Origin of the sequence: Saccharopolyspora hirsuta, from assembly GCF_008630535.1 — a bacterium.
GTDB classification, from domain to species: Bacteria; Actinomycetota; Actinomycetes; order Mycobacteriales; family Pseudonocardiaceae; genus Saccharopolyspora; species Saccharopolyspora hirsuta.
Map to the genome: position 1 here is coordinate 634,388 of NZ_VWPH01000001.1, position 53,870 is coordinate 688,257.

Here is a 53,870-nt window from a genome sequence, read left to right on the forward strand (position 1 = left end):
TCCGCGTCCTGGACGTGCCCGGCATGCAGTACCTGATGGTCGACGGCCACGGCGACCCGAACACCTCGCCCGTCTTCGCCGAGGCGCTCGAAGCGCTGTACCCGGTCGCCTACAAGCTGAAGTTCGCCAGCAAGCAGGACCTCGGCCGCGACTACGTGGTCCCGCCCCTGGAAGGCCTGTGGTGGGCCGAGGACATGAACGCTTTCACGGCTGCCCGGGACAAGTCGCGCTGGGACTGGACGATGATGCTCATGGTCCCCGAGTGGATCGACCGAACCATGTTCGCCACCGCCGTCGAGCGCGCCGGGGCGAAGAACCCGCCGACGCGCCTGGCAGATGTCCGCCTGGAACCGCTGTCCGAAGGACGGTGCGTCCAGACGCTGCACATCGGCTCCTTCGACGACGAAGCGGACCTGCTCGCCCAGCTGCACGACGAGTTCATCCCCGCCAACGGGTTCCGCATGGTCGGCAAGCACCACGAGATCTACCTGAGCGACTTCCGCAAAGTCGCCCCGGAGAAGCAACGCACCATCCTCAGGCAACCGGTCGCGAGCTGACCTCCTCGAGGTCAAGGGCCACGACGTGCCAAAACATCAAGCCTTGAGGAAGGCCAAGAAAGAACCCCAAGCGCCGCTCTCGAAGCTCAGCACGCCGTCGTCAGGTGCCTTGGAGTCCCGGACCCGGACGGAGTTGTCGAGTAATCGGACCTCGACGCAGTTGTCGCTGGCGGCGGCGCTCTTGGAACTCTTGAACCAGCCGGTGTCGGTTGAATCTCGCTGCATGCTCGACCACCTCTTCCGATGGGGAGTTCGTTGGCGGGCAGCTGCGGCGTTCATCCCTTCAAAGAGCTGAGGAAGGAGCTCCACGCGCCGGACTCGAAGCTCAGTACGCCGTCGTCAGGTGCCTTGGAGTCCCGGACCCAGACGGAGCTGTCGAGTAATCGGACCTCGACGCAGTTGTCACTGCCGCCGGTGCTTCGCGAACTCTTGAACCAGCCGGTGTCGGATCGACGTCGCGCCATGATCAACCACCCTTCGAGATCTTGTCGATCAATCCTCGCGACGCGTCACGATCGAGTGCAAGGCTCTGAATCTCACGGAATCCGCGGAGCATGGTGGCTGTATCGGTTTCGTCGCTGTGGTAGGTGGATGGCCCGAAAACCGCCGTGAAGAAGCCGACAGGCGATCCCTTGCCACCGAAGTCGAACACCGTGAAACCTCCACCGCGCCCGGGGTTGCGCTTCGCGTCGTCGGCGAGGATCTGGACGGCGATGTCGTCACGGGAGTCGATCAAGTTCGCCAAGTGGTCGATCTGGTCCTGCCACGTCTCCTGGCTGCCGACAACGGCCCGTAGCGAGTCTTCGGTGAACACGAAACGGAAGGATCGGGGTTCGGACGAACTCAGCACGCGTGCCTGGCGGTCCAGGCGGAACGCGATGCGCTGCTCCAGCTCTGCGTCGGTGGTGGCGTCCCACCAGACGCCGTCGCACTCTTCGATGACTGCGCGCACGTACGCGGGCGACTGCAACAAGCCCGGGATCACGCCGGACTCGTAGCTGCTGATCTCCGTGGCGCTGGCTTCGAGGTCGGCGAAGCGCTGGAAGGCTCCGGGGAGGAGGTCCGTGTAGGTGCGGCCTCGTTGGCGCTTCCGGGCTTGGGCGCCCAATGCGAGTGCGGTTTCGCGCTCGTCGCCGGAGACGTCGTAGAAGTCCAGGAGCTTGCTCAGGTCTTCCTGGTTGAGCGTGCCCTTGCCGTCCTCCAGCTCGACGATGCGGGAGCGGACCCGGCCGATCGCTTCCGCCGCGGCTTGCTGGGACTTGCCCGATTCTTCGCGGATTCGGCGCAGCGTCAGGCCGAGCTGGCGGCGCTCCAGGGTTTGGCGGGCTCGCGCCATCGACGACCTCCAGGATCTCGAAACACCCGATCAGGGACGTGACCTTAGCGCGACGGTCGCCCTAATCTTAAACGCGACGGTCGCGCTTAGCGATCGCCTGGTTCCAGCGAGTCACCATAGTCGTCCACTGAGGAAGGTCGGGAGCATGGGCGTGTGCCAGCAGTCCGGGATATTCGTCGACTCGTTCGTCGCGATGGAGCGGGAGGTGCCGATGCGCTACGAGCTCGATCGGCACAACGACGTCGTGGTCCTCTACTGCGGACCGAACAGCGAGTACGTCCTCACCATCGGCCGCGAGAACCTCGCCAACCTCATCTCGCTCGGCACCGAAGCGATCCGCGAGCTCTCCGCCACCTAGGCCGCGAGACGAGTGAGGGGCACCCGCGACCAGGTCACGGGTGCCCCTCGGCTCGGCCGGATCAGTCGCGGGCGGTGTCCGGGGCGGGCTTGGCCAGGCGGGCGTTGCGGTAGCCGTAGGCGAAGTAGATCAGCAGGCCGAGGGCCAGCCAGGCCGCGAAGCGCAGCCAGGTGATGATGTCCAGGTTCGTCATCAGGTACAGGCAGGCCAGGGCGCTGACGATCGGCAGCCACGGGGACAGCGGGACCCGGAACGGGCGGGGGAGGTCCGGCTTGGTGCGGCGCAGGACCGGGACCGCCAGCGAGACGATCACGAAGCCGGACAGGGCGCCGATGCTCACCATGTCCGCCAGCTCGGAGATCGGGATGAACCCGGCCATCAGCATGATCACCACCGCGCCGCCGATGGTCATCCGGTGCGGCGTGCCCCACTTCGGGTGCACCTGGGAGAGCTTGGGCGGCAGCAGGCCGTCGCGGCTCATCGCGAAGCCGATCCGGCCGATGGTGACCAGCTCCACCATCATCACCGAGGTCAGGCCGGTCACCGCGCCCAGCGCGATCAGGGCCGCGACCCACGGCTGGCCGACCGACTGGAACGCCGCCGCCAGCGGGGCGCCCTCGTCGATCTGCCGGTAGTCGACCATCGCGCTGAGCACGATCGCGACCAGCACGTACAGCAGGGTGCACACGATCAGGCTGCCGAGCAGGCCGACCGGCAGGTCGCGCTTGGGGCGCCGGGTCTCCTCGCCGAGGTTGGCCAGCGCCTCGAATCCGGTGTAGGCGAAGAACACGATCGCCGCCGCGGTGAACACGCCGCCGATGCCGTACATCGACTGCTCCATGCCGAGCACCACCTGCACCAGCGGCTGCTCCAGCGGGTTCGCGGTCTCGGCGGCGGGCTGCGCGGGCGGGATGAACGGGTCGAGGTTGGCCCCGTTGAAGAAGAACAGCCCCGCGACGATCACCAGCACGCACACCGCGACCTTGACGATCACCAGCCCGTTGGTCACCCACGAGGACTCGCGGATGCCGATCACCGCGACCGCGGTCAGCACCGCGATGATCAGGATCGCGCCGACGTTGACCGTGGCGTCCTCGCCGAACCACTCCGGTGGCAGGCCGAGCAGGTTCGACACGTAGCCCGACCAGCTTCGGGAGACCACCGCGGCGCCGAGGGCGAACTCCAGCAGCAGGTCCCAGCCGATGATCCACGCGAACAGTTCGCCCAACGTGGCGTAGCCGTAGGTGTAGGCGCTGCCCGCGGTCGGCACCGCCGAGGACAGCTCGGCGTAGCACAGCGCGGCCAGCGCGGCGACGACGCCGCCGATGACGAAGGACAGCACGACACCGGGACCGGCGTGGTCCTTGGCCTCGATCCCGGCCAGGGTGAACACACCGGTGCCGATGATGATCCCGATGCCGAAGCCGATCAGGTCCTTGCCGGTGAGCCGGCGGATCAGTCCGCTGCGCTCACCGCGGGTCAGGATGTCCTCGACGGGCATCGTTCGGAAGACGCTCACGGGCAAGCACCGTAAGCGAGGCGTGCCGACCCGGCGCGACCGGCGTCGCGTTGCGTGATGCTATCGGTACGAAACGCGACGCTCGGTGCTCGATGTGTGTCCCCGTGTGATCCGGATCAAAGGGGCGGACGGGACTGTTCGCCCCGTTGATCAGGACCAACAGCCCGTTCGCCGCATTTCGCCCGTGGCTCAGGCGGGCACGGTCGAGGTGTCGCGCTCCCACACCCGGTGCTTGGCGAGCGCGGTGGCGAACTCCTCGATGAACCCCGCTGGCAGCGAGCCGCCGGTGTGCCCGGCGAGCACCACGCCGAGGTCGGCGACCACGCCGTCGGTCTCGGCGGTCTTGCGCGCTTCGGCGACCCCGGCGCGCTGCAGGAGCTCCATCCCCTCGTCGCTGGCCGCGACCGGCTTGTGGTGCTTGTAGGCCTCGGCGACGAAGTGCACGACGTGCCCGTCCTCGGACAGGGCGCGCACGCTCTCCGCACCGCCCGGCACGATCACGCCGTCGTAGAGCACCGACATCATGGTGTGCACCGCCCGGTCCGCGGTCACCTCGTCGCCGTCGGTGCTGCGGACCTTGCCGTCGCGCAGGCCCAGCACCTCCGCCAGCGCCCCGCGCTCGGCCAGACCGCGCTGCACCTCCGCGACCTCCGCAGCGTCCACGCCGTCGGCGACCAGCACCGCCACCTTGCGGCTGGTGATGGTGTCGGTACGCGAGTTGGCCAGGCTCAGCGCGGGGGAGCTGCGTCCGTGGTTCGGCCTGCCGCCGCTGGGCGGTGCGACGCCGACGCCCTCGGCCACCGCCGCGGCCAGCTCGTGGTCGATGTTCTCCAGGTGGTCCACCACGTTGGCGCGCACGTGCTGGTGGTCGACCTTGCCGAGCTCGAAGCGGAACGCCTCGACGATGTGCTGCTTCTCCCAGGGCGCCATGCTGTTCCAGAACAGCGTGGCCTGGCTGTAGTGGTCCTTGAAGCTCTCGCTGCGCTTGCGGATGGTGTAGCCGTCCACCTTCTGCTGGTAGTGCCGGAACACGTCCTCGTCGGCCAGCGCCGGGCAGCCGCCGGCGAGGCTGTTCTCCGAGTAGCTGGTCCGGCCCCGGTGGATCTTCTGCTGGCCGTAGCCGTCGCGCTGGTTGTTGGCCACCTCGGCGGTCGGCCGGTTGATCGGGATCTGCGCGAAGTTCGGGCCGCCGAGCCGGATCAGCTGGGTGTCCAGGTAGGAGAAGTTGCGCGCCTGCAGCAGCGGGTCGTTGGTGAAGTCGATGCCCGGCACCACGTTGGCGGTGTGGAAGGCGACCTGCTCGGTCTCGGCGAAGAAGTTGTCCGGGTTGCGGTCCAGCACCATCCTGCCCACCGGCCGCACCGGCACCTCCTCCTCCGGGATGATCTTGGTGGCGTCCAGCAGGTCGAAGTCGAAGTCGAACTCCCGCTCCTCGGCGACCAGCTGCACGCCCAGCTCCCACTCCGGGTACTGGCCCGCCTCGATGGACTCCCACAGGTCGCGCCGGTTGAAGTCGGCGTCGGCCCCGGCGATCTTCTGGCACTCGTCCCACACCAGCGAGTGGCTGCCCAGCAGCGGCTTCCAGTGGAACTTCACGAAGATCCCCTCGCCGCTGGCGTTGACCAGCCGGAAGGTGTGCACGCCGAAGCCCTGCATCATCCGGTAGCTGCGCGGAATCGCCCGGTCCGACATCAGCCACATGATCATGTGCAGCGTCTCCGGCTGCAGCGCCACGAAGTCCCACAGCGTGTCGTGCGCCGAGGCGGCCTGCGGCATCTCGTGGTGCGGCTCGGGCTTCACCGCGTGCACGAAGTCGGGGAACTTGATGCCGTCCTGGATGAAGAACACCGGCATGTTGTTGCCGACCAGGTCGTAGTTGCCCTGCTCGGTGTAGAACTTGGTCGCGAACCCGCGCACGTCGCGCACCGTGTCGGCGGAGCCGCGGGAGCCCGCGACGGTGGAGAACCGCACGAACACCGGGGTGCGCTGGTTCGGGTCGGTCAGGAAGCGGGCGACGGTGTGCTCGGCCAGCCAGCCGTCGTAGGGCTGGAAGTACCCGTACGCCCCGGCACCGCGGGCGTGCACCACGCGCTCCGGGATGCGCTCGTGGTCGAAGTGCGTGATCTTCTCGCGGGCGTGGAAGTCCTCCAGCAGGGTGGGGCCGCGCTCACCGGCGCTCAGCGCGTCGTCGGTGTGGTCGATGCGCACGCCCTGCTGGGTGGTCAGCTTCGTGTCGGTGAGGTCCTGGCGGACCCCGTCGAGCTGTCGTTGTTTGGCGTCGTGTCCGTCGGTGCCCATCGCGCCTGGCTCCCCTCGGTGTCGGCTGAAACCGCCCACCAGGTTTCCCACCGGCGACCGGGGGTATGCCCGCTCAGGACCCCAGTGCGGACGGGAGCCAGTGCAGCAGTTCCGGGGCGCCCGCCACGATCAGGAAGTGCGCGCCGCGGCCGATCAGGCTCGCCGCCAGGAAGCCGAGCAGCGGCAGCCCGGCCGCGCCGGAGAGCAGGCACATCAGGCTGTAGGGCGGGATGCCGGGGACCGCGGTCAGGCACAGCACGCCCAGGCCCCACCAGGGCCGCTCCACGGTGCGCTGGTGGAACTTGTCGAACCAGGCCGACCAGCGACCGTTGCGCTTGGCCTCGACGCGCTTGAGCAGCCGCTCGCCGAGCGCGAACCCGCCCTTGCCCGCGAAGTAGAACAGGGTCTTGCCCGCGACCTGGCCGACCGCGGCGGCGAGCCCGAACGCCCACCAGCTCACGTCGTCCACGGTGGACACCACGCCGAGCAGGTACAGCTCGATGTTGACCAGCGGGAAGAAGCTGCCCAGCGCGGCGGTGCCCGCGGTGGCCGCCAGCCACCCGATCATCGGACCACCCGCCCGCGCGCCGGAGCCGGGCGGTCTGCCACGTCACGCACTCCACAACGACCAGAACAGGACGACCCAGCCTAACGACCGGCCCGGTCGATCACCCGCCCGGGCACGCCTTCGTGCAGGGGGAGATGCCCGGAGCTTCGGCGCGGCCTGGCTCACTCGGCCGGGGGAGCGGGGTCGGCGTCGGGGTCCCAGGACAGGAGGCGGACGCGGCTGACCGTGCGCAGGTGGCGGCGCATCGCGGTCACCGCGGCGCGGGCGTCGCCCGCCCGGATGGCCTCGGCGATGCGCTCGTGCTGGGCCAGCGACTTGGTCGGGCGGTCCGGTTGGCGCAGCGACTCCTGGCGGCTTTCGGCGATCTCGGTTGCGATGGTGCGCATGAAGTCGGCGAGCAGGGAGCTGTGGGCGGCCGCGGTGATCGCGGCGTGGAACCGGCGGTCGCCCTCGCTGCCGAGCTCGCCCTCGGCGATCTCGCGGCGCATGTCCGCCAGCGCCGCGTCGATCTCGGCCAGGTCGTCCTCGGTGCGGCGCTGCGCGGCCAGCTCCGCGAGCTTGGTCTCCAGCGCCTCGCGCGCGTCGAGCACGTCGGGCAGGCGGCGCTTGCGCGCCACCAGCTCGTCGACCGGCTCCACGTCCAGCGACTCCCGGCGCAGGTAGGTGCCGCCGCCGTGCCGGACCTCGACCAGCCCCTGCACCTCGAGCACCACGATGGCCTGCTTGACCGAGGCGCGGCTGACGCCGAGCTGCTCGGCGAGCTTGCGCTCCGGGGGCAGCCGGTCGCCCGCGCGCAGCCCGGACGCGGCGACGTGCTCGCGCAGCCGCTGCACGACCTGCTCGTACAGGCGCGGGCGGGTGAGCGGGCGCAGGGCGTCGGACACCGGGTTCCTCCAGGCCGGGAGCGGGGTGCTGATCAGGCTAGCACCGGGTGTGCGGCCGAGTGGCTGAGCCAATTTTCCCACAGTTGCTTGACGGGGCATCGGCGGCGGCGCAAAAGTGGTCTAGCCAGTGGACCAATGCTCGGACGATCGTGGAGGTGGCCGGTGCTGTTCCCGAAGTTGCGGCAGCCGGACGGCAAGGAGGCGCTGCGCTTCGGCGCGCGGGCGCTGAACTACCAGGAGCTGGCCGGGGTGGCCGCGGCGATCGCCGACCGCGTCGCGGGCCGCGAGCGGATCGCGGTGTGGGCGACCAACGAGCTGGAGACCTGCGCGGCCGTCATCGGCGGGCTCAGCGCGGGCGTCGCGGTGGTGCCGATCAACCCGAAGGTGGGGGAGCGCGAGCTCGCGCACATCCTCGGCGACAGCCAGCCGGAACTCCTGCTCGCCGCGCCCGGGTTCCAGGCCCCGGACGGTCTCGGCGAAATCCCGGTGCACGAGGTCGACCTGACCGCCCGAGGCGGTGAGCTGCCGCCCGAGGCCGACGAGGACGCCCCGGCACTGATCGTCTACACCTCGGGCACCACCGGCCCGCCCAAGGGCGTCGTGCTGCCGCGCCGCGCGATCCGCGCCAACCTCGATGCGCTGGCCGAGGCCTGGGAGTGGACCGAGCGCGACGTGCTGGCCCACGCGCTGCCGCTGTTCCACGTGCACGGGCTGATCCTCGGCACGCTCGGCCCGGTGCGGCTGGGCGGCACGGTGCACCACCTGGGCAAGTTCTCCTCCGCGGCCATCGCCGAGGAGCTGGCCGGTCCGGCGACCATGATGTTCGGCGTGCCGACCATGTACCACCGGCTGGCCGAGGACGCCGAGCGCGACCCGGCGATCGGGAAGGCGGTCGGCAAGGCGCGGCTGCTCGTGTCGGGTTCGGCGGCGCTGCCCGCCGTGGAGCACGAGCGGATCGAGCGGCTGACCGGCCAGCGGGTCGTGGAGCGCTACGGCATGAGCGAGACGATCATGAACTGCGGGGTGCGCGCCGACGGCGACCGGCGGCCCGGCTACGTGGGGCGCCCGTTCGCCGGGGTCGAGCTCAAGCTGGTCGACGAGCAGGGCGCGGAGATCGAGGTCAGCGACGACGAGACGGTCGGCGAGATCCTGATCCGCGGCTCGAACCTGTTCAGCGGCTACCTCAACCGGCCCGACGCCACCGCCGAGGCGTTCACCGACGGCTGGTTCCGCACCGGCGACGTGGCCACCCGCGCCCCGGACGGCTACATCCGCATCGTCGGCCGCAAGGCCACCGACATCATCAAGAGCGGCGGCTACAAGATCGGCGCGGGCGAGATCGAGAACTGCCTGCTGGAGCACCCGGCGGTCGCCGAGGTCGCGGTCACCGGCGAGCCCGACCCGGACCTGGGCGAGCGGATCGTGGCCTGGATCGTGCGCGCGCCCGGCCAGGAGGTCGCCGAGCAGGAGCTGGTCGACCACGTGGCCCGCCTGCTGACCCCGCACAAGCGCCCGCGCGTGGTCCGCTACCTGGACGCCCTGCCGCGCAACGAGATGGGCAAGGTGCAGAAGAAGGCCCTGCAGCATGGCTGAGCACAGCGCGGCCCGCGCGCTGGTCGAGGCGATCGGCCGGGGGTTCGAGGAGTTCGAGCCCCCGGCGGTCCCGGCCGCGGTCGACGGCCCGCTGGGCTGGCCGGGCTACGACGACCAGCGCGCCCGCGCGACCGACCGCAGCGGCGCCGAGGAGTCGGTGCTCTGCGGTCGTGCCCAGGTGGGGGAGCTCCCGGCGGTGCTCGTCGCGTTCGACTTCGCCCACCTCGGCGGATCGGTCGGGGAAGCGGCCGGAGCGCGGATCGTGGCGGCCTTCGAACGGGCGCGCGAGCTGCGGCTGCCGGTGATCTCGCTGGTGGCCTCCGGCGGCAGCAGGATGCAGGAGGGCATCTGCGCGCTGAGGCAGCTGCAGGAGATCGCGCGGGCCTGCCTGCTGACCAGGCGCGACGGGATCCCGCACATCACGGTGCTGCGGAACCCGACGACCGGCGGCATGTGGGCGGCGCTGTCGGCGGCGGCCGACGTGGTGCTGGCCGAGCGCGGAGCGGCGGTCGCCTTCGGCGGCAGCCGCGTGCGGAGCGCGACCGAGACCGGGGAGGCGTTCCACGCCGAGGGCAAGTTCGACGACGGCCAGGTGGACCGGATCGTGGAGCCCGCCGAGCTGCCCGGGGTGCTGGCCGAGCTGGTCCGGCTGCTGCGCCCGCAGGGGCCGGAACCGGCCCCGGTCCCGAAGTCGCTGGCCAGCGGCGAGCCGCCGACCACGGGCTGGGAGGCGGTCCAACGCGCGCGGGCGGCCGACCGGCCGCGAGCCGGGGCGTACCTGGACGCCTACTTCTCGGCCCGCTTCGAGATCAGCGGCGACCGGGCGGGTGGCCGGGACGCGGGGATGCTCTGCGGCTTCGGCGAGCACGACGGCCGCACGATCGCCTTCGCCGCGCAAACCGGCACTGCCAACACCCCGGCCGGATTCCGCACGGCGGCCCGCTTGATCAGGCTCGCCGACCAGCTGAGCATCCCGGTGCTGACCCTGGTGGACACCCCGGGCGCGGCCAACGACGCGGCGGCCGAGCACGGCGGCGTCGGCCCCGCGATCGCGGAACTCTTCACCGCTGTCGCCGACGCACGAGTGCCGATCACCACCCTGGTCATCGGCGAAGGTGGCTCGGGCGGCGCGCTGGCGCTCGCCGCACCGGGGCGGACGTGGATCACCGCGGACGCCTACTTCGCGGTGATCGCCCCGGAAGCCAGCGCCGCGATCCTCAAGCGCGACCCGGCGGAGGTGCCCGACCTCGCCGACCACCTGCGCCTGCGCCCGCAAGACCTCGTGGCCCTGGGCTTCGCCCAGGACATCGCCCGCTGACCGTTGGCTTCCCGGGCGAAAGAACCGGCCCACGTGCGGTGCCAGGGGCGCACGTGGGCCGGTTTGCTCGCGATGCCGCGTTCGGCTCAGACGAACCTGACCGACGATGCCAGGTCGTTGAACCATTCCGGGACGTTCACGCAGTCGCCGGGGTACACGATCAAGTTGCTGCCCTCGAAGTAGGCGTCCTCGAAAAGCACCACCCGCACGGGGGTGTGGTTGCACGCGGAACTCGTCGTGTCGTTGAACCCGTAATCGCCCAACCACGGAATGTCCTGATCGGTGCGGAGGATAGGTGCGTCCGCGCTGCCGTTGCCGTAGTAGTCGCGGTAGAGGCACACCGCGCCATCGGGACAAGCCTGCTCGCCGTGACCCTCGATGACGTCGACGGCGCGCGGAGTGATGTCCTGTGCCTGGGCGGGCACTCCGATCGCGCCACCGAGCAGCGCGGATCCGGCCAGCAGAGCGAGGCGCAACTTCATGGGGAGAACCTTTCGTCCGAGTTCGGGGGCGTTCTTGATGATGGCCACCGGTTCCCGACCAGGAGGGCCAGCGCGAGGTTCTCCACCCGCGAGGGTGTCCCGGTCCATTCCGAGGAGTGGCTGGTCGGCATGGGGGACCGGGAAACCTGTCGATGGGAGAAGCCTCGGACTTCCCGCCAGAGTTGCTCGCGGGGCTGCGGGATCGGGGGCGGTAAGGGGTCGACTGTGCGTGGAGGGGTGCGGCTGCGTTCGGGGTTGTTTTCGGGTTCAAAGCGGTGGGTGGTCACCTCGGGCGGGTAGCGATTTCACATGAAATTGGCAGCGTTCTCGACGGAACCTGCGGTGGGGAGGGAGCCAATTTCAAGCGAAATCGCGGACGTTCGGCACCGCTCCACCGGCGGTGATACCGGGTGGGCTTGGCCAGCAGGGGGGGCGGTTGCGCGTGTGCTTGGTGATTTCGCGCAAAATCGCCACCCCATCGTCACCGACGGGAATCCTGGGTGGGCGGTGTCCGGCTGATCTACGCTGGCCACCGTGTTCTCGCTGATCGAACCGCCGCTGTTCTCCCGCTTGCGGCGAGCTGGGCGGATTCTGGTCGCCGGGGCCGGTGGCGGCTTCGACGTGTACGCCGGACTGCCGCTGGCACTGGCCCTGCGAGGGCTGGGCAAGCAGGTCCACCTGGCCAATCTCACCTTCAGCGATCTGCGCCGGTTGGCACCGGTGAACTGGGTGGAGCCGGGTGTGGCCGCGGTGACGCCGGACTCGCAGGGGCGCGACGACTACTTCCCGGAACGCACCCTGGCCCGCTGGCTCGCCTCCCGGGAACTGCCCTCGACGGTGTACGCCTTCCCGAAGACGGGGGTGCGTCCGCTGCGGGCCGCCTACAGCGCCTTGGTCGCGCGGCTCGACTTGGACGCGATCGTGCTGGTCGACGGGGGCAACGACATCCTCCTGCGCGGTGACGAGGAGGGGCTGGGCACACCCGAGGAGGACATGACCAGCCTGGCCGCCGTGGCCGGACTCCCCGGCGACCTGGAACGCCTGGTGGTGTGCTTGGGCTTCGGCGTCGACGCCTACCACGGGGTGTGCCACGCCCACGTGCTGGAGAACCTCGCCGGGCTGGAACGCGACGGCTCCTACCTGGGCGCCCTCTCGATTCCGGCGAACTCCGCAGAGGGCGCGGCCTACCTCGACGCCGTCGCGCACGCGCAGGCCGCCACGCCTCGGCGACCGAGCATCGTCAACGGGCAGATCGCGGCAGCGATCCGCGGTGAGTTCGGAGACGTGCACATCACCGACCGCACCGGCGGCAGCGAGCTGTTCGTCAATCCGCTGATGAGCCTGTACTTCACCGTCGACCTGCCGGGGCTGGCCCGCAGCATCGGCTACCTCCCCCACCTGGAGGGCACCGACCGCGCCCACGAGGTCGTGCAGGTCATCAGAGCCCACCACAAGGCCGCGCACCCCCGACCCCGGCGGCACATCCCGCATTGAGAGCTGGCGATCTCGCGCGAAACCGGCACCTTGATCGCCACTGTCGGGAGTCTCAGATGTGTCCCGCCGCGACGCATCTTCCGGTCGTCGGGGCGGCCGTTGCTGCGTCGGGGAGACCTTCGACGAGCCGTTGCTGCGGTCGTGGCGCGAGGCCGTCACCAACCGACCACCGTCCGGCGTCTCGCGTCCGCGCGCAGGGGGCAAACTCCTCGTCCGGTGCTCCCGCGCGGGAGGGGATCGTTGCGCTCGGTGATCAATGCCACCTCGTTGGAGGGGAGATCTGGGGGCATCCGTGTTCTAAACTCAGGCTCGCCTGACAAAGGTTAGGCTTGCCTGAGTTTCAGAAGGTGCGATGTATCGGACGGGGATCGGCGGCGCGGTCGCCATCGTGACAGGCGCGGGCCAGGGCATCGGCGCCGCGGTGACCAAGGCCTTCGTCGAGCTCGGCGCCACCGTCGCCGCAGTGGACCGCAACGGCGAGCGGGTGGAAGCCGTCGCCGCGGAGCTGGGCGACCGGGTGCGGGCGTACCAGGCCGACGTGGCCGATGCGGCGGCCGTCACCGACGTGGTGGAGCGGGTCGAGGCCGAGGTCGGTCCGGTCGGCGTGCTGGCCAACGTCGCCGGGGTGCTCCAGGTGGGCACGGTGCAGGAGATCGGCGACGAGGACTGGCAGCGGACCTTCGCGGTCAATGCCACCGGGGTGTTCAACTTCTCCCGCGCGGTGTCCAAGCACATGATCGCCCGCAAGAAGGGCTCGATCGTCACGGTCAGCTCCAACGCCGCGGGCGTGCCCCGCCACGGCATGGCCGCCTACGCCGCGTCCAAGGCCGCGGCGACGATGTTCACCAAGTCGCTCGGGCTGGAGCTGGCCGAGCACGGCATCCGCTGCAACGTCGTCGCCCCCGGCTCCACCGACACCGACATGCAGCGCGGGATGTGGGCCGACGAGCACGGCGCCGAGCGGGTCATCGCCGGATCCCCCGAGGCCTTCAAGGTCGGCATCCCGCTGCGCAAGCTGGCCACCCCGGAGGACATCGCCGACGCGGTGGTGTTCCTGGCCTCCGACCGGGCCCGGCACATCACCATGCACGACCTGTACGTCGACGGCGGCGCCACGCTGCGCGCCTGACCCCGGCCGCGAACTCCGAAAGGTTGCCATGACCACGATCGACAGCGAAATCGACAGCATCGACCTAGTCGCGGACGATGCGGCGGCCCGGTTGCTGGCGGCCTACGAGGCGGGCTCGTCGTTCCTGTTCTCCACCCCGCGCGGCGTGCTGCTGGCCCGCGGGGTCGCCGCGACGGTCCCGAAGACCCAGTGCGCGCGGGAGAACCTGCCGCAGCGGGTGTCGGAGTTCTTCAACAGCGCGGCGGAGTTCGGCCACCGCAACCCGATGGTCGTCGGTGCCGTGCCGTTCGGCAACGACCTGCCCGCGCACCTGGTGCTGCCCGAGGACGTGCTCCGCGCCGAGCCGCTGAACGTCGTGGTCCCGCAGAGCCCGCGCAGCGGCGCACCGGACTGCGAGGTCCACCCGGTGCCCGCCCCGGCCGAGTACGAGCGCGGCGTGCGCCGCGTGCTGCGGCGGCTGGAGGACGGAGAGCTGAGCAAGGTGGTGCTGGCCCGGTCGCTGGAGCTGACCGCCGCCGAACCCATCGACGTGCGCACCGTGCTGAAGAACCTGGCCCTGGCCGACCCGGCCAGCTACACCTTCGCCGTCGACCTGCCCAAGCGCGGCGAGGACGGCACGCGCGACAGCTTCGGCCCGCAGCCGCTGCTGCGGCGCACCTTCCTGGGCGCGAGCCCCGAGCTGCTGGTGTCGCGGCGCGGCATGCAGGTGCGCTCCAACCCGATGGCCGGATCCCGCCCGCGCAGCGCCGACCCGGCCGAGGACCGGCGGCGGGCCGCCGAGCTGTCCACTTCGGACAAGGACCTGCGGGAGCACGCGGCCGTGGTGGAGGCGGTCGCCGAGGCGCTGCGCCCGTACTGCTGCGAGCTGCGGGTGCCCGAACCGTCGGTGATCAGCACCAACGCCATGTGGCACCTGGCCACCGAGGTCACCGGCGAGCTGCGCGACCCCGCCACCTCGTCGCTGGAGCTGGCCGACGCGCTGCACCCGACCCCGGCGGTGTGCGGCACCCCGGTGCACCGGGCGCGCGAGGTCATCGCCGAGACAGAGCCTTTCGAGCGCGGCTACTACGCGGGCATGGTCGGGTGGTGCGACGCTGCCGGGGACGGGGAGTGGGTCGTGGCCATCCGCTGCGCCGACGTCGAGGACGAATCGCTGCGGCTCTACGCCGGAGCGGGCATCGTCGCCGGCTCGGACCCGGCCGACGAGCTCGCCGAGACCTCCGCGAAGTTCCGCACCGCGTTGTCCGCGATGGGCCTGGACCAGGCCGTCTGAAGGGGCTGAGGAATGACCGCACCGCACCCGGACCACCCGATCTGGCCGCCGGAGTTCGCCGACCGCTACCGCGCGGCGGGCTACTGGCGCGGCTACACCTTCGGCCAGATGCTGCGCGAGCGCGCCGCCGAGCACCCCGATCGGATCGCCGTGGTCGACGGCGACCGCCGGGTGACCTACCGCGAGCTCGACGTGCGCGCCGACCGCCTCGCCGCCGGGCTGCGCGCGGAGGGCATCGCCCGGGGCGATCGCGTCGTCGTGCAGCTGCCCAACATCGCCGAGTTCTTCGACGTGTGCTTCGCGCTGTTCCGGCTCGGCGCGGTGCCGGTGTTCGCGCTGCCGTCGCACCGGCTGACCGAGATCTCCTACTTCTGCGAGTTCAGCGGGGCCGCCGCCTACATCACCACCGACGTCGAAGCCGGTTTCGACCACCGGAAGCTGGCCGCCGAGGTGGTGGCGAAGCTGCCGGAGCTGCGGGTGCTCATCGCCGGTGAGCCCGGCGAGTTCCGCGCCCTGTCCGATGTGGACGCCGAACCGGTGGAGCTGGCCGGGCCGGAGCCCGGCGACCTGGCGTTCCTGCAGCTCTCCGGCGGCAGCACCGGGGTGCCGAAGCTGATCCCGCGCACCCACGACGACTACATCTACTCCTTCCGCGCCAGCAACGAGATCTGCGGCGTCACGGCCGACACCGTCTACCTCGGGGCGCTGCCCATCGCGCACAACTTCCCGATGAGCTCGCCCGGCACTTTCGGAGTCCTGCACGCCGGGGGTCGCGTGGTGCTGGCCCACCGGCCCAGCCCCGACGAGGTGTTCCCGCTGATCGAGCGCGAGCGCGTCACGCTGGCCGCGGCGGTCCCGCCGCTGGCGCTGGTGTGGCTGGACGCGGCCGCCGACACCGAGCACGACCTGTCCAGCCTGGAGGTGCTGCAGGTCGGCGGGGCCAAGTGCAGCGAGGAGGTCGCTCGCCGCGTCAAGCCCGTGCTGGGCGCCACCCTGCAGCAGGTCTTCGGCATGGCCGAGGGCCTGGTGAACTACACCCGCCTCGACGACCCCGAGGAGGTCATCCTCACCACCCAGGGGCGGCCGATCTCGCCGGACGACGAGGTGCTGGTCGTCGACGACGAGGACAACCCGGTGCCGCCGGGCGAGACCGGGCACCTGCTCACCCGCGGGCCCTACACCATCCGCGGCTACTACCGGGCCCCGGAGCACAACGCGAAGGCCTTCACCCCGGACGGCTTCTACCGCACCGGCGACGTCGTCCGGCTCACCGCCGAGGGCAACATCGTCGTCGAGGGTCGCGCGAAGGACCAGATCAACCGCGGCGGCGAGAAGATCGCCGCCGAAGAGGTGGAGAACCACCTGCTGGCGCACCCGGCGGTGCACGACGCGGCCGTGGTGTCCATGCCCGACGACTACCTCGGCGAGCGCAGCTGCGCGTTCGTCGTGCCGCGCGGCACCCCGCCCAAGGCGCGCGAGCTGATCAAGTTCGTGCGCGAGCGCGGGCTGGCCGCCTACAAGGTGCCGGACCGGGTCGAGTTCGTCGACCAGTTCCCGCAGACCGGCGTCGGCAAGGTCAGCAAGCGCGACCTCCGGGAGGCCATCAGCCGGGAGCTGGTGCCGGAGCTCGAGCGCCGCTGACAGTCCCAACCCACCGACCACAGGAGGAGGTCGCCCGTGGCGCTTCCGACCATCCCGCCGTACCGCGTGCCGCAGCCGGACGAGCTGCCGGAGAACCGCGTCGCGTGGCGGCCGGACCCGGACCGCTCGGTGCTGCTGATCCACGACATGGAGCGGCACTTCGTCAACGCCTTCCCCGCGGAGGGCGAACCGCTGGACCAGGTGGTGCCCAACATCCGGCTGCTGCGCGAGCGCGCCCGCGCAGCGGGTGTTCCGGTGGTGTACTGCGCGCAGCCGGGCGGTCAGACGCCCGAGCAGCGCGGCCTGCAGCTGGAGTGGTGGGGGCCGGGGGTGGCCGACCCGGCGCAGGAGGCGATCATCGACGAGCTCGCGCCCGGTGCCGAGGACGTGCTGCTGACCAAGTGGCGCTACAGCGCGTTCCAGCGCACCGAGCTGCGCCAGCTGCTGCGGGACTGGGGGCGTGATCAGCTGCTCATCACCGGCATCTACGCCCACATCGGTTGCCTGATGACCGCCGCCGAGGCCTTCCAGCAGGAGGTCCAGGCGTTCCTGGTCGCCGACGCGGTCGCGGACTTCTCCGCGGAGGAGCACCGGATGGCGCTGGACTACGCGGCGAAGCGGTGCGCGGTGGTCGACACCGCGGAGCGGTTGGCGCAGGACCTCGCGGCGCGCGAGTCCGAAGTGGCCTGACGATTTTTCGGGGAGTGCGTGGAGATGTCGCAGAAGTTGACGCTGGAGGACGTCCGGGAGCAGGTCGCGGAGCTGCTCTACGAGGACCCGGCGGAGTTGACCGACGAGGAGAACCTGATGGACTGGGGCCTGGACTCGGTCCGCATCATGACCCTGGTGGAGAAGTGGCGCCGCCTCGGCGTCCAGATCACCTTCGCCGACCTGGCCGAACGCCCCACCCTCGCGGAGTGGTGGACGGTCTTGGAACCCAAGGTGCGGTGACGTTCCGCCGATGGTGCCGCGATTTCAATGGAAATCGGACGTCCGATTTCCATTGAAATCGCGGGAGTTCGCCACCGGTCGGACGACCTGTCCACAGCCGTCGGCGTGTCGGGTGCCCGACGCGCCGACGGGCCGCAGTTTCAATTGAAACTGCGGCCCGGGCGGAGCAACGTTCAGCGCCTTCGGTCGTTCAGCCGTTCCAGGGAATCTGGGGCGACTTGTAGTAGTTGGTGCCGGAGGCCTCCAGACGGGGGCCGTGGGTGGCCAGGCGCCGGGCGAAGGAGTCCCAGTTCTGGGCCGACTTCGGGGACCAGGCCAGCTCGGCGATCGCCGGGAGGCGGGGGAAGGCCATGAACTCGATGTGCTCGGAGTTCTCCAGGGTCTCCGACCACAGCGGTGCTTCGACGCCCAGGACCGCTTCCTCCGGCACGCCCTGCAGGTAGCTGCCCGGGTCCCAGCCGTAGGCGTCGGCGACCTCGATGAACCCGGCCCACTGCAGGCCCAGCGGGGTGTTCTCGTCGTACTTCATGTCCAGGTAGGACTTGTTCGCCGGGGACACCAGGATCTTGTTGCCGCGGGCCACCGCCTCCGGCAGCAGCGGGTCGGCGTCGGTGGTGCCCCAGTACTGCACCACCGCGTCGCCCTGCGGGGCGGCCTTGGCGTACTCGTGCCAGCCGACCGCGGTCTTGCCGTACTTCTCCACCATCGGCAGCACCCGCGAGACGAACTTCTGGTAGTCCTCCTCGCTGGTGGCGTCGGCCTCGTCGCCGCCGATGTGCAGGTACGGGCCGGGCGTGATCTCGGCCAGCTCCCGGATGACGTCCTCGACGAACTGGTAGGTGACCTCCTTGTCCACGCACAGCGAGCTGAACCCGACCTCGATGCCGGTGTAGAGCGGCGGCGCCACGCCGTCGCAGTTCAGCTCCGCGTAGGAGGCCAGCGCGGCGTTGGTGTGCCCCGGCATGTCGATCTCGGGGATCACCACGATGTGCCGGGACGCGGCGTACTCGACGATCTCGGCGTAGTCCTGCTTGGTGTAGTGCCCGCCGGGGCCGCCGCCGACCTCGGTGCTGCCGCCGTGCTCGGCCAGCTTCGGCCAGCTGTCGATCTCGATGCGCCAGCCCTGGTCGTCGGTCAGGTGCAGGTGCAGCCGGTTGATCTTGTACCGGGCGATCTGGTCGACGTAGCGCTTGACCTGGTCGACGGTGAAGAAGTGCCGCGCCACGTCGAGCATCGCGGCCCGGTGCTCGAACCGCGGCCGGTCGACGATCTCGCCGCCGGGCACCGGCCACGGACCGGGCTGCTCGGTGCGGCTCTCGATCGCGGCGGGCAGCAGCTGCCGCAGCGTCTGGACGCCGTTGAACAGCCCTTCGGCGCTCGCGGCGCGCAGGTCGACGGTCTCGCCGGTGACCTGCAGCCGGTACCCGGCCGGGCCGAGCCCGGCGTCGTCGGTCACGGCCAGCGCGATGTCGCCGGCGTCGTCGTCGACCGGCAGCGGGAACCCGGTCGACGGGCGCAGGATCCCGGCCAGGTACTCGCCGACCTCGGCGGCCTCGCCGGACGCCCGGATCGACGTCCGCTCGGACAGCTCGAAGGTGGTCGCCGGGTCCGGGCGCACGGTTTCGGGGGCGGGGATGAGGTTGTCCATCGCGGAGGTCTCCACGGCGGGCGCGGCGGTCGCCGGGACGGCGGTCCCGGCGACCAGCGCACCGGCCACAACGGCGAGCGCGGCTCTGCGCACCGCTGGTCGGGTCGGTCGTGAGGTCATGTGCGTGCGCTCCTCGTGGTCGGGGAACGGTGCACCCAAAGGTATAGACCAAAATCGACCGGCGAAGCGCCCGAACGGACGCATCGGAGGCGGCGCCCGGCGCGGCGAGGTGCCGCGGGATCCGCGGTTTCAATTGAAACTGCGGATCTCCCGCAGCCGGGATCGCAGTTTCAATTGAAACTGCAGTCGGCGCGTCGCCCCGGTCAGGCCTCGCCGCGGAGGGCCGGGCGCAGCCGGTCGAGCACCGCCGGGTCCTCGATCGTCGAGGGCACCTTGGTGTCGCCGCTGTCGGCGATCTCGCGCATCGACTTGCGCAGGATCTTGCCCGAGCGCGTCTTGGGCAGCCCGTCGACGATCGCGACCTCGCGGAACGCCGCCACCGGGCCGATCTGCTCGCGCACCGCCGCCACCAGCTCCGCGCGCAGCGTCTCCGGATCGACGTCCACGCCGGACTTGAGCACCACCAGACCGCGCGGCACCTGGCCCTTCAACGTGTCGCGAACCCCGATCACCGCGCACTCGGCGACCGCGGGGTGCGCCGCCAGCACCGCCTCCATCGAGCCGGTGGACAACCGGTGCCCCGCGACGTTGATCACGTCGTCGGTGCGGCCCATCACGAACACGTACCCGTCGGCGTCGACGTAGCCGTTGTCGCCGGTCAGGTAGTAGCCGGGGTAGCGCGACAGGTACGACTCGCGGAACCGCTCGTCGTCGCCCCACAGCGTCGGCAGCGTGCCCGGCGGCAGCGGCAGCCGGATGCAGATCGCGCCGTCGGTCCCCGGCGGCAGCGGGTTGCCCGCCTGGTCCAGCGCCACCACGTCGTAGCCGGGCACCGGCACCGTCGGCGACCCCGGCTTGACCGGCATCGGCTCCAGCCCGCGCAGGTTGGCGCAGATCGGCCAGCCCGTCTCGGTCTGCCACCAGTGGTCGATCACCGGCACGCCGAGCTTGCCCGACGCCCAGTGGTAGGTCTCCGGGTCCAGCCGCTCCCCGGCCAGGAACAGCGTCCGCAGGCTGGAGATGTCGTGGTCGGCCAGCAGCTCGGCGTCCGGGTCCGCCCGCTTGATCGCCCGGAACGCGGTGGGCGCGGTGAACAGCGCCTTGACCCGGTGCTCGGCGATGACCCGCCAGAACGCGCCCGCGTCCGGCGTGCCCACCGGCTTGCCCTCGTAGACCACCGTCGTCGCCCCGGTCAGCAGCGGCGCGTAGACGATGTAGGAGTGGCCGACCACCCAGCCGACGTCGGAGGCGGTCCAGAAGACCTCGCCCGGGCCGATGTCGTAGATGTTGGCCATCGACCAGCGCAGCGCCACCGCGTGCCCGCCGTTGTCGCGCACCACGCCCTTCGGCCGTCCCGTGGTGCCGGAGGTGTAGAGCACGTACAGCGGATCGGTCGCCTTGACCGGGACGCACTCGGCCGGTTCGGCCTGCGCCAGCGCGTCGTCCCAGTCCACGTCCCGCTCGCCGAGCTCGGCGCGGGCCTGCTCGCGCTGGAGCACGATCACCCGCTTCGGCTGGTGCTCGGTCAGCCGCAGCGCCTCGTCGACGATCGGCTTGTACTCGACGACCCGGTTCGGCTCCAGCCCGCAGGAGGCCGCCACGACCACCGCCGGCCGGGCGTCCTCGATGCGCGCGGCCAGCTCCTTCGGCGCGAAACCGCCGAAGACCACCGAGTGCACCGCGCCGATGCGCGCGCAGGCCAGCATCGCCACCACGGCCTCGGGGATCATCGGCAGGTACAGCACGACGCGGTCGCCGCGCGCCACGCCCTGCGCCCGCAGCGCCCCGGCGAACAGCGCCACCTTCTCCAGCAGCTCCCGGTAGGTCCAGCGGAGCACCTGGCCGGTCATCGCCGAGTCCCAGATCAGCGCGGTCTGCTCGCCGCGGCCGTCGCGGACGTGCCGGTCCAGCGCGTTGAAGCAGGTGTTGAGCTCCCCGTCGGGGAACCAGCGGAAGAACGGGTCGGCGGTGTCGTCCAGGGCGCGCGAGGGCTCGCGCACCCACTCGATCGCCGCCGCCGCGTCGAGCCAGAAACCCTCCGGGTCGGTCAAGCTCCGCCGGTGGGCCTCGGCATAGGCACCCATGACCAACTACCTCCTGCGTCCGCGCCAGTTGCCTGTGGTCCTACCGCACAACTACCCCCAGCGCCAGAGCCGCTACGGCTCGCGATCGGAACATGTTCCGCCGCAGCGGGAACGGGTGAGCGGTACGCCCGAATTCGCCCGGGCACAACGCGCGGCAGATCGCCGACCGCAGCTCGGCGACGGAACGTGTCCGCTGGGCGCTGCGGGACGGCTTCGGCGCGACGCAGCGTGCACGGTCGATCACAATCGACCTCGAGTCTGAGATCGGGCTAACAAACGGGCGCCCCGCGCCGACAACAGAATCAGAAAACGGAGGTGCTGCAACGATGAGCACGGAACCGGCCCGGTCCGCCGAGGCATCCACCACCCAGGTCGAATCGCGCACGACCACGTCGGCCGAACTCCCCACCGCGCCGTGCAGCGTGGTGTGGAGCGGTGGCCACTCCTACGTGCTCGAGGGCTCCGCCGGAGCCCGCTGGGCCGGCGTCGACGACCGCGGGCGCGCCCGGTTCCTCACCGACGCTGAGCTCCGCCGCCGCGGGTGGAGCCGCACCCCGGCCTAGTCCCGGTGGCCGCGGGCTCCCACCGCGCACCTCGCCCGATCGACTCGACGCGCGGGGGAGCCCGGCCGCCAGGTGTGTTGTGCGCCGAATGTGAGATCCTGACCCCGAGGGGATGCGCATCCGTGCATCTGGGGTAGCACGCACAACCGATCAGGGGAGGCTCGTGGTGCAGGACGCCGAGCGCACCACGGAGAACACCACGAGCGGAGGCGGGGGCAACCCCGGTCGCCCGTCCGAGCACCGCCCGGATCCCGGCATAGCCCGGATCCGCGAGGCCGCCGCCGGGGTGTGGGCCGATCCATGGTGGACACTGCCGAACCTGCTCAGCGTGCTCCGGCTGGCCGGGGTGCCGCTGTTCCTGTGGCTGCTGCTCGGCCCGCAGGCCGACCTGCTGGCGCTGCTGGTGCTGGTGGTCAGCGGGATCACCGACTGGCTCGACGGCAAGCTCGCCCGCTGGCTCAACCAGTACAGCCGCCTCGGCGAGCTGCTCGACCCGGCCGCCGACCGGCTCTACATCATCGCCACCCTGGTGGCCTTCGTGCTGCGCGACGTGGTGCCCTGGTGGGTCGCCGCGGCGCTGGTGCTGCGGGACGTGGTGCTGACGCTGTGCCTGCCGGTGCTGCGCTGGCACGGCTACGAGCCGCCGGAGGTGCACTACCTCGGCAAGGCCGCGACGTTCTGCCTGATGTACGCGTTCCCGCTGTTGTTGCTGGTGCAGGAGGAGTTCCCGCTGTCCGAAGTGGTGCGTCCGATCGCCTACGCGTTCACGTGCTGGGGCGGCGCGCTGTACCTGTGGGCCGGGATCCTCTACCTGGGGCAGGTGGTGGCCGCGGTGCACCAGGCCCGCTCCCGCACCAGGCCCGCCTGAGGCCTGGATCCGCGTTCTTCCGCAATCCCGCGCGGGCCGAACGGTCGACTCCGCCCGGCCCTCCGGGGGTCGCCTTGCGGCCGGTGCTGCGCGCTGCATACGCTCGCCGAGCCGATCACGCCACCAGCGCGGCCGGTGACCCGAACAGCAGCAGCGGACGAGGAAGGCGGGACCACGTGGCGGCCCCGGACGACATCAAGTACACCGAAGAGCACGAGTGGGTCCAGCGCACCGGCGAGGACACCGTGCGCATCGGGATCACCGAATACGCCCAGCAGCAGCTCGGCGACGTGGTGTTCGTGCAGCTGCCCGCGCTGGAGCAGCGGGTCACCGCGGGCGAGGCGATGGGCGAGGTGGAGTCGACCAAGAGCGTGTCGGACATCTACGCGCCCGTCACCGGCGAGGTGACCGCCCGCAACGAGGGGCTCGAGGACGAGCCCGAACTGGTCAATTCGGAGCCGCTGGGTGGCGGCTGGATGGTGGAGATCAAGCTCGCCGATCCGGACCAGCTGGCCGGTCTGCTCGACGCCGAGGGCTACCAGAAGCTGATCGACCAGGCATGATCGTCGATCTGTCGGGGTCGCCGGGGAGAATGTCGGGAGTCCCGCGTCCCAGGCCTGCCCAGGCACGGTACGTTGGTCGCATACTTGGCACGATCTATCCGCGTGGAGGAGAGCTCAGGTGAGCCAGAACAGCGGCTTCGGCGAGGTTCCGCCGGAGCAGTCACCGGAGACCACCTCGGTCTTCAGGCCCTTCCTCTCGGAGCAGGAAAGCACCGAGAGCCCGGCCCCGGAGCCCGCCACCGCTTCCGGGGTCGACGCGCTGCCCGCGGGGTCCGCCCTGCTGGTGGTCAAGCGCGGTCCCAACGCGGGTTCGCGGTTCCTGCTGGACCGGGAGACCACCAGCGCGGGGCGGCACCCGGACAGCGACATCTTCCTCGACGACGTCACGGTTTCCCGGCGGCACGCCGAGTTCCGGCGGGAGGGCAACGACTTCGTGGTCGTCGACGTCGGCAGCCTCAACGGCACCTACGTCAACCGCGAGCCGGTGGACACCTCGGTGCTGGCCAACGGTGACGAGGTGCAGATCGGCAAGTTCCGGTTGGTGTTCCTGACCGGGCCGATCGACAGCGGGCGCTGAGCCCCGGATTCGACTTCCGACCCGCCAGCGGGGCGGCGCCGAAGCGGCGTCGCCCCGCTGGCGCGTCGCGGTACTTGCGCGACCGGGGGTCGGTGGCATCCGCGGTGGGGGAATTTCTCGACGCCGCAACCGGTTTCTCCGTTGCGGCGGCTTCGTTTCCGGCGGTCCGCGAGGGCGGTCGGCGGTGTATCGTGCTGGTAATGCTCGATGACGAGCTCAGCCAGCGGTTCGGGCCCGGTGTTCGGGCAGGTGCCCCGGTGTTGAAGCTGTGGCAGCGGTGGCCTGAAGGCTGCCGAAGGGATGGGCGTAGCCGCCGTATCGCGGGTAGCGTCGGAGGCGTCGGTGCGCGATCCTCGACGGGGATGTCACGCTTCGGCGCGCTGGAGGAGGCGATGTGACGATGAGCAGCGAGATGCGCGTCGTCGGCGTGCGAGTGGAACTACCAGCCAACCAGCCGATCCTGCTGTTGCGCGAGGCGCACGGCGAGCGTTACCTGCCGATCTGGATCGGCTCTGTCGAGGCGACGGCCATCGCGCTCGAGCAGCAGGGCGTGCGGCCGCAGCGACCGCTGACCCACGACCTGCTCAAGGACGTCATCGGCGCCCTGGGGCGCGACCTGGAGCAGGTGCGGATCACCGATCTGCAGGAAGGCACCTTCTTCGCCGAGCTGGTGTTCGACGGGGATGTGCGGGTCTCGGCGCGCCCGAGCGACTCGGTGGCGCTGGCCCTGCGAATCGGGGTGCCGATCCACGCCGACGAGTCGGTGCTGGACGAGGCCGGGCTGATCATTCCCGACGAGCAGGAGGACGAGGTGGAGAAGTTCCGCGAGTTCCTCGACTCCGTCTCGCCCGAGGACTTCCGCGGCGCGGACACGTAGCGGTCCGCGCACCGGTTGGAGCAATCCCGGCCCCCGCTTGCGCCTGCAGGCGGGGGCCGGGTCGTCCGGTGCCCGCGCGTCGCGTTGACCTCCCCGCGAGGCAGGCATACCGTCGGGTTACGCGAAATTGTCCCGGTGTGATTCAGCGGGTGAACTGCCGATGCGGCGGTGCTACCGGACCGCGGTCGGCGGGGTGTTCGCGGCCCTGATCGAACCGATTCGGGCGCTGGTGATCGTCGTCGGCGACAAGCCGGACGAGGGGAGGCAGGCGTGGTCGAGGAAGCGTCCAACGGGGATGCTGCCGCGGAGCAGGGTGGGCTGTTCCCAGACGCCTCGCTGCCGGACGAACTGGTCGGCTACCGGGGACCGGCCGCCTGCCAGATCGCCGGTATCACCTACCGCCAGCTGGACTACTGGGCGCGCACCAAGCTGGTCGGCCCGTCGATCCGCGGGGCGGCCGGTTCCGGTTCGCAGCGGCTGTACTCGTTCAAGGACATCCTGGTGCTCAAGGTGGTCAAGCGGCTGCTGGACACCGGGGTGTCGCTGCACAACATCCGGGTCGCGGTGGAGCACCTGCGCAACCGCGGCGTGCAGGACCTCGCCAGGTTGACGCTGTTCAGCGACGGGACGACGGTCTACGAGTGCACCTCTGCCGAGGAGGTGGTCGACCTGCTGCAGGGCGGCCAGGGGGTGTTCGGCATCGCGGTCAGCGGTGCGATGCGCGAGATCAGCGGCACCATCCACGAGTTCCCGGCCGAGCGGGCCGACGGCGGCGAGATGGTGCAGGCCGAGGACGAGCTGTCCCGCCGCCGCCGGGACCGGCAGGCCGAGACCGGCTGACCGGTCGGTCGGTGTGCCGCAGCTCGCATCGGCGGTCCGCGCGGGCCGCCTGATCGGGTAGGCTGCGACACATCGCCGACCCCGTGCGGGAGAGTCCGGCCCGGCGTCCAGCCGCGGTCGGCGCCGAAGGAGCAACCCTCCCCGACAACCTCTCAGGCCACCTGGACCGCGCGGGCGAGATACCTCTGGAAAGAGGGGGCACCACGGGCGTGGTGCCACCCCGCCGACGGTGCAAGCCCGGTCCCCGGGTGAAGCTCTCAGGCGTTCGCTTCGCGGACAGTGACAGAGGGGGAGAGCAGCGCAGTTGCCGCTGCACTGCCGCCCCTGTTCGCCGCGATGATTGAGGTTTGGCGATGACCGACGACCGCATTCCCCTGGCAGCTCTGGAACACGGCACGCCGTTCGCCGACCGGCACGTCGGTCCGGCCCCGGCGGAACTGGCCCGCATGCTCGACGTGATCGGCGTCGGCTCGCTGGAGGAGCTGGGCCGCAGCGCGGTGCCGGACGCCATCCGCGAGGACGACCTGCAGCTGGCGCTGCCGGAACCGGCCACCGAAGCGGCGGCGCTGGCCGAGCTGCGCGAGCTCGCGCGCCGCTGCCACCCGCACACCGAGATGATCGGGCTCGGCTACTACGGCACCACGACCCCGCCGGTCATCCTGCGCAACGTGCTGGAGAACCCGGCCTGGTACACCGCCTACACGCCGTACCAGCCGGAGATCTCGCAGGGCCGCCTGGAGGCGCTGCTGAACTTCCAGACGATGGTGGCCGACCTGGCCGGGATGCAGGTGGCCAACGCGTCGATGCTGGACGAGGCGACCGCCGCGGCCGAGGGCATGACGCTGGTGCGCCGCGCCGGGAAGTCCAAGTCGCCGCGGTTCCTGGTGGACGCCGACACCTTCCCGCAGACCGTCGCGGTCATCCAGACCCGCGCCGAACCGCTGGGCATCGAGGTCGTCGTCGCGGACCTGTCGGAGGGACTGCCCGAGGGCGAGTTTTTCGGCGCGCTGCTGTCGTACCCGGGTGCCTCGGGCGCGGTGCGCGACCACGAGGCGATCATCGCCGAGGCGCACGAGCGCGGGGCGAAGGTCGTGGTGGCGGCCGACCTGCTGGCGCTGACGCTGCTGCGCGCGCCCGGTGAGATCGGCGCGGACGTGGTGGTCGGCAGCACGCAGCGCTTCGGCGTGCCGATGGGCTTCGGCGGCCCGCACGCCGGGTTCATGGCGGTGGCCAAGGGCCTGGAGCGGCAGCTGCCCGGGCGGCTGGTCGGGGTGAGCGTCGACGCCGACGGCAACAAGGCCTACCGGCTGGCGCTGCAGACCCGCGAGCAGCACATCCGCCGCGAGAAGGCCACCAGCAACATCTGCACCGCGCAGGTGCTGCTGGCGGTGGTGGCGTCGATGTACGCCGTGTACCACGGCCCGGCCGGGCTGCGGGCGATCGCGACCCGAGCGCACCGGATGGCGGCCGTGCTGGCCGAGCAGCTGCGGCGCGGCGGCGTCGAGGTGCTGCACCGGGAGTTCTTCGACACGATCGTCGCGAAGGTGCCGGGCCGGGCCGACGAGGTCGTGGCCGCCGCGCGCCGCGGCGGCATCAACCTGCGCCGGGTCGACGCCGACCACGTGGGCGTCAGCTGCGACGAGACCACCACCCGCGCCCACCTGGCCACCGTGTGGCAGGCGTTCGGCGTCGACGGCCTGGACGTCGACGAGCTGGACGCGCAGACCGCCGACGCGCTGCCCGCGGCGCTGCGGCGCACCTCCGAGTACCTGACCCACCCGGTGTTCCACACCCACCACTCGGAGACCTCGCTGCTGCGCTACCTGCGGCAGCTGTCGGACAAGGACATCGCGCTGGACCGCAGCATGATCCCGCTGGGGTCGTGCACCATGAAGCTCAACGCGACCGCCGAGATGGAGCCGATCACCTGGCCGGAGTTCGGGTCGCTGCACCCGTTCGCGCCCGCGCAGGACGCCGAGGGGCTGCTGTCGCTGGTCGCGGACCTGGAGACCTGGCTGGCCGAGGTCACCGGCTACGACGCGGTGAGCCTGCAGCCCAACGCGGGCAGCCAGGGCGAGTTCGCCGGTCTGCTGGCCATCCGCGCCTACCACCGCAGCCGCGGTGAGACCGGCCGCGACGTGTGCCTGATCCCGGCCAGCGCGCACGGCACCAATGCCGCCAGCGCGGTCATGGCCGGGATGCGCGTGATCGTGGTGCGCTGCGACGACCAGGGCAACATCGAGCTGGACCACCTGCGCGAGCTGGTCGCCGAGCACGCCGACGACCTCGCCGCGATCATGATCACCTACCCGTCCACGCACGGCGTCTACGAGGACACCGTGCGGGAGGTGTGCGGTCTCGTGCACGACGCGGGCGGGCAGGTCTACGTCGACGGCGCGAACCTCAACGCGCTGATCGGCCTGGCCCGGATGGGCAAGTTCGGCTCCGACGTCTCGCACCTGAACCTGCACAAGACCTTCTGCATCCCGCACGGCGGCGGCGGTCCGGGCGTCGGCCCGATCGGCGTTCGCGAGCACCTGGCGCCGTTCCTGCCGAACCACCCGCTGCAGCCCGCGGCCGGTCCGGCCACCGGGGTGGGCCCGATCAGCGCGGCCCCGTGGGGCAGCGCCTCGATCCTGCCGATCTCGTGGGCCTACGTGCGGATGATGGGCGCCGACGGGCTGCGGCGGGCGACGCTGACCGCGGTCGCGGCGGCCAACTACGTGGCCCGGCGGCTGAACAACTACTTCCCGGTGCTCTACACCGGCAAGGGCGGGTTCGTCGCCCACGAGTGCATCCTGGACCTGCGCCAGATCAGCAAGACCAGCGGCATCACCGTGGACGACGTGGCCAAGCGGCTGGCCGACTACGGCATCCACGCGCCGACGATGTCGTTCCCGGTGGCCGGGACGCTGATGGTGGAGCCGACCGAGAGCGAGAACCTGGCCGAGCTGGACCGCTTCTGCGAGGCCATGATCGCGATCCGCGCGGAGATCGACAAGGTCGTCGCCGGGCAGTGGCCTGCCGACGACAACCCGCTGGTCGGCGCCCCGCACACGGCCGCCTGCCTGGCCCAGGACTGGGACCACGCCTACTCCCGCGAGGAGGCGGCGTACCCGCTGGGCACCGGGGCCCCGAAGGTGTGGCCGCCGGTCCGCCGCATCGACGGCGCCCGCGGCGACCGCAACCTGGTCTGCTCCTGCCCGCCCCTGGACGCCTACCAGTCCTGAGCAGCACCCGGGTGGCGGTCGAGTCGGCCGTCACCCGGGTGAGCGGCGAGGTCGGCGTCCCCGCCGGGGCGGGCGACACGCCTGCGGGCTCCGGTTTGCGCGTTGGGCCGGACGGATGACACGGTGGCCCCTTCACCGACCGGCTCCGAGAGGGAGTTGAGCACCATGCTCACCATCAGTGAGAGCGCCGCCGAGGTCATCAAGCTCGTCCTCGTCGGTGGTGACTCTCAAGAAGGTTCCGGGCTGCGCATCGCACCTGCCGGGGACGGACTGCAGGCGTCGATCGCCGACGAGCCCCAGGAGGGCGACGAGGTGATCGAGGCGTCCGGAGTCCGGGTGTTCCTCGAATCGCAGGTCGCCACCCTGCTCGGGGACAAGACGCTCGACGCCGAGCGGGACGCCAACGGCGAACTGGCGCTGGCCGTCCGCGACTGAACGGAAAGGACTCGACGAACGCCCCGGGCACCGCGCCCGGGGCGTTCGTGCTGTCCGGCCCGTGCCGAGCCGGGAACGCCTGCTCGACTACCTCGACACCGCTGGTTCGGGGGCCGGTGCGGAGTGACGGTCAGGGGTGCGGAGCCGTCCCCAGGGCTTGAACACCGAGAGCAGGTAGGCGGTGATCAGCAGCGTCGGCGCGACGGCCACCGGGGCGAGCAGGTTCGCCGGGATCTCGGCGGTGGTGTCCCCGGCGGCGAGCCGGGTGCCGATGTCGGCCGCTTCGTTGATCCCCGGGCGCAGCGCGGCGACGATCAGCACCGAGAAGAGCACGTTGATGGCCAGCTTGACCACCACCCACCAGTAGCGGAGCAGCCCGTACTTGGTGCCCAGGCCGAGCACCGCGCCGGAGGCCAGGCACACGAGGCTGGTGCCGAACATCGGCCAGACGGCGAAGATCCCGACGGCCTGCAGCGCCGCGCCCGCGGTCTGCGGGGAATCGGTGACCAGCGCCGTGACGACCAGGGTGCCGAGGGCGAGGTCGATGCCGAACCAGGCCGCCGCGGAGAGCAGGTGCACGGCCAGGAACGCCTTGCGGCCGCGCCCGCTGAGCCGACGGCTCGGACGGGCTGTCGTGGTCGTCATCGGGATCCCTCCTGTCGGCGAAGCTCGTTCGAGCGTGGCCGACCGGAGGGATCCGCTCATCCGTTCCGGAGCTGAACTTCGACTACGCGCGCTGACGTAGTCGCACGGCGAAGGCGACCGCGGGGCCGAGGGCGATCAGGACGGCGAGCGCGGTGTAGCCGGTGGTCAGACCGGCGAGCGTGGCGACGGTGGCGACCAGCAGCGGGCCGCCCGCGTCGCCGAGCTCCCGGCCCAGCTCGGCCGCGCCCATCGTCTGGCCCATCCGCTCCTGCGGGGTCGCCGCGGCCAGCGAGGCGAAGCCGAGCGGGGTGATCAGGCCGGTTCCCGCCCCGACCAGGGCGGCGGCCAGCAGGAGACCGGGCAGGCCGGGCAGCGCCGCGCAGAGCAGTCCCACCGCCGTGACCAGCAGACCTGCGGCGATGCCGCGGGACGGGACGAGGCGGCCGGTGTCCAGCGCCCGCCCGGCCAGCGGTTGCACGACCGCGGCGCAGGCGGCCAGCACCGACACCGCGGCACCGGTGGCGATCGGGCCCAGCCCGTCGAGCCGCCCGGTCACCGGCAGGAAGCCCACGCCCACCGACAGCGCGGCGGTGGCCGCCGCCAGCGCCGCGGTCGGGGCTAGGAACGACCGGTCGGTCAGGCGCCGGACGAGGTCCAGCACCGTCTGGCGGGCCTTGGGCAGCGGCGGGGTCACCGGGACGTCGACCAGGGCCCAGATCGCCACCGCCAGGCCGAGCACCGCCATCACCGCGAACAGCAGCCGAAGCCCACCGACCCACACCAGGACACCGCCCAGCAGCGGGCCCAGCGTGTAGCCGATCGACTTGTAGAAGCCGTACGAGCCGAAGGCGCGGCCGTGCTTGGCCGACGGGTTGAGCCGGGCCACCAGCGCCGAGGCGGCGGGGGAGAAGGCGGAGGCCGCGGCGCCCTGGCCGAGGCGGGCCACCCAGAGCCAGGCGGGGCTGTCGGCGAGGACGTAGGTCGCGGACGCCGCGGCGAAGCCCAGCAGACCGCCCAGCAGCACGGGGCGCGCGCCGATGCGGTCGGCGAGGGTGCCGAACAGCGGTTTGAGCAGGACTTCGGCGCCGTCGTAGAGGGCGAGCAGCCCGCCGAGCACCAGCAGGGAGGTGACCGCGTCGTCGGCGAAGCCGCCCAGGTTCGCGGCGATGCCGTGGGCGCCGAAGGCGGTGGTGAAGCCCGCCGCGTAGAGCGGCCACATCCGGCGGTTCACTGGTCACCGTTCGAGTCGTGCAGCGCGCCGATGACGCGTTCGGCGTAGTCCTCGCACGCGGCCGTGCACTGCTTGAGGCGTTCTGCGGCTTCGGTCGCCTCCGGGGCGCCGAAGACGTCCCGGGCGGTCAGGTCGCGGTGCCAGCGCCGGAGCCGTTCCAGGGACTGCTCCTCTTCCTCCAGCTCGGCCAGGGTGAACTTGGCGTTGCGGATCTCCTTGGCCAGCTCCGCCTCGAACTTGCCGCAGTCGGCCAGGAACTCGGTCCAGTCCGCCGAGCGCGCGGCGGTGAACTGGGCCTGCAGCGCGGCGGAGTCGGCCTCGCCGCGCCCGGCGGCGTCCAGCACCAGGGCCCGGCCACCGGCCTGCTCGGTCAGCTCGACGGCGCGGGCGATCCCGTCGGCGAACACCGGGACGTCGGGCACGCTCCACACGCCCTGCCCGAGGGAGAGCGCTCCGACCTTGCGGAGCTCCCGCCACACCGCGACCCGGTGCCGGGACGGTTCGGCCGGGACCTTGATCACGAGGACCAACCAGCGGAGGTGAGGTTCTGTCACAGGCCGAAATGTAGCAGCTGTTACAACGCATCGGGAGGGGTGCGTGTCCGGAACGGGCAAGGACAGGTCCGGCAGCGGAAAGACCCGGTGGGCGTCGGCGGGTTTGGATGCCAGGACCTGGTTCCGATTCGCGAAAGGCGGCCGAGATGCCCGAGCAGCCCACCACGGAGTTCTGGAAGGACCTCAAGCCGATCGAGAACTCCTTCAAGCCGGACGCGCAGCCCGAGGTCTACCTGTCGCAGGTGGCCACCGACGACGACCGCTACTACGCGCCGTTCTCCGACACCGTCGGGTCCCGGCCGCTGTGGATCAACGTCAAGGACAACTCCTGGTCGGACATCCTGCGGGCCAAGTCGGCCGGGCTGGTCAACCGGCACTACCACCCGCACGAGGTGTTCGCCTACACCATCTCCGGCAAGTGGGGCTACCTGGAGCGGCCGTGGACCGCCTCGGCGGGCGACTTCGTCTACGAGGCGCCGGGGGAGGGCCACACCCTGGTCGCCTACGAGAGCGAGGAGCCGATGAAGGCGATGTTCGTCGTCAAGGGCCCGCTGATCTGGCTGGACGAGAACGGCAGCACCACCGGCTACTTCGACGTGCACGACTACATCGAGCTGTGCCGCAAGCACTACGACGCCGTCGGCATCGGGGCGGACTACGTCAACGCGCTGTTCCGCTGAGCGGGTGCCGCCGTGAACCCGGCCCGCTACCAGAACCGGCTGCTGCTGATCCTGTTCCTGTCGTTCGGCTTCGTGTTCTTCGACCGGCAGGCGCTGTCGTTCCTCGCGCCGATGATCCGCGAGGACTTCCCGCTGTCGAACACCCAGCTCGGCGCGTTGTCCGGGGTGCTGGCGCTGACCTGGGCGGTGTCCGGGATGGTCGTGGGCACCGTGTCGGACCGGATCGGGAAGTGCGGTGCTGCCGATGGCCCAGTCGCTGATGATCGAGGCGTCCCAGCCGCACCGGCGCGGCCTGAACATGGGCCTGGTGCAGGGTTCCTCGGCCGGGCTGCTCGGCGGGATCGTCTCGCCGATCGTCGTGGTGTGGGCCGCCGAGCACGTCGGCTGGCGCTCGGCGTTCCTGCTGACGATCGTGCCCGGGCTGGTCCTGGCGGCGTGGGTGGCCCGGTCGGTGCGGGAGGTCCCGCCGGGCGGCCGGGTGGCGGTGACCGTCGAACCGGGGCCGAAGGTGCCGGTCGGGCAGCTGCTGAAGCAGCGCAACATCGTGCTGTGCATGGCGATCGCGGCCTGCTACCTCACCTGGTTCGTCGTGATCATCACCTTCGCCCCGACGTACCTGGCGGCGGTGAAGGGTTATCCGCCCGCCACGATGAGCGCGGTGATGGCCTGCTTCGGCATCGCCTGGGTGCTGTGGGGCTTCGCCACGCCCGCGGTCTCGGACCGAATCGGCAGGCGCCGCACGATGATCGCCTTCACCGCGGTGGCCGCGCTCTGCCCGCTGGCCGTGGTCCTGGTCGCGCACCCGCTGCTGCTCGGCGCGATCGTCGTGCTCACCTACACCGGCCTGGGCTGCTTCACGCTGTTCATGGCGACGATCCCGGCCGAAACGGTCCCGGGCCGAGCCCTGGCCACCGCGCTGGGCCTGGTGATGGGGATCGGCGAGCTCTGCGGCGGCTTCCTGGCTCCGATGCTCGCAGGCTGGGCCTCCGATGAGTGGGGCCTGCAAGCGGCGATGTTCATCGCGGTGGGTGGTGCGGTCGTGGTGACCCTGCTGTCGTTCGGCCTGCGGGAAACCGCACCGCTGGCCCTCGACCGACGCGTGGAGGCGGAGGCATGACCAGCTTCATGAGAGCCGCGGTCTACCACGGTGCTGGGGATGTCCGGATCAGCGACGTGCCGGTCCGGGCGCCCGGACCGGGGGAGGTGCAGCTGCGGGTTGCGTACTGCGGGATCTGCGGTAGCGACAAGCACGAGTTCGCCGACGGGCCGCACGCGATCCCGGTGGACCGGCCGCACCCGGAGTCCGGCGTGGTGGCGCCGCTGGTGCTCGGGCACGAGTTCTGCGGCACCGTCACCGCGGTCGGTTCCGGCGTGCGCGGTCTGGCCGAAGGTGACCGGTTGGCGGTCGAACCGCACTACCGGTGCGGGCGCTGTGCTCGGTGCCGGGCCGGGGAGTACAACATCTGCGCGCACTTCGGGTTCGCGGGCCTGATGGGGCACGGCGGACTCGCCGAGTACGCCACGATCCCGGCCTACATGGCGCACGTGCTGCCGGAGGACGTTCCCTTCGAGCAGGCGGCGGTTTTCGAGCCCGCTTCGGTGGCGCTGCACGCGCTGCGCCGGTCGGGGGTGCGGCTGGGTGAGTCGATCGCGGTGGTGGGGTTGGGGCCGATCGGGCTGCTGATCGTGCTGCTCGCGCGGCAGCTGGGAATCGACCGCGTCCACGGCGTGGACCCGGATCCGGCGCGGTGCGACCTGGCGGTCGAACTGGGCGCCACCGGGACCGGGCGCGAGGTGCCCGAGGTGGACGCGGCGTTCGAGGTGGTCGGCATCCAGTCCACGTTGGACACCTGTCTCGCGGCGACGCGGGCGGGCGGGCGCGTGGTGCTCGTCGGGCTCGGCGGGCGGCTGGACTTCGACGCCTTCGGACTGGTCAACCGGGAGCAGTCGATCATCGCGACGGTCGGGTACCGGGACACCTTCCCGGAGCTGATCCGGCTGGCTTCCGAGGGCGTGGACTTCTCCCGGATCGTCACCTCGACGGTGGCGCTCGACGAGGTGGTGGAGCGGGGCCTGCGCGCCGGTGCGGGCGAGGTGAAGGTGGTGGTGCGGCCGTGACGGTGGTGATCACCGGTGGGACCTCGGGCATCGGGGCGCGATTTGTGATGGGACTTGCGGCGTGGTCCTGGTTGCCCTCGTGACGTCCAGAGCCGGGGAAAGCGCGTTCCCAGCCTTCCACCGGCCTGCATGCACGAACAGTCCCGAGCCTTGCGAAACCGCACCTCAGGGGACCGTGGCGCAACCCAGCCACAAGAAACCCCGAAAACGCGAGATCACTCCTGAACGCAACCACCACTGTGAATCCCGGAGAGGCGGCACTGTAAACCTGACCTCGGTGCTGACCGCTTGTTCGGCTGCTCGCGACGGGTTGGCCGCGACTGGTGGTTCCGTGGTCGCGGTGTCGTCGATGTTCGCCTTCACCGGCAGCGCCGACCGGCCCGCCTACAGCGCGAGCAAGGGTGGCGTCAGCCAGCTGACCCGCTCGCTGGCCGTCGAGTACGCGCCGCTGGGGGTGCGGGTCAACTGCGTGGCACCGGGTTTCGTGGTCACCCCGCTGGCGCGGGGCGTGCTGGACGATCCGGTGGCGTCCGCCGCGGTGCTGGCGCGCATCCCGATGGGGCGGCTCGGCGATCCCGGCGAGGTCGCGTCGGTCATCGAGTTCCTCTGCTCACCGGCCGCCCGCTACGTCACCGGGGCCGTGGTGCCGGTGGACGGCGGTTACCTGGCTGCTTGAGGCGGATCGCGGCGCGGGGTTACCCTGCCTCCCGCAACGGGGCGCTTCGGCAGGAGGCCGTGATGACCCAGGCTGTCTCGCTGATCTCGCGAGTGTCCACTGTCGACGTCGATCCCGCGGACCGGGTGGCCGCGTGGGAGGAGTACAACCGCCGCGCCCTGGTGGGGTTGACCTGCTCGCCCTATGCCGAGCAGGGGTTGCTGGCGACGCAGACCAACGTGCGGTTCGGCGCGCTGCGGATGGCCGACATCGCGGGCAACGAGCACGTCATCGAGCGGACTTCGGCGGCCTGCCGCGCGCTGCCGAAGGATTCGGTGTTCGCCAGCCTGGTGCTGTCCGGGGAGGCCGTGTTCTACCACGGGCAGGGCTGCCTCACCCTCGGCGCGGGCGAGCTGGTCATGTACGACACCCGCCGGTCCTACCTGTTCGGCTTCGCCGCGCCGATGCGGCAGCTGCTGGTGGACATCCCGCGCGAGCTGTTCGCCGAGGTGCCCAGTCCGGTCCGGTTCAGCGCGGACAGCGCGGCGCTGCGGGCGTTGCGCACGCTGCTGGAGGACGTGGCGGCTCGCCCGGAGGCGGTGGCCGACGGCGCGGACGAGACCGTGCTGGACCTGTTGCGGGCGTTGGCCAGCGGCGGTGCGGCACCGCTGTTCGCGGCCAAGGACTACATCGACCGCCACCTCGGCGACCACGAGCTGAGCCCGGCCCGGGTGGCCGCCGCGATCGGCATGTCCGTGCGGCACCTGGGCAGGTTGTTCGCCGCCGAAGGCGACACCCCGGCCCGCTACGTGCTGCGCCGACGGCTGGCGAGAGCCCGGCGCGACCTCGCCGACCCCGCGATTCGGCACCGCACGATCGCCGACATCGCGCACCGCTGGGGCTTCGCCAGCCACGCCCACTTCACTCGCGTGTTCCGCGCCGAGTACGGCCACCCGCCGACGGACCTGCGCTGAGCCGGGCCACGATGTGGTCCGATTTCAATGGAAATCGGAGGTGCGATTTCCATTGAAATCGCGTTCCCGGCGGGTCAGGACTTGGAGATGACGGCGGCGCAGGCGGTGGAGAGCAGGACCGCCGCCAGGGAGACGCAGAGCATCGCGGTGTAGCCGCTCGTCGTGCCGACGAGCAGGCCTGCCAGGTACGGGCCGATCGCGAATCCGCCGCCGATCATCAGGTTCGCGCTGTTCATGACCTGGGTTCCGCGGCTCACGGCGGCCAGCGCGGTCAGCAGGTTCGGCAGCAGGAACGTCCAGGCGAACTTGAAGACCACGGCCGCCACCGCGAACCGGATCAGGCCGGGCCCGCCCAGCAGCAGCGCGATGCTCGCGGTCAGCGCCGCGTACCCGCTGAGCAGGTAGGTGCGGCGGCGCGGGCTGTCGCCGATGAGCGTGGCGATCAGGGCGGAGCCTATCCCGGCCGCGGTCGCCACCGACAGCACCACGCTGGTGTCGGAGAGGTCGGTGCCCGCCGCCGAGGAGATCCCGGCCATGAACGTCCACACCCCGCTCAGCGCCACGTAGAACAGGAAGATCCCCGCCAGCCCCAGGGCGAACCGGACGCCCGGCGTGCGCCGCGAGGTCGGCTCCTGCGCCGTCAGGCCGCCGCGCAGCAGGCGCACCACCGGCAGGCACAGCACCCCGAGCGCGGCCATCGTCCAGTACACCGCCGCGACCGGGGCACCGGCGAACACGACCGGGAACACCGCGAGGATCAGCGCGCCCATCGCCAGCTGGCTCACCACGAAGATGCCGAACGCGCGGCCGGGGTTCGAGGTGCGGGCGCTGAGGCTGAGCAGGACGATCGTGATCGACCCGGCCGCCAGCGAGGTGATCACCCGGACCGCGACCAGCAGCGGGAAGCTGTCCAGCAGCCCGGAGACGACGTTGCCCGCGATGAACACCGCGGTGCAGCAGTAGGTCGCGGTGCGCGGGTCGATCCGGCCCAGCCACAGGTAGGCGGGCAGGGTGGCGAGGCTGAACGCGCCGAGCTCCAGCGAGAACAGCCCGCCGAGCTGGCCCGGGGTCAGGGCGAACTGCGCGGTGAGCGCGCCGCCGATCACCGGGGCGGTCAGCAGCACGGTGTAGAGCACCGCGCTGTAGACACCGATGAAGGTGCCAGCAGCCCGGTCCGAGGTGGTGCGCGCGGGCGCGGCGGTGAGCCCGGTGGTCGGCATGGCGGACCCCATTCGTCGTCGGGATGTCGGAGGAGGACACTGCCCGGGGTGCCGGTTTCCGCGCAGTTCCACTCGAAACCGCGGAACCGGGAGGCGCACAGCATGGCGCGGTCCCGGCGCCGGTGGCGCCGATCGGGCGGTGCGCGTGCACGCAGCGACAAGGACGGTGCAGTCCGGGACAAGACACCGCCGGGCGCCCGGCGGGATCGTCGAGCACGTCCCGCCACCGGAAGTCACCGAGGACGATCGATGACGACGCTTTCCGACACCGCCACCTGGCCGCCGCTCAACGAGCTCGCCGACGGCTTCGACGCCAACAAGGGGCCGACCACCACCGCGCTGGTCGACCGCACGATCACGCTGGTCAACGCCAACGGATCCCGCGTCGAGCACCAGTTCACCCGCGACGAGGTGCGCTGGGACTACGTCGCGGCGGAAGGGGACCCGCACGGCGACGAGCGCGGTGCGGACCGCTACGAGGCGTTCGAGGTCGACGACCAGCTCCACTACGTGCAGTTCCACACCAGCTCCCGCCCGAACGACGCGGTGTCGCTGCTGCTGGACCTGCGCAGCGGCCGGGCGCTGAGCGTGGTGAGCACGATCGGCGACACCGCGCCGCGGGTGTCGCAGGGGTTCATGCCCGGTGTCATCGAGGGCGCGGAGGTCACCGGTGCCGAACCGGCGCCGACCACGAGCCTGGTGGGCCGCCGGGTGATGTGGGTGTACAGCGAGGAGCACGCCTACGAGCACGTCTACCTGAGCCCGCACTGGTACACCTGGCACTGCCTGGCCGGTCCGGAGCGCGGCCTGGCCGACACCGACGAGCACATCACCTACCAGCTGCGCCCGGGGATCCACGTGTTCGCCTGGCGGGAGAAGGTGATCCCGTGCGCGGCGGTCACCGTGGCCGACCACCGGAACGCGCGCAGCATCCGCTCCCACGGCGCGCTGTTCGGCCTCGACGAGTCCGGTACCGAGGCCACCCACTTCACCTTCGGCGCGCACGGGCGCCTGCTGAGCACGACCGTGCACCCGGCCGAGTACGACCCCGCCCGCTGAGGAGCTGCCGTGGACACCGCAGACCTGATCCTGACCAGCGCCACCGTGTACACAGTGGACCCCGAACGGCCGTGGGCGACGGATCTGGCGATATCCGGGGAGAAGGTGCTGGCGGTCGGCGACCGCGACGAGGTGGCCCGGCACCGCGGACCCGGCACCGCGGTGGTCGACCTCGGCGGCGCGTTCGTGACGCCCGGTCTGGTCGACGTGCACAACCACCACGCGCTGGCCGGGATGGCCGACCTCTTCGAGCTGTCCGTGGACCCCGCGGCCGACCTGGCGCAGGTGCTCGCGGCCGTCGCCGAGCGGGCGCGGGCGTCGGGGCCGGACGAGTGGGTGGTCGGCGGGTCGTGGGGCTCGCACCTGGTCGGCGAGCTGTCCCGGGAGCAGGCGCTGCGGGCGCTGGACGAGGCGTCCTGCGGCAGGCCGGTGCTGCTGTCGGACGACAGCCACCACAACCGGTGGGTGAACTCGCGGGCCCTGCAGCTGGCGGGGATCGGCGCGGACACCGCGGACCCGGACGGCGGGGCGATCGTGCGGGACCGGGACACCGGGCGCCCGACCGGGCTGCTGCTGGAGCGCGCCGGGATCGCCGCGGCCCGGGCGGTCCACGACGCCGCGGCCCCGACCGCCGAGCAGCACCGCCGCGCTTCGCGGCGGGCGGTGGAGATCCTGCACTCCTACGGCATCACCGCCTTCCAGGACGCCGGTGCGTCGCGGGAGGTCATGCGGGCGCTGCAGGAGCTGGACGGCGACGGCGAGCTCACCGCGTGGGTGGTCAGCTCGATGCTGATCAACGACCCGATCTTCGGGTTCTCCCCGATCGGCGCGGAGCTGCTGGCCGAGGGGGAGCGGTACCGCAGCACGCACCACCGGCCGGGCTTCGTCAAGATCTTCCTCGACGGGGTGCCGCCGACGCGCACCGCCGCGTTCCTCGACCCCTACCTGCCCGACCACGTGCACGGCGCGCACCACCACGGCGAGCTGAGCATGCCGCCGGAGGAGCTCGCCGGTTGGCTGCGGACGGTGGCCGAGGCCGGGCTGTCCGCGAAGATCCACTGCACGGGTGATGCTTCGGTGCGCGCGACGCTGGACGCGGTGGCGAAGGTCCGCGCGGACGGCAACCGGGCGAGCCGGTTCCAGATCGCGCACGGGCAGTTCGTGCACCCGCAGGACGTGCCGCGCTTCGCGGAGCTGGACGTCAGCGCCGACATCTCGCCGTTCCTGTGGTTCCCCGGGGTCATCCCGGCGGCCATCGCCGAGGTGCGCCCGCCGGAGCTGGCCGGGCGGATGCAGCCCAACCGGGCGCTGCTGGACTCCGGGGCGCTGGTGGCGGGCGGTTCGGACTGGCCGGTGAGCACCTCGCCGAACGCGTGGGAGGGCATCCAGGGCCTGGTGACCAGGCAGGACCCCAGCGGGGCGTACGCCGGTTCGCTCTGGCCGGAGCAGGCGCTGTCGCTGGCTGAGGCGATCGAGGTGTTCACCCTCAACGGGGCGCGGGCGATGGGGCTGGCGGAGGTGACCGGGTCGCTCGTGCCGGGCAAGTCGGCGGACTTCGTCGTCACCGACCGCAACCCGTTCGACGGCCCGGTGACCGAGGTGGCCAGCACGGTCGTCGAGGAGACCTGGTTCGCCGGTCGCCGGGTCCACCGGCGCTCGGACCGCTGAGCTGCGAGCAGCCGGAATCCGCTGCTGCGCCAAGCGAAACGGTGGGGCGATCGGGCGAACCGGTGCGCCCGAACGACAGGTACGATGATCGATGTCGGCCGCGTGCTTCCCGCATTCCCCCTCGGGAAAGCACGCGGCCGGCCTTCAGCTCGTGCCGAGCACCCGGCGCAGCCAGGAGTCCCGCGCCGCCGCGGCGGCCCGGGACACCGCCGCGGCCGGGGAGAACCCGGCGAAGCCGTGGTACCCGCCCGACCACACGTGCAGCTCGGCCCGTCCACCGGTCGCCCAGATCCGGGTCGCGTAGTCGACGGCCTCGTCGCGGAAGACCTCCGCGGCACCGACCGAGACGAACGCCGGTGGCAGCCCGGACAGGTCCTCGGCGCGCGCCGGTGCCTCGTACGGCGTGACCTCGTCGGTGCCGCGCCGCGGTCCGAGCAGCGCGTTCCACGCCGTGTCGTTGTTGTTGCGGTCCCAGGCGCCGAGCCCGTCGTACTGCCTGCTGGACACCGTCTCGTTGCGGTCGTCGAGCATCGGGCAGTCCAGCAGCTGCCCGACGAGCGCGGGCCCGCCGCGGTCGCGCGCCAGCAGCGCCACGGCCGCGCTCAGCCCGCCGCCCGCGCTCGACCCGCCGACCAGGACGCGCGCCGGGTCCACGCCGAGTTCCTCGGCGTGCTCGGCGAACCAGAGCAGGCCCGCGTAGCAGTCCTCGGCCGCGGCGGGCGCGGGGTGCTCGGGGGCGAGGCGGTATTCGACGGTAGCTGCCACGGCGCCGAACCTCAGCACGTCCTCGACCAGCCCGGCAGCGCCGAAGGCGCGGTTGCCGAGCACCATTCCGCCGCCATGGATGCTGTAGATGCCCGGAGCGCCGCTGGCCCCTCCGCTCGGGCGCAAAACGGTCAGGGGCACGTCCGGTGCGCCCGGCGGTCCTGGGGCCGTGACGTGCTCGACTTCCACCGGCCGGTCGCCGACCACCGCTTCGATCGGCGGGACGAGGGTGTCGAAGTGCTCGCGGTTGGCCAGGATCGTGTCCGCGCGCAGCGGGATCGGCTCGACGAGGTCGAGGAAAGCGGCCAGGCCGGGTTCCAGCTCGGGGTCGTAGGGAACCGGGGTCACAGCGCCAGCACCCGCCGCAGCCAGGACAGCCGCGCGGCCAGCGCGGCCCGGGTGATCTCGGCCGCCGGGGCGAGGATGTCGAAGCCGTGGCAGCCGCCGCTCCACACGTGCAGCTCGGCGCTGCCGCCGGTGCCCCAGATCCGCCGGGCGTAGTCGACGTCCTCGTCGCGGAACCCCTCGGCGCTGCCGACCTCGACGAACGCGTGCGGCAAGTTCGACAGGTCGGCGGCCCGGCTGGGCGCGGCGGCGGGGGAGACCTCGGTGGCACCGCCGAGCAGCGCCGACCACCCCGCGAGGTTGGCCTCCCGGGGCCAGGGGCCGAGCCCCCGGTACTGGTGGCTGGACACCGTGGTGTTCGTGTCGTCGATCATCGGGCACAACAGCAGCTGACCGGCCAGCGCCGGACCGCCGCGGTCGCGCGCCAGCAGCGCCACTCCCGCCGACAGGCCGCCGCCCGCGCTACCGCCCATCACCACGATCCGCGCCGGGGCGATGCCGAGCTCCGCCGCGTGCGCCGCGGTCCACACCAGGCCCGCGTAGCAGTCCTCCACCGGCGCCGGGTGCGGGTGCTCGGGTGCCAAGCGGTACTCGACGTTGACGGCGACGACGCCGAGTTCCAGCACCAGGTCCACGAGGCGCTGGTTGTCCATGTCCCGGGTGCCGACCATCATGCCGCCGCCGTGGATGTTGTACAGCGCGGGAACCGGGTGTTCCCGGCCGCGCGGGCTCAGCACGGTGAGCGCGATGTCCGGGGCGCCGTCCGGACCCGGGGCGGTGTGCTCGGCGACGTCGACCGGGCGGTCACCGATGACCTCCGCAACCGGAGGGAACGCCGAAGCCATGGCGCGCCGCAGGTCCGGGAGTGCCTCGGCGGTGTAGTCGGATCGGGTCGGTGTTTCCCAGGCGATGTCCACCTCGGGGTCGAAAGGCACTGGGGTGTGGGGCATTTCGCCTCCTGTCAGGGTCCTTCCGGGTCGACGGCGTCGCGGTCGGCCCAGAACGGTTCGACCAGCGCGCGCAGCTCCTCGGCGCCGATGCGCGCCAGCAGGTCGAAGGCGCCGATGTTCTGCTCGACCTGCGCCAGTCGGCTCGCGCCGACCAGCGTCGAGACGTTGGCCGGGTGGGTGAGGGTGAACGCGACGCACAGCTGCGCCGGTGTGGTGTCCAGCTTGTGCGCGAGGTCGGCGAGCACCGGGACGGATGCGACGATCGCCTCCCGCACCCCGCCCGGGTCGCGCCCGATGGCGCGCTCGGGGGTGGTGTTGCCCGCGAGGATCCCGCCTTCCAGCACGTCGGAGGCCTCCAGCTGGAACCCGGTGCGGAACAGCTCGGCGAACGGCGCACCGTCCGGAATGGACCGGCGCGCGATGCTGTACTTCAGCTGGGCGAGCTGCGGTCCGGGCACCTGGTCGCGGTCGGCGATGGCGCGCAGGGCGGTGATGTTCTTCGCGGACCAGTTGTTCACGCCCCAGGCGCGGATCAGTCCGGCCTCGGCGAGTTCGGCGAGGTCGCCGACCAGGTCCTCCAGCGGCACGTCGTGGCGGCGAAGGTCGCCGAGGACCACCAGGTCGGTGTGGTCGAGCCCGGTGCGCAGCAGCGTGTTCTCCAGCTGCGGGCGGAAACCGCGCGGGCCGAAGCCCTCGATCCACAGCTTCGCCGAGACCAGGAACTCGTCCCTCGGGATGCCGATGGCCCGCATGATCGCGCCCCACAGCACGTCGGTGAACACCGGGGGAGCGCCCGGCAGGCCGTAGACGCCGACGTCGAAGAGGGTGACGCCGCGGTCGAGGGCGAAGCGGACCATCGCCACCGCGTCGGCGAAGTCCACCCGGTCGTAGGTGTGCCAGGAACCCAGCGAGAGCGCCGAGGCCTCGAGGTCGGTGGTCCCGATGCGGTGGCGCGGAACGGTGGTGTGCACGGTCGCCAGCTCCTTCGGATCGAGCGGGTGCAACGGCGCGAACCTGGGTTAGTCTACAGGTGTTGACTCAAATGTCGAGTCCACGGCGGAGAAAGGGGTGCCCGTGCGTGCACCGGAGGGCAGCACCCGGGGAGCGGCCGACCTCGTCCTGCGCGGCGGGGTCGTCCGCACCATCACCGATCAGCACCCGGACGCGACCGCGATCGCCTTGCGGGGCGGGCGGATCGTGCACGTCGGCGACGATCGCGAGGTCCTGGCGCACGCCGGTCCCGGAACCGGGATCATCGACCTGTCCGGACGGGCGGTCCTGCCCGGGATCAACGACGCGCACCTGCACGCGACCTGGCTCGGCGCGCTCTGGCCGCGAACCCTGTTCGACGGGGATTCCGCGCGCCCGTGGAATCCGTTGCGCACCAACGAACAACGCCGTGCGGCGATCCTGCGCGCCGGTGAACTGCTCAGCTCCCTCGGCATCACCAGCTACACTGAACCAGGGCTCGGACCGGGGGAGGACGACGGGCCGACCGGTGCGTTCGGCAGTTCCGTCGTGGGGCTCTACCGCGAGCTGGCAGCGGAAGGGCGGCTGAACGCCCGCGTCACCGTGCTCTCGCTGTACGGCGAGCTCGACGGGCGGAGCTCGCTGCCCGATGTGCTGGCGGGGCTCGCGGCGCACCGGTCCAGCGCGGATCCCCGCTGGTTGCGGTTCGCGGGCGTCAAGATCTTCGCCGACGGGATCCCGCCGATGCGCTCTGCCTACACGAACTGCTGCTACGCCGACGGAACTGCGGCCAGCCTGCTCGTGGACGGCGACGACGACGCAGACCGCGAAGGCAACCTGGCCCGCATGGTCGCCGCCGCGCACCGGGCTGGCCTGCAGGTGGGCGTGCACGCCACCGGTGACCGGTCGATCGACGTCGTTCTCGACGCGGTCGAACGGGCGCAAGCCGAGCGCGCTGCGGACCTCGGCCACTACGTCATCCACGGCGACATGGCGAACTCCGCGCAGCTGCAGCGCATGGCAGCTCTCGGCGTCGGCCTCGACGTGCAGCCGGGAATCGCTCTGCGCACGCGAGATCAGGTCGACGCCGTGCTGGGGCCCGGTTCGGCGGCAGCTTTCTGGCGGCTGGGAGAGGCGTTGGAGCGGGGCGTGCGGATGTGCGTGACCTCGGACGCGCCGGTGCTCTCGCCCGACTGGCGGTGTCAGATCGCGGCCGCCGACGAATGGCTGGGTCCGGCGAGCGACTTGCGGCAGCGCATGGCGCAGCTCCTGCGCTGCTGCACGGCCGAACCGGCTAGCCAGGACGGGGCTGCCGCCTGGAAGGGGGTGCTCGCTCCCGGGATGGCCGCGGATCTGTGCGTGCTGGCAGCCGATCCGCTCGCGGTCGCACCCGGCGAGCTGCCGGAGGTCGACGTCGACCTGACCGTGGTCGACGGGCGGATCGTCCACGACCGCACCGGGATCGGCTGACATTCGTCCACTGTGGTCTCCCGGATCGATGGGGTTCCGCACCCCGAATTGTGCGTATACGGTCGTAGAAAATAAACGTTCCTGATCAAAGAACCCGTTGTTCTGGAGGAAACATGTCCGCACCGCCGACACCGGACCGCATCGTCGACATCGCGATCGGGTACATGGGTGCCAAGCAGCTCTTCGCCGCCGCGCGCACCGGGATCTTCCGCGAACTCGCCGCCGGTGAGCACACCATCGACAAGCTTGCCGACGCCACCGGGCTGAGCGAGCGGACCGCGCGGATCCTGGCCGACAGCATGAACGCGCTGGGCCTGCTCGACCGCCGGGACGGCACCTACCGGCTCGCCCCCGACGCGGCCGAATACCTGTCGGGGTCGGGGGAGGTGGATCTGCACCCGTTCCTCCGCTTCCTCAACGAGATCAGCTTCGAGCAGTGGTCGCAGTTCGACGCCACCGCGGACTCCGCCGAGCCCGGTGAGCTGCGGATGGACGAGCAGCGGTGGGCGACGTTCCTGGCCGGGGTCATGCGCTACAACGCCCTGCACGCGGCGATGCTGACCAGGAGCTTCGACTTCGCGCCGTACCGCGACATGCTCGACTTCGGCGGGCTCTCACCGGCCTTCGCGATCGGTGCCATGCGGGCGAATCCCGAGCTGTCGGTGCGCTTCGCCTTCGCGCCGGAGTCGACCGAGGTTATCGCCGAGGCGCTGGAATCCGCGGGGCTGACCGGACGTGCCCGCATCGACCCGGTGCCGACCGAGGCCGCGGATCCGGGCGGTGCGCACGACATCGTCATGCTCAACCACGTGATCCACCGGTTCGCCCCGGAGCAGAACCGGGCGATCCTCGGGCGCGCGCGGGCGGCGGCCGAGGACGGCGCGACGTTGCTGCTGCTGGACTTCCTGCTGGACGACGACGAGCGCCAACGCGGCATCGACGCCCTGCACGCGGCGGAGTACCTGGTCATCGACGGCACGGTGGTGTACCCGGCGGCCGAGGTGCACCGGTGGTTGCGGGAAACCGGTTGGCAGCAGCGGGAAGTCCTCGCGCTGCCGGGCAGTCCGCGCGTGATCGTCGCCGACGCGATCTGATCCGGACTGGCGGGAAGTGGCCTCGTGCAGGCGGATCCGGGCGAGGCCATTGCTTTTTTAGCCGACATACGTAGACTCAACGGCCACGACGCGGTGCGGCGGCGAGCAACGGGCCCCTTCCCCCGCGTCCCGCCCGCCCGGGAATCCCCTGCCGGTGGCGAGGATCCTCCCGTCTCGAACGGTTCATCAGCGCCCCCCGTCGCCGGAGGCAGAGATCCATGAACAGGCTATGGAAAACCGCACTCGCCGCAGTCCTCGCGCTGACCGCGGCGGCGTGCACCAGCATCGCCGGGAATTCCGGCGCAGCGACCGACCAGCTCAAGATGGGCACGTTCCAGGACGTGACCTCGTGGGACCCGGCCAACGCCGACATCGGCTTCGACGGCCCCTACCTGTCGGCGGTCTACGACCCGCTCGTCGCGCTGGACGAGCACTCCCGGCCGATCCCGGCGCTGGCCACCTCCTGGACCTTCTCCCCGGACTCCCGGACGCTGACCATGCAGCTGCGCGACGGGGTCACCTTCGCCGACGGGCAGCCCTTCGACGCGGCGGCCGCGGTGAAGAACCTCGAGCACCTGCGGTCCGGGGCGCGCTCCGGGCAGGCGTACCTCAACGTCGACCACGTCTCCGAGGTGGACCAGCGCACCATCGCCCTGCACCTGCGCGAGAAGGACGACACGCTGCTGTACTTCATGGGGCTCGGGCGCAGCTGGATCGCGTCCCCGGCCGCGATCGACCGCGGCGACCTCGCCACCAACCCGGTCGGCTCCGGCCCGTACGAGTACCGGGCCGCCGAGTCGACGGTCGGCGCGCAGTACGTGTTCGCGAAGAAGCCGCAGCACTGGGACAGCGCCACCTACCCGTTCACCGGGATCCAGATGTTCCCGATCACCGACCAGACCGCGAGCCTGAACGCGATGCTGTCCGGGCAGCTCAACGTCGCCTTCGCCAACCCCGCGGAGATCCCGCAGGCCCAGCAGAACGGCTGGAACGTCGCCTCGAAGGTCGCCTCGTGGGTCGGCATCCAGTTCGTGGACCGCACCGGCAAGCGCCTCGCGCCGCTCGGCGACGTGCGGGTGCGCCGCGCGATCAACCACGCCTTCGACGGCGCGGCGATCCTCAAGGCCGTCGGCCAGGGCGGCGGGGCGGTGACCAGCCAGGTGTTCCCGGTCGGCGACCCGGCCCACGACCCCGCGCTCGACGACCGCTACGCGCACGACCTGGCCGAGGCCAAGCGGTTGCTGGCCGAAGCCGGTTACCCGCAGGGGTTCCCGGTGCGGATGCCGATGTCGCCGATCTTCCAGGCCTGGCAGCCCGCGGTGCAGCAGACCCTCGGCCAGCTCGGCATCACCGTCACCTGGGACCAGATGTCGCAGGCCGACTACCAGAAGAACGCCGCCACCTACCCGATGTTCGTGGCCGTCATCGCGATGGACTCCAACCCGATGGCCTCGGTCGCGGGCCGGTTCACCACCGAGCAGTGGTACAACCCGGAGCCGTCGGTGGAGGCGTTCCCCGAGGTCGCCGCCTTGGTCGAGCAGGTCGAAGCGGCGTCCGGCGACGAGCAGATCGCGCTGGTGCGCCGACTCAACGCCCTGCTCGTCGACCTGGCCTGGCAGGACGTCTGGTACCAGGCGGACAACACCTACTTCAGCGTTCCGGGCATCCGGGTCACCCCGATCACCGGGATGATGTTCCCCACCCTCCGCTTCGTCCAGCGCGGCTGATCCCGGCAGGGGTGCGACATGTTCGAGTTCACCATCCGCCGGTTGCTGTCCGGGCTGGTCCTGCTGCTGGTGGTCACCTGCGGGTCGTTCTTCCTGGCCCACCTCGCGGTCGGCGACCCGACGCCCGGCCTGCTCGGCAACAACGCCACGCCCGCGCAGCAGGCCGCGCTGCGCCAGCAGCTCGGGCTCGACCGGCCGCTGCCGGTGCAGTTCTGGGACTGGTTCTCGCACGCGCTCCGCGGTGACTTCGGCACCTCGTGGCGCAGCTTCCAGCCGGTCTCCGAGCAGATCGCGCTGCGGGTTCCGGTGACGCTGTCGGTGGTCCTCGCGGCCACGTTCCTGGCCGCCGCGCTGGGGCTGGTGATCGGCGTGGTGGCCGGGCAGCGGCCGGGCGGCCTGCTGGACCGGTGCCTGAAGCTGGCCTCGGTGGTCCTGTTCGCGCTGCCCGGGTTCTGGGTGAGCCTGGTGCTGGTGCTCTGGTTCGCCGTGCAGCTGCGCTGGTTCCCCGCCGTCGGGTACGTGTCCCCGGACGAGTCGGTGCTGGGGTGGCTGCGCTCGATCACGCTGCCCGCGGTGTCGCTGTCGCTGACCGCGATCGTGCTGGTCGCCGAGCAGCTGCGCAACGGCCTGCTGGAGGTCGGCGGCCAGGACTTCGTCCGCACCCTGCGGGCTCGCGGCCTGCCCGAGCGGCGGGTGGCGCTGCACGTGCTGCGCAACGCCTCGCCTGCGGCGCTGACCGTGCTGGCGCTGATGTTCGTGGGACTGCTCGGTGGGGCGGTGGTCGTCGAGGTGGTGTTCAACCTGCCGGGCATCGGCAGCCTCACCCAGTCCGCCTCGCAGATCGGCGACATCCCGACGCTGCTCGGGCTGACCGCCGTCACGGTGGTGTTCGTGGTCGTCGTCAACTTCCTGCTCGACCTCGTACTCGGGTGGGTCAACCCGAAGGTGCGTGAGAAGTGACCGCAACCGCGCATGCCGACCGCGGCCTCTGGCGGCGCTACCTGCGCCGCCCCGTGGGAGTCCTCGCCCTGGCGGTGCTCCTGCTGGTGGTGCTGGCCGGGCTGCTCGCACCCCTGCTCGCGCCGCACGACCCCAACCACGTGGACTTCACGCTGGCCCAGGCCCCGCCGGGACCTGGCCACCTGATGGGCGGTGACTCGACGGGGCGCGACATCTTCAGCCGCCTGCTCTTCGGTGCCCGCACCACGGTCTACGGCGCTGCCGTGGCATGCCTGACCGGGATCGCGCTGGGCGTGCCGAGCGGTGTCGCGGCGGGTTACCTCGGCGGCCGGGTGGACCGGATCAGCTCGTGGCTCAGCGACGCGGTGCAGTCCGTGCCGGGCATGGTGGTGCTGCTCATCGTCGCTGCGGGCACCGGATCGAACTTCACCGTGCTGATGGTGACGATCGGCGTGTTCATGGCACCCGGCTACTACCGCATCTCCCGCTCCCGAGCGCTGGCGGTGCGCAAGGAGCCCTACATCGACGCGGCCCGCGTGGCGGGCCTGACGGACGTCCAGGTCCTGCGCAGCCACGTGCTGCGCGCGGTCCGCGCCCCGATCATCATCCAGACCGCGCTCACCGCGGGCATCGCCATGGGGATGCAGACCGGCCTGCAGTTCCTCGGGGTGGGTGCGGCGTCGACCCCCAGCTGGGGGCAGATGATGAACGACGGCTTCCGCACCATGCTGAACCACCCGCTGATCCTGCTCTGGCCCTCGGCCGCGCTGGGCCTGACCATCGCGGCGCTGGCGTTCGCGGGCTCGACGCTGGCGGACCTGGTGAGCGTGCGGACCGACGAGCCGCAGCGCGCCCGGCGCGATCCGGCCGAGCCCGGCAGCCGGAGCACCGGCGAACTGGTGCACGCCCCGGAGGACGCCGCGCTGCGGATCGAGAACCTCCGCGTCTCCTACCGCGACGGCAGGCAGGTGGTGCGCGGCGTCTCGCTGGACGTCGCGCCCGGCGAGGTCCTCGGCATCGTCGGCGAGTCCGGATCGGGCAAGTCGCAGACCGTGTTCTCCGCCCTGGACCTGCTGCCCGCCGCCGCGCACAGCGTCGCCGACGCCATCTGGATCGGCGGGCGTGAGGTCAGCGGCCTGCCGCGCGCCAAGCGGCACGCGCTGCTGGGCGCCGAGATCGGCTACGTGCCGCAGGAACCGATGAGCAACCTGGACCCCTGCTACACCATCGGATACCAGCTGGTCGAGCCGCTGCGCGCGGTGCACGGCCTGAGCAGGGCACAAGCCCGCGAGCGAGCCCGCGAAATCCTGCAACGCGTGGGCCTCGCCGACCCCGAGCGGCTGCTGGCCAGCTACCCGCACCAGATCTCCGGCGGCATGGCGCAGCGAGTCCTCATCGCCGGAGCCGTCGCAGGCCACCCAGGCCTGCTGATCGCCGACGAACCGACCACCGCCCTCGACGTCACAGTCCAAGCCGAAGTCCTGGAACTCCTCCGAGAACTGCAAGCCGAACGAGGCATGGCCCTGGTGATCGTCACGCACAACTTCGGAGTGGTCGCCGACATCTGCAACCGGGTCGCGGTGATGAAGAACGGCGAGATCATCGAAACCGGCCCGGTGGACCGCATCTTCGCCAACCCGGCGGACCCCTACACAACCGAACTCATCCAAGCGTCCCAGGAAACCACCGAAACCCGCACAGAACTGGACGAAGCACAAGACCGGAAGGCTCACGCATGAACAGCCCCGACCCCGGCGAAACCGCACCTCAGGGGACCGTGACGCAACCCGGCCACAAGAAACCGCACAACGCGAGTTCAGTCGAAAACGCAACCACCACTGAAAATCGCGGAGAGGCCGTCTGGGTGGAGGACTTGGTGGTGGACTACCGCCGTGGCCGCAGCACCTTCCGCGCGCTGCACGGGGTGTCGCTGAGCATCGGGCCGGGGGAGTGCGTCGGGCTGGTCGGGGAGAGCGGCTCGGGCAAGTCCACGCTGGGCAAGGCGATCCTCGGGCTGTGCCCGGTGACGTCCGGCTCGATCCGCATCGGCGGGCGCGACACCACGCGCGCCCGGGGTGCGGCCCGGCGTCGGCTGGCCGCGGACGTGCAGGTGGTCTTCCAGGACCCGTACGGCTCGCTGGACCCGGCGATGACGGTCGGGCAGGCGGTGGCCGAGCCGCTGCGCGCGGCCGGGGCCGACCGGGAGGCCACCCGCGCGGCGGTGGCCGAGATGCTCGACCGGGTGCGGCTGCCCGCCGACGCGGCGACCCGCTACCCCGGCGAGTTCTCCGGCGGGCAGCGGCAGCGCATCGCCATCGCCCGGGCGCTGGTGCGCAGGCCGCGGCTGATCATCTGCGACGAACCGGTCAGCGCGCTGGACCTGACCACCCAGGCGGTGGTGGTGGACCTGCTCGTCGACATCCAGCGCGAGACCGGGGTGGCCTACCTGTTCATCTCGCACGACCTGGGTGTGGTGCGCCGCATCTGCCACCGGGTTTCGGTGATGTACGGTGGGCGAATCGTCGAGTCGGGGGCGAACGGGACGATCACGCGCAGTCCGGCGCACCCGTACACGCAGCGCCTGCTGCTCGCGTCCCCGGTCGCCGATCCGGACCGGCAGGCCGAGCGCAGGCGGGCGTGGCTCCGGCTGCGCAACCGGGACGAGTCGAGCACAACGTAGAGGCCATGCCGAAGATCATCGATCACGACCAGCGACGTCGGGAGATCGTCGAGGTCGCCAAGCAGCTCATCATCGAGGGCGGCTTCGAGGCCGCGACCATGCGCAGCATCGTCGCGGCGGCGGGCTACGCCAACGGTGCCCTGAAGCGCTACTTCCCGAGCAAGGACAGCATCATCGCGGCGACCTTCCAGAGCGTCCTGGCCGAGATGAACGAGCGCATCGGCGAGCAGGGCCCGGCCCCGGAGGACCCGCTGGAGGCCCTGCGCCACTACGTGGAAGCGGCCTTGCCGCTGGACCAGTACCGGATCGACTCGGCCCGCGTCCTCCTGGCCCTCTGGGAGCACTCGGTCGCCAACGAAGACCTGGCGGAGCTCTACCGCCAGCACCTCCGCACCTGGCGAGCCCAGCTGGCGGAGCGCATCGCCGCGGCCAGGGGGAGGGGCGAGAGCCCCGACGCCCCCGAGGTGATGGCCCTGGCGGGCGAAGTCATCGGGGTGTCCATAGGGGCGAACGTGACCTGCCTGATGTACCCGGACGGCACGCTGATCCCGGAACACCGAGCCTACGTGAACCGCTTCCTGAGCCACGTGACCGACTGACCCACCTGCCGTCACGAGAGGACAGCGCGGGGGTGGGGCATGGAGGAGGCGGCTGGACCCCAGGTCGGACAGTGGCGGGGCTTGTGCTTCGGCGGTAGGAACGTCGCCCGGACGTGCCGAAGGATGCGGTGGGTTGGTGAGCCGGGCTCGTCCTTAGGAGCCTCGGTGTCCTGTGGAGGCGGATCCACCTAGTGGTCGTCGTCCTCGCCCCTGTACTACGACCTGGGGCGTAGCGGCGAGGGCCGCAATTTCGATTGAAATTGGCGCACCTCACCACCGCAGGCTCCGTCAACAACCGCAACGCAGCCAATTTCAATCGAAATTGCGTCACCCAACGCAACCACCCACCGCTTTGAACCCGAAAGCAACCCCAAACCCAACCGCACCCCTCCCCACCAACCCGCCCGGGTATCACCACTGATCCTCCGGCCCCGCACGGTGGCTCCCTTCGAAGACCACGTTAGTCTACATTCGTAGAATGAAACCTCTGGCCATCACGCACACCACCCCAACCCGCCCCACCGGTCCGGCGGTCGTCCTCCTGCACAGCTTCGCCTCCACCGGAGCCCGTGACTGGCCCGCCGGCCGATGGGCCCAGCCCCTCGCCGCAGCTGGACGAGAAGTCCTGGTCGTCGACCTCCCGGGCCACGGAACCAGCCCCCGCATCGACTCCGCCGCCGACGCCACCACCGCCCGCGTCCTGCAGGCCCTCGCCGCGGCGACCGAGGGCATCAGCACCGATTCCACCGACGTGATCGGATACTCCCTCGGCGCCCGGCTGGCCTGGGATCTCGTTGCGGCAACCCGGATCCCGGTCCGCCGCCTGGTGCTCGGCGGGCTGAGCCCGGTCGAACCGTTCGCCGCGGTGGACGTGGCCGCCGCGCGCTCCGCCGCGCGCAACGGCCACCGACTCGATGATCCCCTCACCGCGATGGTGCTGGACATGGCGACGGGCCCCGGCTGCGCAACCGACTCCCTGCTGTCCCTGGTGGAAGGCCTGGCCAGCGAACCGTTCGACCCGGCGGCCTCCGCCCCGCAGGTGCCGACCCTGCTGGTCGGGGGAGCGGACGACCCCATGTCGCAGGGCATCGACCAGCTCGCCGGACACCTGCCGCAGGGCCGAGTGGTCCGCGTTCCGGGGGATCACCTCGGAGCCCTGGCCAGCGACGAATTCCGCGCCGCAGCGCTGGAATTCCTCGGCTGATCACCAGGTGCCGTCCGGGCTGACCTCCCGGTCGAGCCAGAGGTGCTCCAGCGCCGCGCGGATCTGCGCCCCGTGCTCCCGCCAGAGGCGCAAGGCGGCCAGGTTGTCCGCCAGCTGTTCCGCGCGGCTCACCCCGAACAGCACGTTGGCCGTCGCCGGGTGCTCCAGGCAGAACGCGATCGCGACCTGCGCCGCGGTCGCGCCGAACTCGGCCGCCACCGCCGCGACGTCGTCGGCCGCTGCGCGGATCCGCTCGCGGATGTTGCCGGGATCGGCGCCGATCTTGCGCTGCGGGTGCTTGCGCCCGGCGAGGATGCCGCCCTCGAAGACGTCCGACGCCTGCAGGGCGAGCGCGCCGCTGTCGAAGTACCGCCCGTACGGACCGCCCTCGGCCATCGAACGGCGCACGATGCTGTACTTCAGCTGCGCGAAGCACGGCGGCGCCAGCCCTTCGCGCGCGGCGAAGTCCACTGCGGACTCCAGGTCCGCGGCGATCCAGTTGTTCACGCCCCAGCTGCCGATCCGGCCCGCGCGGATCTGCTCGTTGACGTCCAGCACGATCTGCCGCACGTCCGGCCGTTCCAGGTAGTCGCCGACGACTGCGGTGTCCAGGTGCGCCACGCCGACCCGCTCCAGGGAAGTGGTCAGCTGCTCCGCGAAGCCGGTGCGCGGGTACTCCCACAGCCAGAGCTTGCCGCACAGCTGGTAGCGCTCCCGATCGATCCCCGCCGCGCGGACCGCCTCGCCGAAGATGATGTCGGTGCGCGCCTGCTCGGCGTGCGGGCCCATGTTGTAGTGCGCGACGTCGAACAGCGTGACGCCCTGCTCGACCGCGGTCGAGATCAGCGCGACCGCGTCGGCGAAGTCCATCCGGTCCCAGGTGTTCCAGGAGCCGAGGCCGAACACCGAGGTCCGCACCCCGCCGGGGCCCAGCTGCCGGATCGCGGCGGTTCTCCGTTCCTCCACGATTCTCCTTAAGTTGGTAGTTGATCTGCCGATGGGTAGATCACCCGGGCGGGCCGGGTGAGGCTGTAGTTTCTTGCCGGCCTTGGTGGTGCGGCTCGAAGGGAGTGGCCGCCCGGCCCGCCTGGACGTTC

At 71.4% G+C, this 53,870-nt stretch carries 52 protein-coding genes and 1 riboswitch (1 of these 53 cut by a window edge); of the genes, 33 read left to right on the forward strand and 19 right to left on the reverse strand.

Translation table 11 applies throughout. From position 1 onward, the window contains the following. Positions 1-557, forward strand: the 3' portion of a protein-coding gene (locus F1721_RS02805; protein ID WP_150064886.1) for a GyrI-like domain-containing protein. Its footprint begins 61 nt before the window's first position; only the last 557 of its 618 coding nucleotides appear in the window; its start codon lies beyond the left edge, outside the window; the stop codon is at positions 555-557. Positions 558-593: 36 nt separating this feature from the next. Here F1721_RS02805 and F1721_RS02810 read toward each other — a convergent pair whose 3' ends face one another. Genes F1721_RS02810 through F1721_RS02820 form a run of 3 tightly spaced genes read right to left on the reverse strand, consistent with a single transcriptional unit; the run spans position 594 to position 1,893 of the window. Continuing rightward, entirely contained in the window at positions 594-782 is a 189-nt protein-coding gene (locus F1721_RS02810) for a DUF397 domain-containing protein (protein ID WP_150064887.1), read from the reverse strand. A 50-nt stretch (positions 783-832) separates the two neighbouring features. Next, on the reverse strand, positions 833-1,021 hold the full coding sequence (locus F1721_RS02815) for a DUF397 domain-containing protein (RefSeq protein WP_150064888.1): 189 nt from the start codon (positions 1,019-1,021) through the stop codon (positions 833-835). Positions 1,022-1,023: 2 nt separating this feature from the next. Next, positions 1,024-1,893: a helix-turn-helix domain-containing protein gene (locus tag F1721_RS02820; RefSeq protein WP_150064889.1), complete on the reverse strand. Its 870-nt coding sequence runs from the start codon at positions 1,891-1,893 to the stop codon at positions 1,024-1,026. A 145-nt stretch (positions 1,894-2,038) separates the two neighbouring features. Between F1721_RS02820 and F1721_RS02825 the strand changes: the two genes are divergently transcribed. After that, positions 2,039-2,251 carry a hypothetical protein gene (locus tag F1721_RS02825; protein WP_150064890.1) on the forward strand — a complete coding sequence of 71 codons (213 nt, stop codon included), beginning with the start codon at positions 2,039-2,041 and terminating at the stop codon, positions 2,249-2,251. Between the two features lie 61 nt (positions 2,252-2,312). On the opposite strand, the gene F1721_RS02830 is transcribed toward F1721_RS02825, so the two are convergent. The 4 genes from F1721_RS02830 to F1721_RS02845 form a co-directional block, all read right to left on the reverse strand. After that, entirely contained in the window at positions 2,313-3,752 is a 1,440-nt protein-coding gene (locus F1721_RS02830) for an APC family permease (RefSeq protein ID WP_170301336.1), read from the reverse strand. Positions 3,753-3,959: 207 nt separating this feature from the next. Continuing rightward, complete coding sequence (locus F1721_RS02835; protein ID WP_150064892.1) at positions 3,960-6,068, reverse strand: catalase; 2,109 nt, start codon at positions 6,066-6,068, stop codon at positions 3,960-3,962. 73 nt (positions 6,069-6,141) lie between these two features. Beyond that, complete coding sequence (locus F1721_RS02840; RefSeq protein ID WP_150064893.1) at positions 6,142-6,636, reverse strand: VTT domain-containing protein; 495 nt, start codon at positions 6,634-6,636, stop codon at positions 6,142-6,144. 161 nt (positions 6,637-6,797) lie between these two features. After that, on the reverse strand, positions 6,798-7,520 hold the full coding sequence (locus F1721_RS02845) for a FadR/GntR family transcriptional regulator (protein WP_150064894.1): 723 nt from the start codon (positions 7,518-7,520) through the stop codon (positions 6,798-6,800). 135 nt (positions 7,521-7,655) lie between these two features. Here F1721_RS02845 and F1721_RS02850 point away from each other — a divergent pair, with 135 nt between their 5' ends. Continuing rightward, entirely contained in the window at positions 7,656-9,113 is a 1,458-nt protein-coding gene (locus tag F1721_RS02850) for an acyl-CoA synthetase (protein WP_150064895.1), read from the forward strand. Beyond that, on the forward strand, positions 9,106-10,431 hold the full coding sequence (locus F1721_RS02855) for a carboxyl transferase domain-containing protein (RefSeq protein ID WP_150064896.1): 1,326 nt from the start codon (positions 9,106-9,108) through the stop codon (positions 10,429-10,431). The genes F1721_RS02850 and F1721_RS02855 overlap by 8 nt, the downstream gene beginning before the upstream one ends. An 86-nt stretch (positions 10,432-10,517) precedes the next feature. Here F1721_RS02855 and F1721_RS02860 read toward each other — a convergent pair whose 3' ends face one another. Further along, entirely contained in the window at positions 10,518-10,961 is a 444-nt protein-coding gene (locus F1721_RS02860; RefSeq protein ID WP_170301329.1) for a peptidase inhibitor family I36 protein, read from the reverse strand. 486 nt (positions 10,962-11,447) lie between these two features. Between F1721_RS02860 and F1721_RS02865 the strand changes: the two genes are divergently transcribed. From F1721_RS02865 to F1721_RS34285, 6 genes are all read left to right on the forward strand, one after another. Next, a complete protein-coding gene (locus F1721_RS02865) occupies positions 11,448-12,407 on the forward strand; it encodes a DUF1152 domain-containing protein (protein WP_150064898.1) in 960 nt (319 codons plus the stop codon). Between the two features lie 352 nt (positions 12,408-12,759). Then, positions 12,760-13,536: a 2,3-dihydro-2,3-dihydroxybenzoate dehydrogenase gene (locus tag F1721_RS02870; RefSeq protein ID WP_150064899.1), complete on the forward strand. Its 777-nt coding sequence runs from the start codon at positions 12,760-12,762 to the stop codon at positions 13,534-13,536. Between the two features lie 28 nt (positions 13,537-13,564). Then, the gene (gene dhbC / locus F1721_RS02875; protein WP_150064900.1) at positions 13,565-14,809 is read left to right on the forward strand and encodes an isochorismate synthase DhbC; all 1,245 of its coding nucleotides are present in this window, start codon (positions 13,565-13,567) and stop codon (positions 14,807-14,809) included. A 12-nt stretch (positions 14,810-14,821) separates the two neighbouring features. Continuing rightward, on the forward strand, positions 14,822-16,450 hold the full coding sequence (locus tag F1721_RS02880; RefSeq protein WP_150064901.1) for a (2,3-dihydroxybenzoyl)adenylate synthase: 1,629 nt from the start codon (positions 14,822-14,824) through the stop codon (positions 16,448-16,450). Between the two features lie 36 nt (positions 16,451-16,486). Further along, positions 16,487-17,140, forward strand: coding sequence for an isochorismatase family protein (locus F1721_RS02885; RefSeq protein ID WP_170301330.1), 654 nt, complete (start codon positions 16,487-16,489; stop codon positions 17,138-17,140). A 24-nt stretch (positions 17,141-17,164) separates the two neighbouring features. Continuing rightward, positions 17,165-17,401, forward strand: a complete 237-nt coding sequence (locus tag F1721_RS34285; protein ID WP_170301331.1) for a phosphopantetheine-binding protein — start codon at positions 17,165-17,167, stop codon at positions 17,399-17,401. Between the two features lie 190 nt (positions 17,402-17,591). On the opposite strand, the gene F1721_RS02890 is transcribed toward F1721_RS34285, so the two are convergent. Together F1721_RS02890 and F1721_RS02895 are read right to left on the reverse strand one after the other, a co-directional pair. Then, the gene (locus F1721_RS02890) at positions 17,592-19,169 is read right to left on the reverse strand and encodes a beta-N-acetylhexosaminidase (protein ID WP_150064902.1); all 1,578 of its coding nucleotides are present in this window, start codon (positions 19,167-19,169) and stop codon (positions 17,592-17,594) included. A 203-nt stretch (positions 19,170-19,372) separates the two neighbouring features. Next, positions 19,373-21,253: a propionyl-CoA synthetase gene (locus tag F1721_RS02895; RefSeq protein WP_150064903.1), complete on the reverse strand. Its 1,881-nt coding sequence runs from the start codon at positions 21,251-21,253 to the stop codon at positions 19,373-19,375. 326 nt (positions 21,254-21,579) lie between these two features. On the opposite strand from F1721_RS02895, the gene F1721_RS02900 reads away from it, so the two are divergent. The 8 genes from F1721_RS02900 to F1721_RS02935 all read left to right on the forward strand — a co-directional run bounded on the left by F1721_RS02900 (position 21,580) and on the right by F1721_RS02935 (position 29,206). Beyond that, complete coding sequence (locus F1721_RS02900; RefSeq protein ID WP_150064904.1) at positions 21,580-21,816, forward strand: hypothetical protein; 237 nt, start codon at positions 21,580-21,582, stop codon at positions 21,814-21,816. Between the two features lie 163 nt (positions 21,817-21,979). After that, entirely contained in the window at positions 21,980-22,684 is a 705-nt protein-coding gene (clsA, locus tag F1721_RS02905; RefSeq protein ID WP_150064905.1) for a cardiolipin synthase ClsA, read from the forward strand. Between the two features lie 176 nt (positions 22,685-22,860). Further along, positions 22,861-23,247, forward strand: coding sequence for a glycine cleavage system protein GcvH (gene gcvH, locus F1721_RS02910; RefSeq protein ID WP_150064906.1), 387 nt, complete (start codon positions 22,861-22,863; stop codon positions 23,245-23,247). Between the two features lie 118 nt (positions 23,248-23,365). Then, the gene (gene garA / locus F1721_RS02915) at positions 23,366-23,824 is read left to right on the forward strand and encodes a glycogen accumulation regulator GarA (RefSeq protein ID WP_150064907.1); all 459 of its coding nucleotides are present in this window, start codon (positions 23,366-23,368) and stop codon (positions 23,822-23,824) included. 400 nt (positions 23,825-24,224) lie between these two features. Next, a complete protein-coding gene (locus F1721_RS02920; protein ID WP_093147450.1) occupies positions 24,225-24,701 on the forward strand; it encodes a bifunctional nuclease family protein in 477 nt (158 codons plus the stop codon). A gap of 270 nt (positions 24,702-24,971) precedes the next feature. Beyond that, entirely contained in the window at positions 24,972-25,541 is a 570-nt protein-coding gene (locus F1721_RS02925) for a MerR family transcriptional regulator (protein WP_093348038.1), read from the forward strand. A 76-nt stretch (positions 25,542-25,617) separates the two neighbouring features. After that, a riboswitch (glycine riboswitch) is annotated at positions 25,618-25,720 on the forward strand. A 174-nt stretch (positions 25,721-25,894) separates the two neighbouring features. Further along, on the forward strand, positions 25,895-28,771 hold the full coding sequence (gene gcvP, locus F1721_RS02930; protein ID WP_150064908.1) for an aminomethyl-transferring glycine dehydrogenase: 2,877 nt from the start codon (positions 25,895-25,897) through the stop codon (positions 28,769-28,771). A 165-nt stretch (positions 28,772-28,936) separates the two neighbouring features. Beyond that, positions 28,937-29,206, forward strand: a complete 270-nt coding sequence (locus tag F1721_RS02935) for a HesB/YadR/YfhF-family protein (protein WP_150064909.1) — start codon at positions 28,937-28,939, stop codon at positions 29,204-29,206. An 87-nt stretch (positions 29,207-29,293) separates the two neighbouring features. On the opposite strand, the gene F1721_RS02940 is transcribed toward F1721_RS02935, so the two are convergent. The 3 genes from F1721_RS02940 to F1721_RS02950 all read right to left on the reverse strand — a co-directional run bounded on the left by F1721_RS02940 (position 29,294) and on the right by F1721_RS02950 (position 31,636). Beyond that, positions 29,294-29,851 carry a hypothetical protein gene (locus F1721_RS02940; protein ID WP_150064910.1) on the reverse strand — a complete coding sequence of 186 codons (558 nt, stop codon included), beginning with the start codon at positions 29,849-29,851 and terminating at the stop codon, positions 29,294-29,296. An 82-nt stretch (positions 29,852-29,933) separates the two neighbouring features. Further along, positions 29,934-31,082, reverse strand: coding sequence for an MFS transporter (locus tag F1721_RS02945; protein ID WP_342782913.1), 1,149 nt, complete (start codon positions 31,080-31,082; stop codon positions 29,934-29,936). Then, positions 31,079-31,636, reverse strand: a complete 558-nt coding sequence (locus tag F1721_RS02950; protein WP_150064911.1) for a Chromate resistance protein ChrB — start codon at positions 31,634-31,636, stop codon at positions 31,079-31,081. The genes F1721_RS02945 and F1721_RS02950 overlap by 4 nt, the downstream gene beginning before the upstream one ends. Positions 31,637-31,782: 146 nt before the next feature. Between F1721_RS02950 and F1721_RS02955 the strand changes: the two genes are divergently transcribed. Continuing rightward, positions 31,783-32,316: a 2,4'-dihydroxyacetophenone dioxygenase family protein gene (locus F1721_RS02955; protein WP_150064912.1), complete on the forward strand. Its 534-nt coding sequence runs from the start codon at positions 31,783-31,785 to the stop codon at positions 32,314-32,316. A 26-nt stretch (positions 32,317-32,342) separates the two neighbouring features. Here the strand turns inward: F1721_RS02955 and F1721_RS34895 are convergent, their stop codons facing one another. After that, complete coding sequence (locus F1721_RS34895) at positions 32,343-32,525, reverse strand: hypothetical protein (protein WP_246154076.1); 183 nt, start codon at positions 32,523-32,525, stop codon at positions 32,343-32,345. A 35-nt stretch (positions 32,526-32,560) separates the two neighbouring features. Here F1721_RS34895 and F1721_RS02960 point away from each other — a divergent pair, with 35 nt between their 5' ends. From F1721_RS02960 to F1721_RS02975, 4 genes are all read left to right on the forward strand, one after another. Further along, a complete protein-coding gene (locus F1721_RS02960) occupies positions 32,561-33,433 on the forward strand; it encodes an MFS transporter (protein WP_246154078.1) in 873 nt (290 codons plus the stop codon). Further along, positions 33,430-34,434: an alcohol dehydrogenase catalytic domain-containing protein gene (locus F1721_RS02965; RefSeq protein WP_246154081.1), complete on the forward strand. Its 1,005-nt coding sequence runs from the start codon at positions 33,430-33,432 to the stop codon at positions 34,432-34,434. Before F1721_RS02960 ends, F1721_RS02965 begins: the two co-directional genes overlap by 4 nt. 175 nt (positions 34,435-34,609) lie before the next feature. Then, entirely contained in the window at positions 34,610-35,110 is a 501-nt protein-coding gene (locus F1721_RS34900; protein WP_281288735.1) for an SDR family NAD(P)-dependent oxidoreductase, read from the forward strand. Positions 35,111-35,172: 62 nt separating this feature from the next. Beyond that, positions 35,173-36,063: a helix-turn-helix domain-containing protein gene (locus tag F1721_RS02975; protein WP_150064914.1), complete on the forward strand. Its 891-nt coding sequence runs from the start codon at positions 35,173-35,175 to the stop codon at positions 36,061-36,063. 74 nt (positions 36,064-36,137) lie between these two features. On the opposite strand, the gene F1721_RS02980 is transcribed toward F1721_RS02975, so the two are convergent. Continuing rightward, positions 36,138-37,283, reverse strand: coding sequence for an MFS transporter (locus F1721_RS02980; protein ID WP_150064915.1), 1,146 nt, complete (start codon positions 37,281-37,283; stop codon positions 36,138-36,140). 249 nt (positions 37,284-37,532) lie between these two features. Between F1721_RS02980 and F1721_RS02985 the strand changes: the two genes are divergently transcribed. Together F1721_RS02985 and F1721_RS02990 are read left to right on the forward strand one after the other, a co-directional pair. Further along, the gene (locus tag F1721_RS02985; RefSeq protein ID WP_150064916.1) at positions 37,533-38,342 is read left to right on the forward strand and encodes a molybdenum cofactor biosynthesis F family protein; all 810 of its coding nucleotides are present in this window, start codon (positions 37,533-37,535) and stop codon (positions 38,340-38,342) included. Positions 38,343-38,351: 9 nt separating this feature from the next. Continuing rightward, complete coding sequence (locus F1721_RS02990) at positions 38,352-40,010, forward strand: amidohydrolase (protein ID WP_150064917.1); 1,659 nt, start codon at positions 38,352-38,354, stop codon at positions 40,008-40,010. A gap of 144 nt (positions 40,011-40,154) precedes the next feature. On the opposite strand, the gene F1721_RS02995 is transcribed toward F1721_RS02990, so the two are convergent. The 3 genes from F1721_RS02995 to F1721_RS03005 are packed head-to-tail and all read right to left on the reverse strand — an operon-like array spanning position 40,155 to position 43,074. Then, positions 40,155-41,123 carry an alpha/beta hydrolase fold domain-containing protein gene (locus tag F1721_RS02995; RefSeq protein ID WP_211840291.1) on the reverse strand — a complete coding sequence of 323 codons (969 nt, stop codon included), beginning with the start codon at positions 41,121-41,123 and terminating at the stop codon, positions 40,155-40,157. After that, positions 41,120-42,070: an alpha/beta hydrolase gene (locus tag F1721_RS03000; RefSeq protein WP_150064918.1), complete on the reverse strand. Its 951-nt coding sequence runs from the start codon at positions 42,068-42,070 to the stop codon at positions 41,120-41,122. The genes F1721_RS02995 and F1721_RS03000 overlap by 4 nt, the downstream gene beginning before the upstream one ends. Positions 42,071-42,081: 11 nt before the next feature. After that, complete coding sequence (locus tag F1721_RS03005) at positions 42,082-43,074, reverse strand: aldo/keto reductase (protein WP_387513140.1); 993 nt, start codon at positions 43,072-43,074, stop codon at positions 42,082-42,084. Positions 43,075-43,138: 64 nt separating this feature from the next. Here F1721_RS03005 and F1721_RS03010 point away from each other — a divergent pair, with 64 nt between their 5' ends. The 8 genes from F1721_RS03010 (at position 43,139) to F1721_RS03045 (ending at position 52,773) form a co-directional block, all read left to right on the forward strand. Beyond that, complete coding sequence (locus F1721_RS03010; RefSeq protein WP_246154085.1) at positions 43,139-44,509, forward strand: amidohydrolase; 1,371 nt, start codon at positions 43,139-43,141, stop codon at positions 44,507-44,509. A 113-nt stretch (positions 44,510-44,622) separates the two neighbouring features. Next, positions 44,623-45,603 carry a methyltransferase gene (locus F1721_RS03015; RefSeq protein WP_150064919.1) on the forward strand — a complete coding sequence of 327 codons (981 nt, stop codon included), beginning with the start codon at positions 44,623-44,625 and terminating at the stop codon, positions 45,601-45,603. 218 nt (positions 45,604-45,821) lie between these two features. After that, positions 45,822-47,330, forward strand: coding sequence for an ABC transporter substrate-binding protein (locus tag F1721_RS03020; protein ID WP_150064920.1), 1,509 nt, complete (start codon positions 45,822-45,824; stop codon positions 47,328-47,330). 18 nt (positions 47,331-47,348) lie between these two features. Further along, positions 47,349-48,290, forward strand: a complete 942-nt coding sequence (locus F1721_RS03025; RefSeq protein WP_150064921.1) for an ABC transporter permease — start codon at positions 47,349-47,351, stop codon at positions 48,288-48,290. After that, complete coding sequence (locus F1721_RS03030) at positions 48,287-50,029, forward strand: dipeptide/oligopeptide/nickel ABC transporter permease/ATP-binding protein (protein ID WP_150064922.1); 1,743 nt, start codon at positions 48,287-48,289, stop codon at positions 50,027-50,029. Before F1721_RS03025 ends, F1721_RS03030 begins: the two co-directional genes overlap by 4 nt. 140 nt (positions 50,030-50,169) lie before the next feature. After that, positions 50,170-50,970, forward strand: a complete 801-nt coding sequence (locus F1721_RS03035) for an ATP-binding cassette domain-containing protein (RefSeq protein WP_246154088.1) — start codon at positions 50,170-50,172, stop codon at positions 50,968-50,970. Between the two features lie 5 nt (positions 50,971-50,975). Continuing rightward, positions 50,976-51,569 carry a TetR/AcrR family transcriptional regulator gene (locus F1721_RS03040; protein ID WP_150064924.1) on the forward strand — a complete coding sequence of 198 codons (594 nt, stop codon included), beginning with the start codon at positions 50,976-50,978 and terminating at the stop codon, positions 51,567-51,569. A gap of 478 nt (positions 51,570-52,047) precedes the next feature. Beyond that, on the forward strand, positions 52,048-52,773 hold the full coding sequence (locus F1721_RS03045; RefSeq protein WP_150064925.1) for an alpha/beta fold hydrolase: 726 nt from the start codon (positions 52,048-52,050) through the stop codon (positions 52,771-52,773). Here the strand turns inward: F1721_RS03045 and F1721_RS03050 are convergent, their stop codons facing one another. Next, the gene (locus F1721_RS03050) at positions 52,774-53,739 is read right to left on the reverse strand and encodes an aldo/keto reductase (RefSeq protein ID WP_387513145.1); all 966 of its coding nucleotides are present in this window, start codon (positions 53,737-53,739) and stop codon (positions 52,774-52,776) included. It abuts the gene before it with no gap. Positions 53,740-53,870: the final 131 nt, after the last annotated feature.

What these genes read in the sequence shown, in the direction of transcription:
- F1721_RS02810 (WP_150064887.1), bottom strand. Translation starts at nt 782, where the DNA reads ATGCAGCGAGATTCAACCGACACCGGCTGGTTCAAGAGTTCCAAGAGC.
- F1721_RS02815 (WP_150064888.1), bottom strand. Translation starts at nt 1,021, where the DNA reads ATGGCGCGACGTCGATCCGACACCGGCTGGTTCAAGAGTTCGCGAAGC.
- F1721_RS02820 (WP_150064889.1), bottom strand. Translation starts at nt 1,893, where the DNA reads ATGGCGCGAGCCCGCCAAACCCTGGAGCGCCGCCAGCTCGGCCTGACG.
- F1721_RS02825 (WP_150064890.1), top strand. Translation starts at nt 2,039, where the DNA reads ATGGGCGTGTGCCAGCAGTCCGGGATATTCGTCGACTCGTTCGTCGCG.
- F1721_RS02830 (WP_170301336.1), bottom strand. Translation starts at nt 3,752, where the DNA reads ATGCCCGTCGAGGACATCCTGACCCGCGGTGAGCGCAGCGGACTGATC.
- F1721_RS02835 (WP_150064892.1), bottom strand. Translation starts at nt 6,068, where the DNA reads ATGGGCACCGACGGACACGACGCCAAACAACGACAGCTCGACGGGGTC.
- F1721_RS02840 (WP_150064893.1), bottom strand. Translation starts at nt 6,636, where the DNA reads ATGATCGGGTGGCTGGCGGCCACCGCGGGCACCGCCGCGCTGGGCAGC.
- F1721_RS02850 (WP_150064895.1), top strand. Translation starts at nt 7,656, where the DNA reads ATGCTCGGACGATCGTGGAGGTGGCCGGTGCTGTTCCCGAAGTTGCGG.
- F1721_RS02855 (WP_150064896.1), top strand. Translation starts at nt 9,106, where the DNA reads ATGGCTGAGCACAGCGCGGCCCGCGCGCTGGTCGAGGCGATCGGCCGG.
- F1721_RS02870 (WP_150064899.1), top strand. Translation starts at nt 12,760, where the DNA reads ATGTATCGGACGGGGATCGGCGGCGCGGTCGCCATCGTGACAGGCGCG.
- dhbC (WP_150064900.1), top strand. Translation starts at nt 13,565, where the DNA reads ATGACCACGATCGACAGCGAAATCGACAGCATCGACCTAGTCGCGGAC.
- F1721_RS02880 (WP_150064901.1), top strand. Translation starts at nt 14,822, where the DNA reads ATGACCGCACCGCACCCGGACCACCCGATCTGGCCGCCGGAGTTCGCC.
- F1721_RS34285 (WP_170301331.1), top strand. Translation starts at nt 17,165, where the DNA reads ATGTCGCAGAAGTTGACGCTGGAGGACGTCCGGGAGCAGGTCGCGGAG.
- F1721_RS02890 (WP_150064902.1), bottom strand. Translation starts at nt 19,169, where the DNA reads ATGACCTCACGACCGACCCGACCAGCGGTGCGCAGAGCCGCGCTCGCC.
- F1721_RS02895 (WP_150064903.1), bottom strand. Translation starts at nt 21,253, where the DNA reads ATGGGTGCCTATGCCGAGGCCCACCGGCGGAGCTTGACCGACCCGGAG.
- F1721_RS02900 (WP_150064904.1), top strand. Translation starts at nt 21,580, where the DNA reads ATGAGCACGGAACCGGCCCGGTCCGCCGAGGCATCCACCACCCAGGTC.
- F1721_RS02920 (WP_093147450.1), top strand. Translation starts at nt 24,225, where the DNA reads ATGAGCAGCGAGATGCGCGTCGTCGGCGTGCGAGTGGAACTACCAGCC.
- gcvP (WP_150064908.1), top strand. Translation starts at nt 25,895, where the DNA reads ATGACCGACGACCGCATTCCCCTGGCAGCTCTGGAACACGGCACGCCG.
- F1721_RS02935 (WP_150064909.1), top strand. Translation starts at nt 28,937, where the DNA reads ATGCTCACCATCAGTGAGAGCGCCGCCGAGGTCATCAAGCTCGTCCTC.
- F1721_RS02940 (WP_150064910.1), bottom strand. Translation starts at nt 29,851, where the DNA reads ATGACGACCACGACAGCCCGTCCGAGCCGTCGGCTCAGCGGGCGCGGC.
- F1721_RS02955 (WP_150064912.1), top strand. Translation starts at nt 31,783, where the DNA reads ATGCCCGAGCAGCCCACCACGGAGTTCTGGAAGGACCTCAAGCCGATC.
- F1721_RS02960 (WP_246154078.1), top strand. Translation starts at nt 32,561, where the DNA reads ATGGCCCAGTCGCTGATGATCGAGGCGTCCCAGCCGCACCGGCGCGGC.
- F1721_RS02965 (WP_246154081.1), top strand. Translation starts at nt 33,430, where the DNA reads ATGACCAGCTTCATGAGAGCCGCGGTCTACCACGGTGCTGGGGATGTC.
- F1721_RS02975 (WP_150064914.1), top strand. Translation starts at nt 35,173, where the DNA reads ATGACCCAGGCTGTCTCGCTGATCTCGCGAGTGTCCACTGTCGACGTC.
- F1721_RS02980 (WP_150064915.1), bottom strand. Translation starts at nt 37,283, where the DNA reads ATGCCGACCACCGGGCTCACCGCCGCGCCCGCGCGCACCACCTCGGAC.
- F1721_RS02985 (WP_150064916.1), top strand. Translation starts at nt 37,533, where the DNA reads ATGACGACGCTTTCCGACACCGCCACCTGGCCGCCGCTCAACGAGCTC.
- F1721_RS03000 (WP_150064918.1), bottom strand. Translation starts at nt 42,070, where the DNA reads ATGCCCCACACCCCAGTGCCTTTCGACCCCGAGGTGGACATCGCCTGG.
- F1721_RS03015 (WP_150064919.1), top strand. Translation starts at nt 44,623, where the DNA reads ATGTCCGCACCGCCGACACCGGACCGCATCGTCGACATCGCGATCGGG.
- F1721_RS03020 (WP_150064920.1), top strand. Translation starts at nt 45,822, where the DNA reads ATGAACAGGCTATGGAAAACCGCACTCGCCGCAGTCCTCGCGCTGACC.
- F1721_RS03025 (WP_150064921.1), top strand. Translation starts at nt 47,349, where the DNA reads ATGTTCGAGTTCACCATCCGCCGGTTGCTGTCCGGGCTGGTCCTGCTG.
- F1721_RS03040 (WP_150064924.1), top strand. Translation starts at nt 50,976, where the DNA reads ATGCCGAAGATCATCGATCACGACCAGCGACGTCGGGAGATCGTCGAG.
- F1721_RS03045 (WP_150064925.1), top strand. Translation starts at nt 52,048, where the DNA reads ATGAAACCTCTGGCCATCACGCACACCACCCCAACCCGCCCCACCGGT.